The following is a 41889-nucleotide window of genomic DNA, read 5'->3' on the forward strand; positions in this document are numbered from 1 at the left end:
CCCGCCTGCTCGGCCTCGCCGACTCGGTCGGCACGCTGGAACCCGGCAAGAACGCCGACCTCGTGGTGCTCGACTCCGCCACCCACGACCTGGTCGCCGTCATGCGCCGCGGCGAGTGGATCACCGGGGCCGACCGCTTCGGCGCGGTCGAGCCGCCGTTCGGTTCTGTCACGGGATCCGTCCGGTCCGACGGCTAACGTCCGAACCGTCCTCGGACGCAACGTTGTTCCCTGTTGATTTGAGTTCACGTTCTGGTGGGTAACTGGCAGGATGTGCGACATGAACTACCATGCCTCGGAAGACCGCTACGCCTCGATGACCTATCGCCGCACCGGACACAGCGGTGTGCAGCTGCCCGCGGTCTCGCTGGGGCTGTGGCACAACTTCGGTGACACCCAGCCGCTGGACGTGCAGCGCGCGGTACTGCGCCGGGCCTTCGACCGGGGGGTCACCCACTTCGACCTGGCGAACAACTACGGCCCGCCGTACGGGAGCGCCGAGCGCAACTTCGGCCACCTGTTCGCGCAGGACTTCCGCCCGTACCGGGACGAGCTCTTCATCGCCTCCAAGGCGGGCTACGACATGTGGCCCGGCCCGTACGGGGACGGCGGCAGCCGCAAGTACCTGCTGGCCAGCCTCGACCAGTCGCTGGGGCGGATGGGCCTGGACTACGTGGACGTCTTCTACTCGCACCGCCACGACCCCGAGACCCCGTTGGAGGAGACGATGGGGGCGCTGGACCACGCGGTGCGCTCCGGCCGCGCGCTGTACGCCGGCATCTCCAACTACCCGGCGGCCGAGCACCGGGAGGCGGCGGCGATCCTGCGCGACCTGGGCACGCCGCTGCTGCTGAACCAGGCCCGGTACTCCGTCCTCGACCGCGCCCCGGAGGACGGCCTCCTGGCGGCGGTCGGCCACACCAGGACCGGTCTGATCGCCTACTCACCCCTGGCTCAGGGGCTCCTGACGGACCGCTACCTCACGGGCGATGTGCCGACCGGCTCTCGGATGTCGGTCGGACACTTCCTCAAGGAGCAGGCGCTGACCGGCGCCAAGCTGGAGCAGTTGCGCGCGTTGAACAAGGTCGCGGAGCGGCGCGGCCAGACGCTGGCGCAGCTGGCACTGTCGTGGGTGCTGCGCGACCCCCGGGTGGTCTCGGTGATCATCGGGGCGAGCAGCGTGGCCCAGCTGGACCAGAACATCGACGCGCTGGACGGCGGGCCGCTGTCGGAGGAGGAGCTCGCCGAGATCGACCTGCTGAGCCGCTGACACGACGAAGAAGGGCGACGACCCGCACCACGTGGTGCGGGTCGTCGCCCTCCTTCGTCGCCCCGGGCGGCGGCAGCGGCCGGCCGGCCGGCGGGGGATCTCCGCCCCGCAGTGCTCACCCACCATTTCACGACACCTGATTGTTGACTTCTGTTTCTTTGTGTTCGAATATGAACCCGAGGCTTGCTCAGTACGGGTAGCCGAGACAGGCCCGGCAGGGAAGGAAGCCATGATCAAGACCTCGGACAAGCTCGCGGACGGCCGCGAACTCCTCTACTTCGACCAGGACGACGCCACTCCCCGAGCCCGCTCGGTCGACCTGCGTCCCTTGGAGCCGGCGGCGAGCCTGTCCGAGATCCGCAGGGACCCGCTCACCGGGGACTGGGTGACCATCGCCGCGCACCGGCAGGCCCGCACCTACCATCCGCCCGCGGACGAGTGCCCGCTCTGCCCCTCCCGTGACGGCCGGCTCAGCGAGATTCCCGCCCCGGACTACCAGGTCGTCGTGTTCGAGAACCGCTTCCCCGCCCTGGCCATCGGTGCCGACCCCGAGCGCCTTGGCCACCCGGTGACCAAGGCGGAGCCGGGCGCCGGGCGCTGCGAGGTGGTGTGCTTCACCGCCGACCACGGATCGTCGTTCGCCGACCTGACCGAGACCCGGGCCCGCCTCGTCCTCGACGCGTGGACGGACCGGACCGCGGAGCTGTCCCAGCTGCCCGACGTCAAGCACGTGTACATCTTCGAGAACCGCGGCGCCGAGATCGGTGTCACCCTCGCCCACCCGCACGGACAGGTCTACGCCTTCCCGTTCGTCCCGCCGCGCACCGCCCGCATGATCGAGCAGACCGACTGGCACCGCGTCACCACCGGCCGCAACCTCTTCGAGGACGTGCTGGCGGCCGAACACGCCCATCCGGTACGCGTGGTGCTGGCCGGTGAGCACTGGACCGCGTTCGTTCCGTTCGCCGCCCGCTGGCCCTACGAGGTGCACCTCTATCCGAACCGGCGGGTCGCCGACCTGACGCAGCTGAACGAGGCGGAGCGCGCCGAGTTCCCCGGCCTCTACCTGGAACTGCTGCGCCGTTTCGACCGCCTGTTCGTCGAGGAGGGGAGCGGCGGACAGGCCGCGCCGACCCCGTACATAGCGGCCTGGCACCAGGCACCGACCGTCGGTGCCCCCGAACTGGCCCTGCATCTGGAGTTGTTCACGATCCGACGGACGGCCGGCAAGCTCAAGTTCCTCGCCGGTGTGGAGTCGGGGATGGACGCGTTCGTCAACGACGTGTCGCCGGAGGCGGCCGCGCAGCGTCTGCGGGAGGTCTCGTCATGAGCAGCTACCCGGTCACGGGCGGCGCCGCCCATGTCGGCAGGACCCCGCGCCACCCCGACCTCGACGACACCGTCACCGACGCCCGGACCTTCGTCCCGAGGCAGAGCACCGAGAGGCAGCACGCACGATGAGCCCGGTACACACCGCCGCCGGCGCGACGGCCCCCGCCCGGACCGGGGTCTGGGCCGCCCCCGGCCGAGTCAACCTGATCGGCGAGCACACGGACTACAACGACGGGTTCGTCCTGCCGATCGCGCTGACCCAGGCGGCCCGCGCCACCGTCCGCCCCCGCGCCGACCGGGTTCTTCGCCTCTACAGCGAGCAGGGGGACGGCCGGACCGTCGAACTGGACATCGACGCCCTCTCCCCCGGCAGCGTGGACGGCTGGGCCCGCTACCCGGCCGCCGTCGTCTGGGCGCTCCGCGAAGCCGGATGCCCGATCGGCGGTGCCGACGTGCACATCGACAGCGACGTGCCGACCGGCGCCGGCCTCTCCTCCTCGGCAGCGATCGAATGCGTCATGGCGGCCGCCTACAACGGCCTGCACAATCTCGGGCTGACCAGGAAGGAACTGGCCCGGATCGCCCAACGCGCGGAGAACGCGTTCGTCGGCGTGCCCTGCGGAATCATGGACCAGATGGCCTCGGTGTGCGCCCGGCAGGGCCAGGCGCTGTTCCTCGACACGCGGGACCTGTCCGCCCGTCACGTCCCGTTCGACCTGGAGGGCGCCGGCCTGCGGCTCCTGGTCATCGACACCCGCGTCAAGCACGATCTCGCCGACGGCGAGTACGCGAAGCTGCGGGCCGGCTGCGAGCGGGCCTCAGCCCTCCTCGGCCTCCCCGCCCTGCGCGACCTCACCCCGGACAGGCTGCCGGCGGCGCTGGACCGCCTGCCGGCCGAACTACGCCCGCTCGTTCGCCACGTGGTGAGCGAGAACGCGCGCGTCGAGCAGGCCGCCGCTCTCCTCCACGGCGGCTACCTCCACGCCCTCGGCCCGATCCTGACCAGCGGACACGCCTCGCTGCGCGACGACTTCGGCGTCTCCTGCCCGGAGACCGACCTCGCCGTCGAGGCCGCCGTCGACGCCGGCGCGCTGGGCGCCCGGATGACCGGCGGCGGCTTGGGCGGCTCGGTGATAGCGCTCGTCGCGGCCGACACCGCGCCCACCGTGACCACCGCGGTCGAGACCGCCTTCCGACAGGCCGCCTACGCCGCTCCCCGCACCTTCACGGCCGTCCCTTCCTCCGGCGCCCGTCGCATCGTCTGAGCCGTCCGAAGGATCGTCCCTGACGGCGGGGGCCGGCCGGTCCGGTCCCCGCGCGCCGCGCAGGCGGCCCCGGCTCTCGGCAGCACGTCGACCGGCGCGTCCGCGTCCGGGCGGGCGCTCAGACGTGGGGCGTGAGGGGCCCTCCGGCCGTCCGGGACCCGCCCAGCGGAGCGAGAGTGCCGGCGGCAGCCGCCAGGACCTCGGCGAGCAGAGCCGCGGTGCGACTCGCCTCGTACAGCTGGTCCCGGGCATCGCGGGCGGCCCGGATGACGTCGAACGCCGCGTCGCCCACCGGTTCGGTGGCGGGCGCGATCCGGCCCGAGGCCTGCTCGCTGCTGAGGAAGGCCTCGACCTGGTCCAGCAGCTCCGGCAGGCGCGCGGCGATTCCGGCGAGCGCAGCGACGGTCTCGGCCGCCTCGGCGGTGTGCAGCAGGCCCGGACGGCCACCCTGGGGAGCCGTACCGGCGGCACGCAGAAGATCGGCGGCCTCGGTGGCGAGGCGTACGACGGAAAGGTTCGGAGGGACGGGCTGACTCATGGGTGGTCCTCCTCGACGGGGCGGTGGTGAGGGACCGTCACCGACGCTCCCTGGCACCGTCTTCCCCTTCGTCTCCGCGCCACACCACCCGAATTCTCGTCGGCCGGGGGGCGGTCCGCGGAGAGCGGTCCGCGGAGGGAGGGCGGCCCACGGACGGGGCTCGGCCGCGCGAAGCGGCGACGGGTGCGGCGCGGCAGCCCGTCGTTCCTCAGAGCGCCGCCAACTCCTCCAGCACCACGGCGGTCCCGGCGGGCCGGGAGAACATCGGCCAGTGGCCGGTGGGCAGTTCGCGCAGCTCCCACTCGGGGCCGGCGAGCGGGGCGAAGTACGGCTCCCCGGAGGCGATCATCGCGCGGATCTGCTCCAGCGGGAACGAGCAGGAGACGAGCGCCTTCGGCAGGGCCTGTCCGCCGCCCGTGAGCCACAGCGGTTCGGTGAAGACCCTGACCGGCACATCGGTGGCGCGCGCCCGGATGTCGTCGAGGGTCTCCCGGTCCAGGCCGTCCAGGCTTGCGCCGCTCGCCGCCAGTTCGTCCCAGGGAGGCATCGGGTGCCGCCAGCCGCCGACCAGGGACGCTTCGGCGCGGGCCCGGTAGGCGGGTTCCCAGAGGTCGCGCAGGGCGGCGCCGTCCGGGAGCGGCCCGCTGTCGAGGTAGACGACCCGCCGGATCCGCTCGGGCAGGCGGTCGGCCGCGCCGGTGGCCGGGGCTCCGCCGCCGCTGTGCGCGACCAGGACGACCTCCCGGAGGTCCTCGCGGACCATCAGACCGGTCAGATCGGCGATGTGCGTCTCCAGTCCGACCTCCGGTCCGGCCTCGCCCGCACGCTCGGCCAGGCCGGTCAGACTCACCGGGTGGACGGTGTGCCCGGCGGCGCGCAGCGGCGCGGCGACCGCGTCCCAGGCCCAGGCACCGAGCCAGAAGCCGGGCACGAGTACGAACGTGCTCATGGCGTCCTCATGGAATGTCGCCCCACCTTCCCGTGAGGGTCGAAGCTGATCATCCGCAGGGCCGGCGCGCCCGGTGGGGGCGCCGCCGACGCCAGGGTAGCGGGCGCGGGTGCCGCGAAGGCCGTCCGACAGGCCAGCAGATTCCACCATCCGTACCGGATAGGAGAGTTCGGTCTGACGGGTCGTCAACCTCGGTCCGTCCGAAGCCCTCACGCCGGTCGCCCGGCGGCCCCGCGCCGCTCCGGGCCGTAAGCGCCAGCCGCCGGATAACGAGAGCGCGGAGGTCAGGCCGTGTCGACCGGACACGGTCAGCCGTGGACCGGGCGAAGCGATCGTGTTCTGTCTTGTTGATCCGGACCGGCCATTGACCGGGCGGTTCCTCGGCGGCGAAGAAGAACCCCCTGCTGGCAGCAGGGGGTTCTCGCGGGCTGGGTAGTCCAGGTGGCCGATGTACAGTGCTGGCGATGGCCGGCCCGGCCTCCTCCTCCTGGACCTCACGTGCGAGAGCTTCGGCGAGGGATTCGCCGGTCTCGACGCCGCCGCCGGGCGGTTCCCAACGGCCGGCCCAGGAGTCCGACGCCGTACGTCGGAGCATCAGGAGCCGGCCGTGGCGGACGATGAGTGCACCCACACAGAAGGCGTCGTATCCGTCTCCGTGGACCAGGTCGATGAGCTCACGGTGCACGATCAGCGGGTGACGAGTTCCCGTACGGCGTCGCTGACGGCTGGGATCTCGTCGGGCCCGGCCCACTCGTGCGCGTCGTGCTCGGTGAGGGTGACCGGGCCGGTCCGGGTGACAGTGACCTCGAAGGTCAGCTGCCGGGTGAGGGCGCCGCTGCCGGACGTGTAGTCGAAGTGCCCGAGATACTTCTCGACCGCGTCGATCCGCAGGCCGGTCTCCTCGTCGACCTCCCGCAGCAGGGCCTGCTCGATGCCCTCGCCCTTCTAGCTGACGTCTCCGCGCCAGCCCGCGCCGGGGTCGTCGGTGTGGAAGGTGTACTCGCCGTCGATGAGGAACGGGGTGCCGATCTGGTCCAGGAGCTGGACCACGGACGCGTGGAGCGGGTTGAAGCGCCGTTGGAGCGTGACCATCAGCTGCACCTGGGCCTGCTGGCAGATCGCGGCGAGCTCGCGCGCCTCCGGCAGGGAGGTGGCGAACGGCTTCTCCTTGAGGACGTGCACGCCTCGGACGGCGCACTCCTCGATCACGGCCCGGCCGGCGTGGTGCGGGACCGCCACGATGGCGAAGTCCGGCGCCACGTTGTCCAGCAGGTCGGCGGCCCGGGTGAAGCCCGGGACGTTGTGCGTGTCCTGCTGGGCCCGCAGGGCGTCCGGGTCGTTGTCGCAGACCGCGACCAACTCGGCCCGGTTGGAGGCGAGCAGGCCGGGAAGGTGGTCTTCGAGTGCCTGGTGTCCGAGGCCGATGACCGCCGCGCGTCGTTTCATGGGCTGACTCCTTCCGCATCGTGAGGGAACTTGTCGATGCGTGTCGAGTACAGCGTCAACTCCGCTTTCCTGGACAGGCATTGTCTGTAGTCCCGGGGTTGTCCCGCGCTCGCGCGCAGTAGGCTGCCTGTCACTGTCGATGATGGAATTGGCCCCGTGGACGACCCGATCCGGCACCCCCTCGCCTACGCCCGTGAACTGCGCGGGTGGTCACAGAGCGACCTCGTCGTGTTCCTCGACCGGGCCGCCCGCAAGCACGGGCTCCGCTCCGGCGCGGACAAGACGGCCGTCAGCCGGTGGGAGAACTGGCGCAAGCAGCCGAACCTGGACTCCCAGATCCTGATCGCGGAAGCCTTCGACGTTCCGATCGCCGACATGGAGCTGTTCGGGTGGCCCGATTGGCTGCCCGGCCGCGAGGTTCCGCTGCCACTGGGATCGGCGTACACCGTCCAAGCACTTCGAGATGCACAGAGAGCCGCCATGGACCGCCGCAGCTTCATGACCTTCAGCGCCGTCTCGCTGGCCGGCCTCGCCGCCCAGTGGGCCACGATCGAGCCCGATCGCCTGACTTCTGCCCTCGACGGCAGGACGGCGGTGGACCCCGGGCTCGTGGACTGGCTGGAGGAAACCAGCGCGAAGCTGACGACCCTGCCCACCGAACAGCGCCAGCACACGATTAAGCTGATGGACGCTCATCTCGCCACCGTCCGGACCTGATCGAGGGCGGCGGCCACGCCGAGCCCGTCGCCAAGCGCCTGCACCTCCTGGCCGCGTCACTGGCCACCACCTGCGGCTGGTACCGCTTCGACCAGGGCAAGCACTTCGCCGCGGGAAAGCTCTGGGCAGGGGCCTTGCAAGCCGCCAACGCCGCAGGTGACCGCGACTTCGGCGCCGGTGTGCTCTCCGACTTCGCCTACCAGTCGAACTGGATCGGCCAGCCGAACCTCTCGGTGGGCCAGCTCGGCCACGCACTGTCCGGTACCAAGCACCCCACCGCCCGGTCGCTGCTGTTCCTCCGGCGGGCCAGGGCCTACGCCGCGCTCGGCGACCGCTCCGCGTGCTACCGCGATCTGTCCGACGCCGAGACGGCACTGTCGACGCGGGCTACCGACCCCGCTCCAGGCTGGTGCGCGTGGATGAGCCCCGCGGACCTCGCGGTCGAATCCGGCCAGTGCCTGCTCGATCTCAGCCGGGCCGACGAGGCGCACGTCAGGATAGCCGAGGGCCTGGCCCTCCTGCCCAAGGCCAGGGACAAGACGCGCGGCATCTTCCTGACCTACCAGGCCAGGGGCTTCCTGCAGACCAACGATGTCGAGCAGGCTCTCGCCGTCACCACCGAATCCCTCGATCTGGCCACCCGCATCGGGGCCGAGCGGTGCGTCACCCTGATCCGCGAACTCGCGCCGGCGTTCAAGCCGTACCGCCAGGTTGACGGCGTCGCCGATCTCATCGAGCGCGTCCGAGCTGCGTGACAGGCGCTCGGATCAGAGTCGCGGTGATCAGCGGCCCGGAGAGGATGATCCGAGCCGCCGTCGTCAGGAGGCTGCCAAGAGCCAGTCTGCGAAGCCCGGCCCCATGCGGGTCGCGGGGCCGGGCTTCGCGCCGCTGTCAGCGAGAAGTGCTGGATGCCCTCGTCAAGATCCTCTGCGGTCTCTACCTCCCGGACACCGGCCGCGTCCTCTGGGACGGTACCGACACCGCCGGAGCCGACCGGGATCAATTGTTCGCCTCCGTCTCCGTCCTCGAACAGGACTTCCAGCGCTGGCCGTTCACCCTCCGCGCCAACGTGCTGGTCGGCCGCCCCGAGCACGGCGACGACCCCTCGCTGCTCAAGCGCGCCGCCGACTACGCCGACCTGCACCCGGTGGTCAAGGCCCAGGACAACGGCTGGAACACCCTCGCCGCCCGTGGCTTCGAGGGTGGTGTGCAGCTGTCCGGCGGGCAGTGGCAGCGCGTCGGCATGGCCCGCACGCACCACCGGGCGACCACCGGCGGCATCGACGGGCGCCCCACCCACCTGGTGATCGCCGACGAACCGACCTCCGCCCTCGACGCCCAGTCGGAGGTGGCCGCCTTCGCCCGAATCCGCGAACTCGCCGACCAGGGCCTCACCGTCATCCTCGTCACCCACCGGCTCGCCGCCACCGCCGACGCCGACCTCATCTACGTCCTGCACGAGGGCCGGCTCACCGAGCAGGGCAGCCACGCCGAGCTGATGGCGGACCCCGACGGCCGGTACCGGGCCTCCTACCTCCTTCAGGCCGCCCAGTACGCCACCGCCGTCCCCCACCGACGCAGCGGCGCCCACGATCAGGACGAGCCGGCCCCGGATCCGGCCTGACCGTCACCGGGGGTGTCCGACGGGGAGCGGCCGCACGATGCCGGGCGCGACGTCGGCGGGTCCTGCGACCAGCGGGCGCGCCGGCCTCCGACAGCCGTGCCGGGGCGGCCCCCTGAACAGCCCCCTGAACAGCCGCCGGGACAGCCGGCTCTGTTTCACGCGGGCGGGCTCCCGGGCGGACGGAGGGTCCGGCGGATGGCGTTGCGGAGCCAGTGGTGGGCCCTGTCGGCTGCATGGCGGGGGTGCCAGGCCATGCCGACGATCACGGGCGGCAGCGTCAGGGGGAGGTCCAGGAGGTGCAGTCCGAGGGCGACGGCGTCGCCGGTGAGGGGTGAGGGGGCCGCGCCGGGGAGTGCGGCAGGGACGAGGCAGACGATGTCGCTGCGGGCGGCGAGGGTCATGGCGGCCAGGTGGCTGGGGAGGACGATGCCGACCCGCCGGTGAAGGTTCTGCTCGGCCAGGGCGGTGTCGAGGGGGCCGGTGAACCGGCCGCGGCGGCTGACCGCGACGTGGTGGGCGGCGGCGAGCCGGGCCGGGGTCAGGGGTCCTTCGGTCAGCGGATGGCCGGGCCGGACGGCCGCCACCATGCGGAGGCTGACCAGCTCCTCGACCCTGGTCTCGGGGTCCACGTGGTCGATGGACCCGACCTCCAGGTCGATCCGGCCGTCGCGCAGGGCCGGGCCGGCCTCCAACTCCTCGGCCCGGAGCCGGAACGAGACCCCCGGCGCCTCCTGCTCGGCCAGGCGCAGCAGTCCGGGGGCCAGGGCCGCGCCGACGAGGTCGGCGGTCTGGAGGGTGAAGGTGCCGCGCAGGGTGGCGGGGTCGACGCCGGCATCGGGGCTGAGCAGGGCTCCGAGGCGCTGCACGACGGCGGCGGCCTCGTCGCGCAGGGCCAGGGCGCGGGGGGTGGGGACCAGGCGCTGCCCGGCCCGGACCAGCAGCGGATCCTGCAAGGTGCGGCGCAGGCGGGCGAGCGTGCGACTCATGGCGGCGGGCGAGGTGTGCAGGCGGGCGGCGGCCCGGGTGACGCTCTGCTCGGCCAGCAGGGCGTCCAACGCGATGGCGAGGTTGGCGTCGAGGGCCGAATCCGGGCTGTTCACCAGCATTATTCCGTTTCCGTCAATGATTCCGTGCCGACGTTCCCATTGTGGCAGCACCGGGGTCCTCAGCAGGATGAGGGGCGTACCGACCAGCCCGACCTGCGAGGTTTTCATGATCGTCATCACTGCTCCCACCGGGAACATCGGCCGTCACCTGCTCTCCCGGCTCCTGGAGTCCGCCCCCGCCGCAGGCGAGGAACTGCGCGTGATCGTGCGCGACCCCGCCCGGCTTCCGGACGCGGCGCGCGGACGCGTCGAGGTGGTCGTCGGCTCGCACGGGGACGCCGAGGTCGTCGACCGGGCCTTCGACGGTGCGGACGCGGTCTTCTGGCTCGTCCCCCCGGTCGCCGCCCCGTCCCCACAGGTCGCCTACAGCGGCTTCAGCGGGCCGGCCGTGAGGGCGCTCGCGGCGCACGGCGTCGGCCATGTCGTCGGCGTCTCCGCACTCGGCCGCGGCACCCCGCTCGCCGACCGGGCCGGCCTCGTCACCGCTTCCCTCGCCCTGGACGACCTCATCGCCGACAGTGGCGTCGCCTACCGGGCCCTGGCCAACCCGTCCTTCTTCGAGAACCTCCTGGAGGAGGCCGACTCGATCCGCGAGAAGGGCTGCTTCACCGACTCCGTCGACGCCGACCGCAGGGCGCCGCTCGTCGCCACCGCCGACATCGCGGCCGCGGCCGAAGGCCTGCTGCTGGACCGCTCGTGGACCGGCACCGGCAGCGTCCCGGTCCTCGGGCCGCAGGACCTCTCCCCCAACGACCTGGCCCGCATCATGACCGAACAGTTCGGCCGCCCCGTCCGCTACGAGCGCCAGTCGCTCGACGCGCTGTACGCCACCCTCGTCGGCTACGGCCTCGACGACGCGTTCGTCCAGGGCATCGTCGACATGAAGCGCGCCAAGGACCAGGGCCTGGACGCCGGCGTCGCCCGCACCCCGCAGACCGCCTCGCCCACCGGCTTCGAGCAGTGGTGCGCCCGGACGCTCAAGCCGGCCGTCCTCTCCTGAAGCCCCCACCGCACCGATGCCACCTGCCGCTCTGGAGACACCCTGATGCCCGCTGAGAAGACCGCATCGCCGGTCACCGCGTTCATGCTCGTCAAGACCACGCCCGAGTGGCTCGCCCTGACCGTCCGGCAACGCGTCGAGACCTTCACCACCGAGGTCCTGCCCGTGATCGAGACCAGGACGACCGGCGTCCGGTCACGCTTCTACGACACCGAGTTCTACTCCGCGCGCGTCACCGACGTCTGGGTGTGGGAGGCCGACGACCACCACGCGTACCAGCTCCTCATCGACGCGCTGCGCGAAACCCCGTTCTGGGACCGCTACTTCGAGGTCGTCGACCTCCTCGTCGGCACCGAGAACGGCTACGCCCGCACCTACGGCCTCGACCCCGTCGCCACCATCACCACCTGACACACCGCCCACCACCCGCCGCGCGCGTCTGTTCCTGTGCCCTCCGGCCCCACCCGGCCGGAGGGCACAGGAACAGGAGGGCACAGGAACCGGAGGAGCCGGAGCCGTGGGCCGTCCCGCAGGGGCCGGCGGGAACGGTTGTCCCGCGAAGGCCGGGGCCGGTGATCCGGCGGTCGGTCCGGTGCGGGGTGATGATGGAAGGGAGTAGACGCGAGGAGGCCTGCGATGGTCAGGTTCACTCCGAACGACCCGACCGGGATCGCCGTCAACGCGGGCGGGACCGGCCCGGCCGACTTCACGGTCAACCCGTCCGGAACAGCCGTCGGGTTGGAGATCTGGCACCGGACGGTCCGCTTCGACCCGGCGGCGCCGCCGCCTCCCCCGTTCGTCCTCGGCCCCGTCTGGGACCCGCCCCACCCCACGCGCGCACTGCACGCGGACGTCCCCGTGGGCGGCCTCTACCAGGCCCGCCTCTTCGAGAAGGGCAGGGGCAGCGCCGCGCTGGCGGAGAAGCCGCCGCCGGAGCTGCTGGTCGGCAGGGTCGACACCCCCTGCGCGGGCCCGAAGACGCGCCTCAAGTTCCTCACCGCGTGTATCGAGAGACCTCAGACCCTCCTCACGCCGGGCGGCACGTTCGTGACGGCCGCCTTCGCGACGAGCGCCCCGGTCATGGCCCGGGTCCAGATCTCCGACAGCCCGCCCCAGGTGGCGCCGCTGACCGGGCATCCCTTCTTCGGCAACCAGGAGGTGATCGCCACCGCGACCTCCGACCGGCCCGCGCTGATGCACGAGTTCTCGCTGATCGACGACCTGCGCTCGCCGCTCACCTCGTCCCACGTCGGGCTGCGACCCGGCACCGAGCTCTTCTTCCTGATCGTGGTGTGGGACGCGGCGGGCTTCTTCGACTTCGTCTGGAACACGACCGGCGAGGCCCCCGTGACACCACCGGAGAAGATCAAGGTCAAGAACCGGATCGTCGAGGCCAGGGTGACCGCCGTCCACTGCTACGAGGACAGCGACAGGCACAGCTTCGGCGAGGCGGACTTCACCTTCGGCCTCACCGGCGGGGCGAGCACGGTGACACAGACCTTCACCTGGGATCCCATGGCCCTGAGGTCCGACATGGCTCCCCTCCCCGCCTGGGCCACCGCCCTCCAGTTGGTCGCACCGTTCACGGACGACAGGGTGGTCGTCTGGGTCGACGCCACGGAGGACGACTCGGGCAGCTTCCCGTCGGACTCCGACGACGGTGCGAGCACCGCCGGCCGGCTCGGCGGCGGCGCGGGGCGCGGAACCCCGCTGAGCTTCCCCGCGGGCGAGGGCCGCGAACAGGTGACCGACCAGCCGCTGGTGCTCCACAGCGTTCCGACCACGGACGGCGAGCTGCTGAGCTTCTCGACCACCGTCGTCTACTCCGTCACCTACGCCTGAATCCGGGCCGGACCGGCCCGCGCCGTTCCCGGGCCGTCAAACCGTCGAACCGTCGAATCGCCGATACCGAACAAGCGAGGACACCATGGTCAGATTGATTCCGGACCGCACGGCGGCCATCGCCCTCGCCGGCGGCGCGGTCTTCCACCTCGACGCGAGCGACTCGGTCGGCGGGCAGACCAACCTGGAGCTCTGGGAACGGACGCTCCCCTTCACCCCGGCCGGGGTACCGGCAACGGCCCCGTTACCGCCTTTCACCCTGCGCCCCGGCCCGGTGTCCGAGAGCCCCACCAGCCCGACCGTCCAGGCCGTTCCACTCGGCAGCATCTACCAGCTGCGCCTGTTCAACCGAGGGCACGGCAGCGCCGAACTCGCGGAGAACCCGCAGCCGAGGCGGCTCACCCTCGGCGCCCTGGACTTCCCCTCCATCGGACGCGGTCACGCCACCTTCCTGACCGGATGCGGCGACAAGCCCCGGGTCATGGTGACCCCGGGCGGGACGTTCGTCTCGATGGCGTTCGTCACCCAGAGCCGGACCATGGCCCGTGTCCAGCTCCTGGGCAGCACGCCCCAGACCGAGAGCTTCGGCCACCCGGTCTTCCTCGCGCCGGACGTGATCGCCGACGCCGTCTCCCCCCGGCCCGCGATCGTGCACCGGGTCTCCGTGGTGGACCGGATCTCTGCGGCGACCCCGGGCCACATCCCCCTGCGGACCAACCAGGAACTGTGGTTCACGATCCTGGCCTGGAACGAAGCGGGCGACTACGACATCGTCTGGAACACCACCGGCCTCGCCCCCGCCACGCCCCCGGAGGTTGTCAGGACCAAACAGCGCGTCGTTCGCGCCCGACTGGCCCGGCTCCACTGCCACGAGGACAGCGACAAGATCGGCAGCGGATCCGGCGAGTTCACCTTCGGGATCACCGGCGGCTCCGCGACGGCGATGTCGCCTCCGGTCTCGTGGAAGCCGATGACCACCGGCGACATGCTCGAAGTCCCGGCAGGGCCGGACCTCACGATCTCGCCGCCGGACGCCGCCACGACGGTCCGCGTCTGGGTCGACGGCACCGAGGACGACTCGGGCAGCGTCCCCCAGGACGACGACGACCGGGCGAGCACCGCCGACTACCTCGGCGGCGGCCCCGGCCGGGGGACGTCGCTCCCGTTCCCGGCCGGCCAGGGGAAGGAACCGGTCACCGACGCCGTGCTCACGCTCGCCAGCGCCCCGGTCACGCTCGGCGACAGGTTCGAGTTCTCGGCCGACGTCGTCTACAGCGTCGACTACGTCTGACCCATGGGACGGCCGCGGGAAGCCGGCGGGGCGACGTCCGTCGAACGCCGAACCGTCGCCCAACCGCCGGCGATCCGTTGGCGACCCGTCAGACACGACAGCCCCGTGCTGCGGGCGATCACGGCCGCCGCCTCCACGCCGAGGATGTGAGGCGGAACCTCTCGTGCCCGGCGGGTCGGGCCCCCGGCTCGCGCACCGTGTTCCGGCACCACTGGCACCACCGGCACCACCGGCACCACCGGCCGGCACGTGCAGAGTCGTTACGGACCGCACGGAGGGGGCCGAGGGGGCGCTGTTAGCCTGTTCGACATGATCATGAAGAGTGTCGGGGTGAAGATATCCGGCGCGCCGGCGCAAACCGGTCCGCAGCGCGCCCTCATCGCGGCAAGCTTCGTCAGCCGGGTGGGCAACGGGCTGTTCAACACTGCCGCGGTGCTCTACTTCACGCTGGTGGTGCACCTGCCCGCCGCGCAGGTCGGTCTCGGCCTCACGATCGCCGGGCTGGTCGGGCTGCTCGCCGGGATCCCGGCCGGGAACCTGGCCGACCGGTACGGGCCGCGCACGGTCTGGCTGGCGGCCCTCGCGATGCAGGCCGTGACGATGGCCTCGTTCGTCCTCATCCACAGCTGGCTCACGTTCACGCTCATCGCCACCCTGGACCGGCTGGCGGCCACGGCGGGCGGCGCCGCAGGTGGTGCGCTCATCGCCCGTACCGGCGGTGAACGACCGGCCGCCTTCAGGGCGAAGCTCCGCACGTTCGTCAACCTCGGCGTGGTCCTGGGCACCCTCGGTGCCGCCTTCGCGGTCTCGGTCAACAGCCGCCCGGCGTACACCGCGCTCATCCTCGCCAACGCCGCCAGCTTCGCCTGTGCCGGCCTGATCGCCCTGATCGGCATCCCCGACTACCGGCCCCTGCCCCGGCCGAAGGAGCACCACCGCTGGGCCGTCCTGTCCGACCGGCCGTACGTGTGCTTCACCGCGCTCTACGGCGCCATGGGCCTGCAGTACCAGACCGTCTCCCTGCTCCTGCCGATCTGGCTCTCCGCCCACACCGATGCGCCCCGGTGGACCGTGGCGGCCGTCTACGCGGTCAACAGCGGGGTGTGCGTGCTGCTCCAGAGCAGGATCGGCTCGCGGGTGGAGACACCGCGCCAGGGCGGCCGGGCGTTCCGCGTCGCCGGGCTGCTCTTCCTGGTCAGCTGTCCCTTGATGGCCCTGACCGCGGACGTTCCGACCTGGATCGCGCCGGCGCTCGCCGTCCTCGCCGTCTGCGTGCACAGCCTCGGAGAGGTGTGGGAGTCCTCGGGCGGCTTCGCCCTCGGTTTCGGCCTCGCCCCCGACCACGCCCAAGGGCAGTACCAGGGCTTCTTCGGCCTCGGTTTCAACGCCGGGCAGGCCCTGGCTCCGGTGGTCCTGACGACGGCGGTCCTCGGACTCGGGCACGCGGGCTGGCTGCTCCTCGGCGTGTTCTTCGCGGCCCTGGGCGCGGCGGGCCCGCCGGTGGCGGCCTGGGCGGAGCGCACCCGCCGCCCGATCCACGACACGACCGGCACGGCACCTGCCCGGCCCGGCGAAGCCCCGCTTCCCGACACCGTCCAGGGCTGATGCCGGGGTCCGGGCGCTCCCGGCGGCAGTGCGACGGTCCCGGACGGTCGTGCGGTCACGGCGACCAAGGAGAGTGGAACGGACCTGCGTCACGAACTGACGGAGGGTCCGGTCCAACCGCCCTGTGCTGATTCTCGAACGCCGCCGCAACCGCTCCGGGTACGGACCGGGCTCGCCGACCGGCACGTCCGGTCCGACGAACCCTCCGTTCAGCGGCGGAGTTCGGCGAGGAGGGGCTCGATCGCGGCGACGAGGTCGTCGGCCGTCGCGGAGCCGTTCCCCTCGAACTCGGCGATCTCGGCGCCGACGGGCGCACTCACGGCAAGGACCTTCGCGCAGGCGTGGAGGTCGTCGAGGCTGAGGCCGCCCGGGACGGTGTAGTCGGTCGTGAACAGCCCCGGCTCCATGACGCCGCAGTCGTTCTCCCGGCCTGCCACGGAGGCCCTCCACCGAGTCCTCGGCCCGAGGTTCGGTGAGGGTCCGGGGTGACGGCGGCGAATGACGACGGCGAGTGACGACGACGGCTTCACATCCTTGTCATGCCGCATGCATGGGTATCCGGCCGGCCGCTCAGGAGGATGGACGCACCGGCACAGGCGGCGTCCCCCGCCCGCCGTCGCATCCGCCGTTCCCGCCGTCCGCCCCTTCGCCTCCAGGAGCACCCGATGTCCAGTCGTCGCCGGTTCCTCACCGGGTCCGCCGCGGCCCTCGGCCTCACCGCGCTGCCGGCCCCGCCGGCCGGGGCCGCGGCCACGGGCAGCACGTCCCCGGGCGATGCTGCCCCGGGCAGTGCGGCCACCGGTGGCCGGGCCCCGAACCTCGTCGTGGTCCTCGCCGACGACCTCGGCTACGGGGACCTCGGGTCCTACGGCCAGAAGCTGATCGACACCCCGAGGATCGACCGACTGGCCGCGGAGGGCCTCAGGTTCACGGACGCCTACTCGCTCGCCGCCGTCTGCGCGCCCTCGCGCGCCTCCCTGCTCACCGGCCTGCACACCGGACACTCCGCCGTCCGCGCCAACCCCAACGGCGCCCAGGGGTCGCTGGGTGACGGTGACACCACCTTCGCCGAGGTCCTGCGCAGCCGGGGCTACCGCACCGCGCTGATCGGCAAGTGGGGCTTCGGGCCCGAGCAGGGCGACCAGCCCAGCCACCCCAACTCCCGTGGTTTCGAGGAGTTCTACGGCTACATCGACCACGGGCACGCGCACCAGTACTACCCGCAGTACCTGTGGCACAACGGGGTGAAGGAGACCGTCCCCGCGAACGCCGGCGGCGCCAGGGGCCGGTACGCCCCCGATCTCATCGAGCAGCACGCGCTGGAGTTCATCGACGCGCACGCCGCCGAGCCCTTCGCACTGTTCCTCACCCCCAACGTCCCGCACGCGCCGAGTGACATCCCCGACAGCAGCGCCTACGCCGCACGCGCCTGGTCGCAGGAGAACAAGGGGCATGCCGCGCAGATCAGTTACTTCGACGCGCTCGTCGGCAGGGTCGCCGACCGGCTGCGCGCGCGGGGCATCGCCGAGGACACCGTGCTCCTCGTCACCAGCGACAACGGCCCGCACGAGGAGGGCGGCGTCGACCCCGACCTGTTCGACGCCAACGGCCCGCTGCGCGGCTACAAGCGCAACCTCTACGAGGGCGGCATCCGGGTCCCGCTGATCGCCTGGGCGCCCGGCCGGATCGGCGCGGGCGTCAGTGACCGCCCCACCCCGCTCACCGACGTACTGCCCACCCTCGCGGAACTCGCCGGCGCGCCCGCCCCCGCCGACCTCGACGGCCTGTCCGCCGCCCCGCTGCTCGGCGGCAGCACGGACGCGGCCCGTCACACGCACCTCTACTGGTACCGCGACGAACGCGGTGTCACCAGCCGGGCCAACAGTCAGGACAAGGGTCGCGGTACCTGGCTCGCGGAGGCCGTCCGCAAGGGCGACTGGAAGGCCGTGCGGTTCGCGCCCGTCCGGGACCGCACCCTCCCCGACACCCAGTGGCAGGTCGAGCTGTACGACCTGGCGAGCGACCTCGGCGAGCAGCGGGACGTCGCGGGCCTCAACCCCTCCGTCGTCACCGACCTCGTCGCCCTGATGCGCGCCTCCTGGCGCGACACCTACCCGCGCAAGCCGTTCGGGCTCTCCGTGACCGTCCCCGCGTACGCCGCGCCGGGCGTGCCGTTCACGGTCTCGGCCACCCTCGGCAACGCGTCCGCCCGGTCCTGGAGCGACGCGCTCCTCACGCTCGGCGCCCCGGCGGGCTGGGTCGTTCGGCCGACCGGGCCGACCGGCCGGACCGAGCTCGCCGCAGGCACCGTCCTGACCGTGACGTGGGAGGTCACCGCGCCGACCGGCGCCGCCCCGGGCACGGACGGGTCCCTGGCCGTCACCGCGGGCGCCCGCTCCACCGGCGGTCCGCTGGCCTTCTCCGCGACCGGACGGACACCTCTCCTCCCGGCCCCGCCGACCGCGAACGCCTACCTCAGCGACCTCACCTGGGTGTCGGCCACCAACGGCTGGGGCCCGGTCGAACGCGACACCTCCAACGGCCGCAAGGAGGCCGGCGACGGCACGCCGATCACCTTCGCCGGCACGACGTACGCCAAGGGCCTGGGCGTCCACGCACCGTCCGAGATCGTCTACCACCTCGGCGCCCGGGGGAACCGGTTCACGGCGCTCGTCGGCATCGACGACTTCTCCACCCGGCAGTCCGCGCTCGGTGCGACGAAGGCGTCGGTCCACGGCGACGGCAAGGTGCTCTTCACCACCGGAAAGCTCACCGGCGCCTCCGGTCCGGTCGAGGTCGACGTCGACGTCCGGGGCGTGCGTCTGCTGCGCCTGGTCGTCGAGGACGCCAACGGCAACACAGCCTTCGACCACACCTCCTGGGCCCGGGCCCGGGTGACCGTGCTCTGACCCTTCTCCGGGCCTTCTCCGAGCCGGGCCGCCGCGGCAGCCCGGCCGGCTAGGTCTTCTCGTCGTCGGGCCAGGTGCGGGTGTCGCGGGGCCGCACGTAGGGCTCCTCCTTCTCGGGCAGACCGCCCTCGATGGCGCGTTCCCGGGAGAGCTCGGCGTCGAACTCCAGGCCGAGGAGGATGGCGAGGTTGGAGATCCACAGCCAGACCAGGAAGACGATCACACCGGCCAGCGTGCCGTAGGTCTTGTTGTAGGAGGAGAAGTTCGCGACGTACAGGGCGAACCCGGCGGAGGCCGCCATCCAGAGGACGACCGCGAGCACGCTGCCCGGGGACACCCATCGGAAGCCCCGGTCCCGCACGTTGGGCGCGGCCCAGTACAGCACCGCGATCATCAGCACGACGAGGACCAGCAGGACCGGCCACTTGGCGACCGACCACACCGTCAGCGCGGTACCGCCCAGGCCGAGTGCGCGGCCCACCCGGTCCGCGAGCGGGCCGGTGAACACGACGATCACCGCGCTCGCCGCCAGCAGCACCATCAGCAGGAGCGTCAGGCCCAGGCGCAGCGGTGTGGTCTTCCACACCGGGCGGCCCTCACGGATGTCGTAGACGGCGTTCGAGGAGCGGATGAAGGCGGCCACGTAGCCGGACGCCGACCACAGGGCGCCCGCCAGGCCCACGACCAGCAGAACCGAGCTGACGCCGCCGCCGGAGTTCCGGAGCTGGTCGACGGCGTCGCGCAGGATGTCGCGGGCGGCGCCGGGTGCCAGGTTCTGCAGGTTGTCCAGCACGGCACCGGTCGCGGACTGCCCGATGACGCCGAGCACCGAGACGAGGACGAGCAGGGCCGGGAAGATCGCCAGGACGCCGTAGTACGTGAGGGCCGCAGCGCGGTCGGGCAGCTCGTCCTCCAGGAACTCCTTGCCGGTGCGGCGCAGTGCGGCCCACCACGAGCGCCGGGAGAGGTCGCCGGGCGAGTCCGGGGCCGCTTCCGTGACCCGTCGGCTCGGGCCCGGCCCGGCGTCGTTCTCCCGGCCGTCGGGCCCGTGTGCGTGTCTGAACCGAGGTGCCATGACGGGCGTCTGTCCGCACCGGCCGCGGTCAATCCCCTCGGTGTGAGCCCGACCTGCGGAACGCGGTCACCCGCCGGGCCGGCCGGCACCGGTTCCGGTGGCCTGCCGGTGTTCCTCGACCGCCACCCGGGCGAGGTTGCCGAGCAGCCTGCGGTTGCGCAGGTGCAGCACGAATTCGCTCGGTGGTCCCTCGAAGCGCGAGCCGGGGCCGGTCAGGGGGTGCTCGTCGAGGAGGACCAGCGTGTTGGCACCCCAGGGGATGAGGGTGAACGCGATGCGGGCGGTGCCGAACGGTGCGGCCTTCGCCTCCAGCTCCAGGCGGGTGCCGGGCTCGCAGATCCGGACCGTGCAGCTGTCGTCGATGGTGAGCGGGCCGAGACCGGCCCGGTAGCGCAGGGCCGCGCCCACCGCCGGCCAGCCGGGGTCGACGTGCTCGATGTCCTGCGTCCCGACCACCCACTCGGCGTAGCTGTGGCCGTCGGCCAGGACGCCCCAGACTGCTTCGGGCGGGCATGCGATGAACTGCTGGCGCCGTGCCATGCGACTCCTCCTCGGTGCTTGCCGTGTTGCCGTGGTGCCGTGTTGCCGTATCGCCGGGCTGTCGGGTTGCCGTACTGCCCGGCTGTCCGGTTGTCTGTTCGGCGCGTCGTCGGGCCCGGTCCGCCCGGTCCGCGCGCTCCGGCGGTCGTCAGTCGTGGGGGTGGGGGTGCTCGCGCGGGCCCGACAGCAGTCGCTGCGCCGCGGCGAGGCCCGGGGCGAGCACGCGGCCGGCCAGGAGCCGGTGCGCGCGCAGGGCCGCGCGGGCGGCGTTGGCCCCGCAGGCGCCGTGGACCCCGCCCCCGGGATGCGCGGACGAGGACGCCAGGTAGAGCCCGGCGACGGGCGTCTCCGGACGCCCGGTGCCCGGGACGGGGCGGAAGACGAGCTGCTGGTGCGGCGCGGCTGTGCCGCCGTTGATCGCGCCGCCGACCAGGTTGGGGTTCAGCTCCTGCAGCAGCATCGGGGTGAGGATCCGCCGGGCGACGATCCGCTCCTTGAACCCCGGGGCGAAGCGCTCCACCTGGTCCTCGATGCGGGCCGCCATCGCCTCCGCCTCCCGCGGGTCCCAGCTGCCCGTGATGCCGTCGGGCCCCAGGTCGTCCTTGATCGCCCGGGGGACGTGGGTGTAGGCCCAGGCGGACTCGGTGCCGGCCGGGGAGCGGACGGGATCGGCCGTCGTCATCTGCCCGAACAGCACGAACGGGCGACGCGGCAGGCGGTCCGTGCCCAGCTGCAGCGCGTAGTCGCTCAGCTCGTCCAGATCGGCCCCCAGGTGCACCGTCCCGGCGCCGGCCGTCGCGGGCGCCGTCCACGGCACGGCTCCGTTCAGGGCCCAGTCGACCTTCACGGTGGAGAGGTCCCACTGGAAGCGGCGGAGGTCCGCGCGCATCGAGGACGGCAGGTGCTCCCACCCGACCAGGCCGCCGTACAGGGCGGGGGCCGCGACGTCCGCGAGGACCGCGCGGCGGGCCCGGTACGCCTGGCCGTCGGCGGTCCGCACCCCCAGCGCGCGCCCGCCGCGTACGACCACCTCGACCACCGGGGCGTCGCAGTGCAGCCTTCCGCCCGAGGACTCCAGCCGCCGCACCAGCGCGTCCGTCAGCGCGGCGGCGCCGCCGACCGGGACGGGCCACCCGACCTGCTGGCCGAGCATCGCCATCAGCCAGCCGAACGCCCCACTGCCGGCTCCCTCCGGCAGCAGGTCGGCGTGCAGGGCGCACCCGGCGAGCAGCAGGCCGGCGCCGGGCTCGGTGAACTCCTCCTGTGCCAGACGGCGCACCGGAAGGGTCAGGAACCGCAGGGCCCGCAGTCCGCCCGCGGCCCGCAGCCGGGCGGCCATCGCCGCACCCGCCCTGACCGGGGGGAACGGTGTGAACAGCGTGCGCAGGAGATACGGGTCCAGGTCGTCCCAGAGCCGTGAGAGCCGCTGCCACGCCTCGGCGTCCGCCCCGCCGAACGCGCCCTCCAGGCCGGCGCAGGTCGCCGTGACGCCCCGGTGCAGCGTGGCGGCGCGCCCGTCGAGCAGGGGGTGGGCCAGCACGGTGGGTGCGTGGCTCCAGCGCAGGCCGAACGCGCCCAGGTCCAGCGCGCCGATGGCGGGCGAGGCGACGGCGAGGGGGTGGAAGGAGCTGAACACGTCGTGGACGTAGTCGGGGTGGACACCTCGGTCGCTGCGGACGGCGCCACCGGGCTCGGACCGGCCCTCCAGGACGTCGACCTGCCAGCCGGCGTCGGCGAGGATGTTGGCGGCCACCAGCCCGTTGGGGCCGGCGCCGATGACGATGGCGTCAGGCATGACCCTCCTTGCGCCGCTCCCCCTCGCAGCACGCTACCCGCGCCGGTGCCGCACGGCCCGCCGAGGATCCGGCGACCCGTTCCGGACCTTCCGGAGGACGGACGACCGCGACCGTCCCCCACGACTTCTCGGCCGCGCCCTGCGGCGAACCGGTTGGGCGGGCGGGGTGGACGGGAAGGCTGCCCCCGACCGCTTCGTCGTGTGGGGAGTGCCATGGTGCGCAGGAATGTGGGGACGACCGCCCAGAAGGGTCACCCGTTCGGACGGCGGCCTGCCGGTGGGCTGGCCGACGTGCTGTGGGACTGGTCGAAGTCCGGCACCCGGAACGCGGTGCGCAACCGGCTGCTGCGGCGGCTGCCCGGAGTCGGTTCGGCGCCGGCGTACCGGTTCGGGCTGGTCGAGCGGCCCCACTACGCGTACGGGGTGCGTCGGGCCACCGAGTCGGCCGCGCGGCTGGGGCACCCGGGTGTCACCGTCGTCGAGTTCGGGGTGGCCGGGGGCAACGGGCTGCTGGCGCTCGCCGAGCACGCCCGGTACTACGCCGCCGCCACCGGTGTGGCGGTGCGGGTGGTCGGCTTCGACGGCGGCTCGGGCATGCCCCCCGCCAAGGACCCCCGGGACATGCCCTACCTGTTCGGTCCCGGCTTCTACACCATGGACCACGACCGGCTGCGGGCCCGTCTGGGCTCGTCCGAGCTGGTGATCGGCGACCTCGCCCGGACGCTGCCCGACTACCTCGACACCCACGCGGACGTGCTGCGCGATCATCCGGTGGGCTTCGTCTCCCTCGACCTGGACTACTACTCCTCGACGGCGACCGCCCTCGACCTGTTCCGCGGCTCCGCGCACGGGCACCTGCTGCCGCGGGTCACCTGCTACCTCGACGACCTTCCGGGGACCGTCGAGCAGATCGGCGAAGCCGCCGCGGTCGCCGACTTCAACGCCGAGCGGTCCGACCGGGTGGTCGGCCGCGTCCTGGGCCTGCGCGCGTTCACGCCGTTCGACCCGCCGTGGGCCGACCAGATCTACGTCCACCACCGGCTGGACCACCCGGACTACGCGCGCCTCGAAACCGGTGCCACCGGCGATCAGCTCCCCCTGGCCCCGGACCTGCGGCGGCGCGGGCGCTGACCCGGGACGGGTACGGCGGGGGCCCGCCCCGCCGCTGCGCGACGTACCACGACGGCCGGGGTACGACCGCCGGGGTACGACGCACCGGGCCGCCCCGGCGATGCCGGGGCGGCCCGGTGGAACGGTGTGACTCGCGCAGCGGACCCCGACGAGGAGCCAGGGCGGAGAGTCAGGGCAGGGCGTCAGGGCGAGGGCCGGGCGTGCCGGGGCCGGTACGCGTCGTCACCACGACCGACGACGGCGCGGGGGCCGCGGTGCCGGGACGCCGTGCGCGGGCCGGTGGCCGCCAGTACGGCAGCGAGGACGAGCGGCGCCACCAGCAACACCATGGTGGTGGACATGTGCACCTCCGAGCGTTTGGCCGGAACAGATGCTGTCCCTTCTGCCCCCGAGGAGTGAGGCCATGTCAGGCGTCACCCGATTCGCCCACCACCCGGCGGGACCGCGGGCTCCTCCAGGCCACCGTGCACCACCTCGGAGGACCGTTCGCGCCGGACTGCCCGGTGTCCTCGGAGCGCCCTGGGCGCGTGCCGGACCGATGTGGGCCCGACGACGCCGAGGCGGGAGGGCCCCGTCCCGAGCTCGCCCCGCGCACGGCCCCTCGGTCACCACGTCGCCCGGACGTCCTCCCGCACGCATTCGATGAGGTAGTCGCCGGTGCCGGGGTCGACGGACACGCCGTGCGCCTCGCTGTGGAAGCCCGGGAAGGAGCGGTCGAAGGCCTCCAGCGCGCCGAGGTAGCGCAGGACCGGGCCGTCGGGGGTCCCGAGTGCCTCCCCGGGCATCAGGACGGGGATCCCGGGCGGGGTCACGGTGACCATGGCGGCGGCCACCCTGCCGGCGGCCTCCGCGAGACGGAGGCGCTCGGTGCCGCCCCGGATCAGCTGCCGGTAGCAGTGCTGGGGCGGGACGACCGGCTCGGGCAGCTCCCGGAACGCGGTGTCCAGGGCGTCGATCAGCTCGTCCTCGTCCTCGGTCTCGCCGACGAGGGTCACGACGACGGTGTCCTGGTCCAGGTAGCCGCCGCCCCATTCCAGGTAGGTGCCGTCCGGGTCGTACCCGAAGGCGTCGACGGTGAGGGTGAACGCCACCTCGCCGTCGGGGTAGGTGTGGACGGCGAGGTCGGTCTGATCGTGGTGAACGGTCAGGAACCGGCGTCCGTCGGGCGACAGGTCGATCAGGCACCGGTCGTCCCACGGGTAGCGGACGAGGTCCATCCGGCCCTCGGTCAGCGACCCGCGGTAGACGACCGAACCGTCCTGCCCCTCCCCCACGTTCAGGAGGACCTGACCGCTCGTCCGGTGCGACAGCTGACGGCCGCCCTGCCCGACGGTCGACAGGTCCGCCCGGGCGACGAGTGCGCCCGTCCCGGCGTCCAGCACGACCCACTGGTCGGGGCGGTCGCGGCCGGCCATGACGTCGGGCCGGTAGACCCACACCGCCCGTCCGTCCGCCGACAGGGCGCAGCCGGACCAGTGCCCGAACCGCCGGTCCGACGGCGGCCCGAACGCGGACCGCCAGACCTCGTCCCCGTCCGACGTCACGCAGACGACCGCGTCGAGGGTCGTGTAGTAGGCGCGCCGAAGGTCGGCGGCGACGGCCCGGTCGACGACCTCGTCCCCGGGAACGGGCCGGAAGCTCAAGGCGGGTGACAGCACGTCCGCGGCACCGGCGGCCAGGTCGTAGGCGCAGACGTGCCCGTCGACGAGCCGCGTGACGATCCGGGGGTGAGGGGGCTGAGCCCTGCCCGGAGGGTAGCGTCCCGCGGTTGCGGACGGCGCCGCACCCCCTCTGCCCACGGCGCGGCGCCGGTGCGCGGACACGGGGCCGGTGGGCCCGACCTCGGGTCGGGCCCACCGGTCGTCCTACCGCGCGGAACGCCCCTCGGCGGGGCTCAGCGGCACAGGGCCGTGTCCACGGCGCGTTCGAGCTTCCTGCGGCTCGCCGCGTCGGTGAGCTGCACGGTGACCGCGACGGTGGCGGCGCGGCCGTCGTCGGTGACCCCGCTCCGGGTCTCGTACCCGGGGAAGCTGCCGCCGTGCCCCCAGGAGAGGCCGCCGCACGGCAGCGGCCTGCTGACGAGCCCCAGTCCGTAGCGGGCGCCGGGGCCGAAGGTCTCCTCGGCGGGGACGGTGGTCCGCATCTGCGCGAGCAGGGCCGGCGGCAGGAGGCGACCGGCCAGGAGCGCGCCGAAGAACCGGTTGAGGTCGGAGCCGGTGGAGACCATCTGCCCGGCGGCCCACCCCCAGGACGGGTCGATCTCGGTGACGTCGCGCAGCGGCGCGTCCGCCGATTCCCGGTAGTAGCCGTGGGGGTGGGGTTCCCGGATGCCCGCGTCGCGGGGGGCGGGGAAGTAGGTGTGGCGCAGCCCGGCGGGTCGGACGACGCGCCGGTCGATCTCCTCGGCGAGCGGGCGGCCGGTGACCTCCTGGACGAGAAGGCCGGCGAGCACGTAGTTGGTGTTGCTGTACTTCCACTTCTTGCCGGGGGCGAAGTCGGCGGGGTGCCGGAGGGCGAAGGCGAGCAGTTCGTTCGGGTCGTAGTACCGGGCGTCGTCCCCGAGGTCGCTGCTGTAGTCGGGGAGCCCGCTGGTCTGCTGGAGGAGCTGGCGGACGGTGATGTCGCGCCCGTCGATCCCCTCCCCCCGGACGAGGCCGGGCAGATGGGCGTCCACGAAGTCGTCCAGACCGATCCTCCCCTCGGCGACCAGCTGCAGGACCACGACCGCGACGAAGGACTTGGTGTTGCTGCCGACCCGGACCTGGCCGTCGACGGGCACCTTCGAGCCGGTGGCCAGGTCGGCGGTCCCCGCGGTGTAGGTGCGGGTGCGGCCGTGACGGTCCCGGACGCTCGCCAGCGCGGCGGGCATCCCGTCGTCACGCACCAGTGCGTTCAGGCTCCGTCGGACGGTGTCCGGCCCGGTGGCGGCGGCCTGGGGCGCCGTCAGGACACCCGGTACGGTGAGGCCGACGGCCAGCGCGGCCGCGGCCGACAGGGCGTGTCGCCGCCGGAGTCCTCGGCGTGTCTGGTCCTGCATGGGTCAACTCCTGGGGGATCGTCGGTTCGTCGGTCGGGGTTGCTCGGGCACGGCACGGCACGGCACGGCGCGGCACGTCCGGCCCGGGAGGTCGGCGGGTGTCAGCCGCACAGGGCCTTGTCCACGGCCTCCAGCACGTGCTTCGTGCCCGCGTCGGTCCACGGGACGCCGGTCACCGCGACGTTGGCGGCGCGGCCGTCGTCGGTGACGCCGCCCCGGGTCTCGTAGCCCGCGATGTCGCCGCCGTGGCCCCAGTAGACGCCGCCGCAGGACAGGGCCCTGCTGGTGAGCCCCAGCCCGTAGCGCAGGTCGGAGGGCCCGCCGACGGGGACGGTGGTGCGCATCTCGGCGAGCTGGGCGTCCGGGAGGAGTTCTCCGCCGAGGAGCGCGCCGAAGAACCGGTTGAGGTCGGAGTTGGTGGAGATCAACTGGCCCGCCGCCCAGCCCCATGACGGGTCCATCTCCGTGTACTCGCGCAACGGACCGTCGGTCGGGTTGCGGTGGTAGCCCTTGGGGTGCGGCTCGCGGATGGTCATGTCCCCGGGGGCGGGGAAGTAGGTGTGGCGCAGGCCGACGGGCTTGACGATGCGCCGGTCGATCTCCTCGGCGAGGGGCCGGCCGGTGACCTTCTGGACGATCAGGCCGGCCAGGACGTAGTTCGTGTTGCTGTACCCCCACACCTTCCCGGGGGCCGCGTCGGCCGGGTAGCGGAGCGCGATGTCGATCAGGTCGCGGGGCTCGACGTACCGGTACCTGATCTCGTCGTCGTCGAGGTGGTTGCCGTACTCGGGGAGTCCGCTGGTGTGCTGGAGGAGGTGGCGGACGGTGATGGTGCTCCCGTCGATCCCCTCGCCCCGGACGAGGCCGGGCAGGTGGGTGTCCACGAAGTCGTCCAGGCCGAGCTTCCCCTCGGCGACCAGTTGCAGGACCACGACCGCCGTGAACGTCTTGGTGTTGCTGCCGATCCGGACCTGGCCGTCCCTGGGCACCTTCGAGCCGGTGGCCAGGTCGCCGGTCCCGGCGGTGTAGGTACGGGTACGGCCGTCCCTTCCCTTGACGCTCGCCAGCGCGGCGGGCAGCCCGTCGTCACGCACCAGCGTGTTCAGGACCTGCTGGACGGCGTCCGGCCTCGCGCGGGCGGAGGCGGTGGCGGGGTCGGCGGCGAGGGCGGCGGGCGGGGCGAGGACGCCCGCCGTCATGACGCCGAAGGCTGCCGCGGCCACGGCCGACACGGCCCGTCGCCGCTTGCCGCCCCGCTGCCCGGTCGGAGAACTGGGGGCCTGCCGGATCTGCGTACGCATCGGTCAACTCCTGGAGATCGTTCGGTGTGGGCACGATCCTGGTTTCCGGGGGCCTCCCTCCGCATCGCGGGAAGGCGGGAAAGATCACTCCCCCGATCGGGGGAGGCCACCGACGGAGTTCCCGGCGATACTCGCGATCACGAGCCGTCGGGCCCGCCGGGGCTTGGCCCGCGACGCGGACGCCCCGCCGGCCCTGAGGTCGGCGGGGCGTCCGGAGCGCGTCCGGGCCGGTCAGAGGCCGGCGGTGTACAGCAGCTCGTTGGGGCTGCTCTTGCTGACGGTCAGGGCGCCCTTGGTGGTTTCGGTGGAGAGCCACAGGGCGAGGTCTTCGGGGGTCGCGCCGGTGTGTCCGGCGAGGTAGAGGGCCACGGTGCCGGTGACGTGCGGGGCGGCCATGGCGGTGCCGCCCCGGACGACGCTGCCGCCGCCGAGCTTGGCGGAGGTGATGTCCTCGCCGGGCGCGTACAGCGAGACGCACGTGCCGTAGTTGCTGAAGTCGGTCTCCTCGTCGTACTTGTTGGTCGCGCCGACGGTGATGACCCGTTGGGCGGAGGAGGGGGAGGAGAGGCAGGCGTCCCGGGCACCGTTGCCGCCGGAGACGACGGGCAGGATGCCCGCGTTGGAGAGCGCGTCGGCGGCCTTGTTGATCGCTTCGTTCGCGTCCCCGCCGACGGAGATGTTGGCGACGGCGGGCTTCCTGGCGTTGGCCGCCACCCAGTCGAGGCCGGCGATGAGCTGCTCGTTGGTGCCCTGGCCGTCACAGCCCACGACGCGGACGCCGACCAGGTTGACCTTGCGGGCGACGCCGTAGGTCTTGCCGCCGACGATGCCGGCGACGTGGGTGCCGACGCCCTGACAGTCGGCGCCGTTCTGCCCGTCACCGACGGCGTCGGTGCCGCGGACGGCGCGGCCCTCGAACTCGTCGTGGCCGAACTCGATGCCGGTGCCGATCAGGTAGGCGGTGACACCGGCTCCGTCACCCTCAACGGTGAACTGACCGTCACCGGTGGCCGCCGCCTTGTCCCAGTCCTGCTGGTCGATGCGGTCCAGACCCCAGCTGGAGGCGGCTCCCCGGGTCTTCGGGGCAGGCGCGGTGGCGCCTGCCGGGGTGCTCACGAAGGCGTTCTCCTCGACGGCCTCGACACCGGGCAAAGCCCGTACCTGCGCCAGCTGGGCCGGGTCGAGGCGGGCGGAGAAGCCGTTCAGGGCGTGGCGGTAGGTGTGCAGCGGCTCGACGCCGCGGACCTCGGCGGCCGTCGCGGCCGGGTCCAGGCCCTTGTGTACGGTGACGATGTACTGGCCCGGGACGGCCCGGGCCGCCTTGTGCAACGGGGCCGCATAGGCCCTCCCGGAGGTTTCGCCGACTGCGGTGCCCTGCGCGGCACACAACGGAACGAGCAGAACGAGTGCGGCGGACGCGCAGCGCGCGGACAATCGCATGGATGGCTCCATTCACGAAACCGACCGCCCCGGGGCCGGGACAGCCCCGTAGGTGACGATCATCTTGTGCATCGTCCGTCGGCGTACTGCCCTTGAGTCCCCGAGCCGACCGCTCGCTGTTCCTGGCCACTCCCGACCTGGACGTCCCACGACATTCCGTCGGCCGACGGTCCGCCGGTGCAACCCGGTGTACCCGTCCGGTCACAGCACCGGGAGGCATTCCCGCCGATTCCGGTCCCACCGGCGCACTCGCCCCGCCTGCCCGTGCACACCCGCGGATCGGAGCCTCGGTCGACGAACCGGGGCGGCGGGGTGCCCGCAGCCGGGCCACTGCCCGATGTCCGGGCCCGGCACCCTGCACCCGCCCCCCGGCACCCGAGGCCCCGAGAAGGCGCCGGACGGGCGGGTGGGAGACTGGTGGGCATGGATGTCGCACGCAGGAACAACATCAGGGTGACCGGGCGTGCCGACGGGCCGGTGGTCGTCCTCGCGCACGGGTTCGGGTGCGACCAGAACATGTGGCGCCTGGTCGTTCCGGCCCTGGCGGGCGACTACCGCGTGGTCCTGTTCGACTACGTCGGGTCCGGCCGGTCGGACGCGTCCGCGTGGACCGAGGACCGCTACAGCTCGCTGGACGGTTACGCCCGGGACGTGGTCGAGGTCGTCGAGGAGCTGGACCTGCGGGACGTGACGTTCGTGGGGCACTCGGTCAGCGCCATGGTGGGGGTGCTCGCGGCGGCCGCCGCCCCGGAGCGGTTCTCCCGGCTGGTGATGGTGGCGCCCTCCCCCTGCTACATAGACGAGGACGGCTACCGGGGCGGGTTCGACGCCGGGGACATCGACGAGCTGCTGGAGTCGCTGGAGTCCAACTACCTGGGCTGGTCCGCGGCGATGGCCCCGGTGATCATGGGCAACCCGGACCGGCCGGAGCTCGGCGAGGAGCTGACCACGTCGTTCTGCGCGACCGATCCGGACATGGCGCGGGTCTTCGCCCGGACCACGTTCCTGTCCGACAGCCGTGACGACCTGAAGTCGGTGACGGTGCCGACGCTGGTGCTGGAGTGCGCCCAGGACGTGATCGCCCCCCGTGAGGTGGGCGCCTACGTCCACGCCGCGATCCCCGGCAGCCAGCTGGTGACCCTGGACGCCACCGGCCACTGCCCGCAGCTCAGCGCGCCGGAGGCCACGGCCGAGGCGATCCTCGGCTTCGTCGGAGCCGCCCGATGACGGCTCGCGCCGGCGACCGGAGCCCCGGCGGCCCGAGACGGGAGGAGGGCCTGGACGCCCCCGACGCGACGTTCACCGCCCTCCTGGAGGACAGCGCCGAGGAACTGTACGAGCAGGCGCCCTGCGGCTACCTGTCCACCCTGATGGACGGCACCGTGGCGAAGATCAACACCACCCTGCTGGACTGGCTGGGCCTCGGCCGTGACCAGGTGGTGGGCCGGATGCGGTTCGCCGACCTCCTCACCGTCGGCGGCAGGCTCTACCACGAGACGCACTTCGCGCCCCTGCTGCACCTGAACGGCGAGATCAGCGGGATCGCCCTGGAGCTCAAGGCGGCCGGCGGCACGCGGCTGCCGGTCCTGGTCACCTCCCGGGTGAAGACCGGCGCCGGCGGCGAGCCGATGCTCATCCGCACCAGCGTCTTCGACGCCCGCGACCGCCGGGCCTACGAAACCGAGCTGCTACGCGCCCGGCGGGCGGCCGAGGAGGCCCGCCGGCAGGCGGAGGCGGACCGCGAGCGCCTCCAGGAGGCGCTGGCCGTGCTGCAGCAGAGCCTGCTGCCCTCCGCCCTGCCCGTCGTGCCGGGGCTGGAGGCCGCCTCGCACTACCACACCGCCTCGCCCGACCTGCTGGGCGGAGACTTCTACGACCTGTTCCCCCTGGACGGCGCCCGGTGGGCGTTCTTCCTGGGCGACGTCTGCGGCAAGGGCCCCCAGGCCGCCGCCGTGACCTCGCTGACCCGCCACACCCTGCGCGCCGCCGCCCTGCACGACCCCGACCCGGTCACGGTGCTCCACACGCTCAACACCGTGCTGAACGAGCGGTACACCAGCGGCGGCGACACCCGCTACTGCACTGCCGTCTTCGGTGTCCTGCACCCCCGGGGCGACACCTGCACGGTGCAGCTGGCCTCCGGCGGCCACCCCTCGACGCTGGTCCAGCGTGCGGACGGCACCGCCGAGTTCCTTCCCACTCCCGGCGGCATGCTCATCGGCGTGCTGCCCGACGCCCAGTTCACGCCCACCCGCACCGTCCTCTCCCGCGGGGACACACTACTGCTCTACACCGACGGCCTGACCGAGGCCCGGATCGGCCCGAACCGCGAGCTGTACGGCGAGGAGGCCCTGCTCGCCTTCGCGGCCACCCGCGCCCCGGCCGGGCCTCAGGCCCTGGTCACCGCCCTCACCGGGCTGCTCGCCGGCTTCGGCGACGGCCTGGACGACGACACCGCCCTACTCGCCCTCGGCATCCCCTCCCCGGCCCCTGCTACGAGTGAAGAGCACGGATGAACCCGCTGACGATCACCACCCGAGACGCCGCGACCGGTCCCGTACTGGAGATCGCCGGTGACCTCGACCACCACACCGCCCCCGGCCTCCGCGAGGCCGTCGACACCCTCCCCCTCGCCGGCGGACAGTTGCTGGTCCTCGACCTGGCCCGGCTGGACTTCTGCGACTCCAGCGGCATCACCGTCCTGCTGGCCGCCCGCAACGTCGCCGTGGGCCACGGCGCCCGCATCGCGCTGGCCTCCGTACCCTCCAACACCGCCCGCATCCTCGGCATCGTCGGCCTGGACCGGGTCTTCACCATCCACCCCGACACCGCCACCGCCGTGCTGCGTTCCTGACCGGGCGCCACCGGAGCCCGTCGCGCCGGTCCGGCTGGTCCGGCTGGTCCGGATGCCACCGTGCGGGTGCGACGGACCGCGCGGGCGGCCACGTTGAGAAGATGGACATCATCGTCGTACTGGAACTGGACATGCCCACCAACGTTCGGATCCTCGGACCCGACCACACGCCGGCGGACCCGGAGAACCCGGTGCGCCTCGCGCACGCCGCCCCCGCGGACGCGTCGGGCGTCTGCGGCCCCCTCACCCTGTGCGGTCTGGACACCGGCGAGATGACCCTCGCCCCGCACCGCTTCACCGACACCGACCGGTCGGGGGTCCGACCGCACTGGCACACGTGCAGCACCTGCCAGACCGCCCGGCAGCGCACCGCGCCCAGAGCCCCCGAACCGGCCACCACGGACCACTTCGAGGACAGCGCCCACCCCGCAGGAACCGCAGCACGCTGAACCGGCCCCCGGACGCGACGGCATCACCCCCGCCGCCCCGGGCCCGGCCGTCGCAGGCCCGGCCGTCGCCGCCCTGTCCGCACGGGCCCGCGGCGCCGGGCCTGCCGAGCGGCTCCGGACCGAGGCCGGACACGCGGTCGGAGGCACGGTCGGCGGCGCGGTCGGCGGTCAGCTCATGGCGAAGCGTGGGGCGAAGGCGGTGAACCAGAGGGCCCCGAAGGTGGCGACGGTCATCAGCGGCACGAAGAAGCGGGTCTCCCGACGGCTGCCGGTCCGCCGGATCAGGACCACCTCGAAGCGCCGCCGGTACGGCCACAGCAGCGGCGCGCCCTGCCGGGTCAGGCAGTCGCCGAGCAGATGGGTCAGGGCGCCCAGACCGACCGTGTAGGGCAGCCAGCCGGCGATGCCGTCGAACCAGGCGGCGACCGTCGCCGTGCCGACCCCGGCCAGACCGACCGAGGTCACCCACGCGGTCAGCCCGTGCCCGGGCGGATGCAGGTGCAGGGCGCGCGCCGCGAGGGCGAGGAGGAAGAAGGTGACACCGAGGGTGAAGCCGTCGCCGAGACGGGTGACGCCCCACCAGGTGCCGCCACTGACGAGTGCCACGAACAGCAGCGAGTGGGTGGCGTGGCGGTGTCCGCCACTCAGCTTGCCCACCAGGCGGCAGAGCCCCCTCGACAACGGGCCCAGCAGGTTCGCGGGTGTCGCGTCGTGGTGGTCGAGGTCGGGGAGCAGCGCGGCCCCGGCGCAGAGCAGCGTGCCCACCAGGATCTCGCCGGGGCGCAGTTCCTTGCCGAGCAGGGCCTCCGGCAGGAACGACGCCGTCGCGGCGAAGATCAGTGCCCCGCTGACCGCGTGTGACTGGCCCAGCATGCCGGATCGCACCTGTCCCTTCTGCCCCTCGGGCGCCGTCCGCTCCCCCGCCGGCCGACCGTGCGGCGGGGCCGTCGTGGGGAGGAGTCCGTCTGCTACCCGCCGTTCCCTCTCCCACTCCCGGCCGTGCCGCGGCGGCGGGCGATCCGCCGGTCCGGTCCGGGGAGTTCCTGACGCTCGGACGGGTTGCTGACACTCGGAGGACCTGCCACCCCGGATCCTGACGCCCATGGGCCCGATGCACCGGGCCTGACCCGCCGGGCCTGACGCGCCGGGCCTGACGCACCGGGCCTGACGCACCGGGCCCTGCTCCGCCCGGGGCCGGCCGGGAACGCGTGAAGCGGCCGGTTCGGGGCACACGGCCCGCATGATGACACCAGGGGGCATACGCTCCGTCAGGCGGATCGTCCTGGCACTGCCGGCCCAGACCGTCGTGCTGGTGCTGGCCGGACTCCTCGTCACGCATCCGCCGTTCGGCCTCTGGGACCAGCGGGAGCCGACGGTCGTGACCTGGCTGGCGGAGCACCGGAACCCGTCGCTCGACCGGGCCTCCGGGTGGGTCTCGGCGATCGGCTTCACCCCCGCCATCGTCGCCGCGACCGCCGCGGTGATGCTGGCGCTCGTGCTCGCGGGGCGGCCGCGCCGGTGGCGGGAGGCGTTGTTCGTCGGCGGCGCGGTCCTCGCCCAGGCCGTCGTGTTCGTGACGGCGGCGGCGCTGGTGGGCCGCTCCCGGCCCGACGTGGTCCGACTGGACGGGGCCCTGGCCACCTCCAGTTTCCCGTCCGGGCACGTGGGCGCCGCGACGGCCCTGTACGGAGCGCTGGCGGTGCTCGCGCTGCGGTCGGCGAAGGGCCGGCGCCGGTACCTCCCGGTCGTCGCGCTGCTCTGCCTGGTGCCGCTGCTGGTCGCGGCGAGTCGGCTCTACCGGGGGATGCACCACCCGACGGACGTGGTGGCCGGGCTGCTGAACGGCGCCGTCGCCCTCTGGGTCCTGAGCACGCTCCTGCGGCCCGAACGACGCCCCGCGGCACGGCGGGCCGTGCCGCCCACGCAGGCCGCGCCCGGGTCGGCCACCGTGGGCGCGGCCACCGGGAGCCGGGAAGCCGCCGGCCCCGCAGGCCGACGCGCGATGGTGGTGTCCAACCCCGTGGTGACCGATCCCGCCGTTCTCGACGACGTCCTCGCGGTGCTCGCGGCGCACGGGTACCGGGAGCCCCGGCTCGCCGAGACCGACCCCGACGACCTCGGGCGGTCGGCCGCCGCCCGGGCGGTCGCGGACGGCTTCCCGCTGCTGGTCGTCTGCGGCGGCGACGGCACCGTGACCGCCTGCGCCCAGGCCCTCGCCGGGACCCGGACCGCGCTGGCCGTCGTCCCGTGCGGCACCGGCAACCTGCTCGCCCGCAACCTCGGCCTGCCGACCTCGCCGGCCCGGGCGCTGGCCGCCGCGCTCGACGGCGCACCGCGCCGCATCGACCTGGCCCTGGCGGAGGGCGACGGCATCGAACCGACCCTCGTCGGGGCGATGGCCGGGATCGGCCTGGACGCCGCCGTCATGGCGGACACCGGGCGCGGCCTCAAGCGCCGCCTCGGCTGGGCCGCCTACCTGGTGGGGATCGCCCGGCACCTCGGGGACCGGCGGATGCGGCTCGCCGTCACGCTCGACGACGGCGCCACCTTCCACCGCCGCGCCGCCATGGCCGTCGTGGGCAACGTCGGCTCGCTCCAGGGCGGCGTGCGCCTGCTGCCGCAGGCCGAACCGGACGACGGTGTGCTCGACCTGGTCCTGTTCCAGCCCCGGGGGCTCGCCGGCTGGTGCACGGCGACGCTCCGGCTGGTGACCGGTCGGCACGGCCGGCAGGAGCACGACCCGCGGCGCGGCGGGACCGGGCAGGCCGACCGGGACGCGCAACCCACGCAGGCCGAGCGCTCCGCGCGCGGGAACGGGAGCAGCCTGGAACACTTCCGTGGCCGCCGGATCACGCTCGTCACGGAGCACGGAAGCCCGCGCGAGCTGGACGGCGAGCCGGTGGGCGACGGCCGGCGGCTGCGCCTGACCGTGCGGCCGGGCGCGCTGCTGGTGCACGCCCCGGTCCCCGCGGGCGACCGTCCCGGCCGGAGGCGGGCCACCGTGCCCCCGCCGCGCCCGGCGACGGAGCCGACGGGACCCTCTCCGGCGGGACCACCGACCGAAGCGGGTCCCCGGACCGTCGGGGCGGCGGGCTGATGGGCACCGCGAGGAGGGTGCGGGGCCGGGGCGGCGACCTCTCCGCCGACGAGGCGGTCGCGACCCTGCGGGAGCACGGCCGCTGGCCGCTCTTCCGCGACGCCGTGGTCCGCTTCCGGTACGCCGACGGGTTCAGTCACGCCCGCGCCCTGGCCTTCCAGACCGTCCTGGCCGTCGTCCCGTTCGCCATCGCCGTCATCGGCCTCTCCGAGGTCATGCACACCGAGCGGATCGGGATGGTCGCCGAGCTCACCATCGAACGGCTGACCGCCGGGCCGAGCGCGGACATGGTCCGCGACGTGCTGGACCGCAGCCGGACGCGGGCCGGCTCGGGCGGCACGGTCGCACTCTGGTTCGGCCTGGTGTTCTCGATGGTCAACCTGGTCACGGCGATGAGCCAGATCGAACGCGGCGCCAATCGCATCTACGGCATCGAGCGGGACCGCCCCGCCCACCGCAAGTACGGCCGGGGCCTGGTGATGGCCGTCCTGGCGGGACTCCCGATGGGAGCGGGCCTCGTCGTCCTGGTCGCGGGCCCGGAGATCGCCGCCTCCGTGGCCGACGTCTACCGGCCGAACAGCGTCTTCGTGACCGTCTGGTCGGTGCTCCACCGGCCCCTGGGGTTCAGCCTGGCCCTGCTCTCCTCCGTCGTGATCTTCCGGCGCGCGCCGCGGCGCAAGCAGCCCGGCTACAGCTGGCTCGCCTTCGGCGCCGCCGTCCACCTGGTGCTCTGGCTGGCGGCGACCTGGCTGCTCCGCACCTACCTGAAGATCAGCGGGTCCTTCGACGCCGTGTACGGGCCGCTCAGCGCGGGCGTCTCGCTGCTCGTCTGGGCCTACCTCACGGCGATCGCGCTGCTCCTCGGCATCTCGTTCGCCGCCCAGCTGGAGGCGGACCGGGCCGGCCGGCGCTCGCCGATCGAGCCGGATCCGGGGCCTGACCAGCCCGAACGTGGGTAGCCGTCGAAGGATGAACACCGATTCCCGATCCCTCCGCCGGCGCCCCCCGCGCCGACCGCTGCGCGCCGCCGACCGCCGCTTCGGCCGGCGGCTGCTGGCCGCCGCCGGCGCGTTCACGCTCGCCTCGGTACCGGCCGGCGTCCTGCTGGTGCTGATCGAGGCACGCTGGACGCCGCTGGCCGAGCTCGACCGCGGCGCCGCCGACCGCCTGCACACCGCCGTCCTCGGGCACCCCGCGCTGCTGTCCGTGATCCGCGTGCTGAGCGACCGCGTGTGGGACCCGGTCACGCTGCGCCTGCTGGTCGCGGCGGCCGTGGGCTGGCTGCTGTACCGGCGAGCGTGGAGGCTGGCCGCGTGGGCCGCCGCCACGGAGACCGCGGCAGGACTCACCGGATTCCTGGTCAAGGCGGCCGTCGGCCGGGTCCGCCCAAGCCTGCCCGACCCGGTGGCCCTGGCACCCGGATACTCCTTCCCCTCCGGGCACGCGATGACGGCCGCCGTCTCCTGCGCGGTCCTGCTGCTCGTCCTGGAGCCGGTGGTACCGAGGGCGCTGCGGCCGGCCGCCTGGGCCGTGGCCGCGGTGTCCGTGCTCGGCGTGGGCTTCACCCGCGTCGCGCTGGGCGTGCACTGGGCCAGTGACGTGCTCGGCGGCTGGCTGCTCGGGGCGGGGCTGGTCGTGGCGACGGCGTGGGCGTTCGACGCGTGGCGGCTGGAGACCGGCCGCGGCGTGCCGCCGGTGACGGACGGTCTGGAGCCGGAGCTCGCGACGGCGGGACCGGAAGGGCCGGAGGAGTCGGCCCCCGCCGGGCGGTGAGCGCCCCGCGTGCCCGGTGACGGCACCGGCCCGGCGCCGGGTGCTCGACCGAACCCGGCGCCGTCACGCCCAGGCAGCGGCTGTCCGCCGTGACCCTCCGTGGGAGCGCCCGCAGCTTCAGCGCCGGCTCAGCAACTCGGGCGCGTACGACGCGCTGGTGTTCTGGCGGTTCGACCGCGTCATCCGGTCCATGGGACACATGTACGCCCTGGAGCGGCCGAGCGCCTGGCCACATCACGCGCACGGAATCCGAAGCTGATGAGGACCACGCGCTCTCCGGCGCCGAGTGGCGTCCTTCCGTGTGGGGTGATCGCCCCATCGAACACAACGCACTCGCCCGCTGCGAGATCGCACGCACGGTAACCGTCAGCGCCGATGAAGACGGTAGTGCTCACGGTGAGACCTGCGACGGAACGCTCGTGCTTGAGACACAGGATCAGGTTGGCCTCACCGAACCCGAACTCGTCAACGTGGAAGTCGAGGAACTGGCCCTCCTCCAGATAGGCGATATAGACGCCGTTGTGCGGCTGCTCGACCTCCAGTCCGGTGGACTCCGTGACGACTGCAGCGAGATCGACTTGCCCGGCGAAGCGGTTCGCTGCGTCGCCCACGGCCGCGTTCCACTTGCCGTTGTGAAGGTAGCCGTCGGCAGTCAGGGCCGCCTCGGCCTCCTGCGCCATAGCGGTGATCAGCTCGGCCGGGAACAGCTGGTCGCGCAGGTGTCGCGGGTGCACCCGCTGATGCGCGGTCAGCCCGCGTACGGCGCCCCGGATGGCGGGGAAGTCCTCTGCCCACCGGTCCGGGGTACGGGCCGTGGTGTGGGACCGGAGCCACGAGGTCCACTGACCGCTCCACTGGCGAGGCGCAGTGTCGCCCGCCCCCGGCGCGGCGGCGTGGTCGATCAGCAGTTCCACCCGCGAGAGTGCTGCCTGTGTGGACCCGATCAGCTCGGTGTCACCCTTGGCGATCCGCAGCCGCAGCGCTTCCCGGAGATGGGCCTCGGCGCCTGCGAGATCGCCGCGCTCCATCAGGTACTTACCGGTGTGCTGGAGCGCGAAGTCCACCAGTTCCGGGTGTTGGCTCCGCGCGGTGCCCAGGGCGCTGCGGTAAAGCGCCTCCGCTGCCCGCATGTCACCGGCGTAGCGGTGGGCGTCGCCGAGGTTGAGGCTGGTGGCGACGACCGCTCGGGTGTTGCCGCTCGCTGCGGCCAAGTCGAGCGACTGCCGCAGGAACGTCAGGGCCGCCTCGTGTTGGCCCAAACACATCTGCCCGACGCCGATCCACCGGGTGAGGGCCCGGGTGCGGACGGGATCGGCCTCCTCGGGCAAAGCCCGTAGATCGTCCTGAAGTCGGCCAACCGCAGTGGCCAACTTGCCCCGGTCCGTCGGGACCATTCGCAGGCCGGCGTCCTGTGTGATGAGGTGCTGGAGCACCGGACCCTCCTCGTTCGGTTCTGCTCAGGGTGGCACTACAGGTGGTCGGTCTGCTGGCGCAGATCGGCCAGCAACTCCACCCCGTGCGGGGTGAAGTGCACACTCAGGAGTTCGAGTTCGCGCATGAGGTAGCGGGCAGCGGGCAGGCCCTCGTCGTAGGCGGACTGGAAGCGCGCACGCGCGCATCCCCCAGGGGGTTGCGGGTGGATCGGCAGAACTTCCTCCGTGCCTCCCACCGCCCCGGGCCGAACCCGAGGTGACCGCCGCTCAGACTTTCACGACCCACCCGCCCCCGGGCGAGAAGCGTCGGGCGGACCCGGCCTGCGCGTCGCTGGTCCTGTTGTGAACGAAGCCGATGCCGGAACGAGACCGCCGACCTCCCGACCGGCCGGTGGTCGTCCGGCGCGCACTAGGCTGCGTGCCCATGGGACTTTCGATATCGGTCGGCCTCCTCCACGACCAGGCGCGCAACGACCCCGAGGGGCTCGACTACCACCGGCGCGCCTTCGCCCGCCTCGGCCGGGCGCTCGCGGCACAGGGAGTCGACTGGCACGAGCCGCCGATCGCCGGCCCGCCGCACTCCCCCACCTTCTCCGGCGGCTTCCCGTACGGCTACCTGACCCAGCTGCGCCGCATCGTGGTGCTCGTCGGGCGCGGTGAGCCCGTCACGCCCGCCGCGTCGATCGGCGAGCAGGAGTGGGACCGCGACTGCGAGAAGATCCAGGACGAGACGTCGATGTTCTCGTCCCACCTGCTCTGTCACGCCGACAACGCGGGCTACTACGTGCCGGTCGACTTCGCCGACCCGCTCTTCCTCCCTCCCGAGGCGGAGGTCGCGGGCGCCGGGATGGTCGGCTCCGCCCAGCGTCTCCTCGCGGAGCTCTCGGCCGTCGCGCCTGCCCTCGGCATCGGCGTCGACGCCGGGGGCCTCGCCCTCGGCCCGCAGGAGACCGGGCCGGCCGGGAGGGACGCGGCCGACGAACCGTTCGAATCGGAGCGCTTCGCCTGGCACCAGCTCCACCGGGCGTGCCTGGCGAGTGTCACGGGCGGCTACGCCGTCGTGTTCCACTGAGTTCGTTCCGCCGAGCTCCGGGGAGACATGCGCGCTCCCCGGACACGTCGTCACGAGGGCGTCGGCCGCGGAGCCCGGTCGGCCGGCACCCGCTACTGGGTTCGCCGGGGCCTGCGTAGGCGGCCCCGCCCCGGCCGCGCGCTGACGCGGCCGGGGCGGGGAAGGCGGAGGAGAAGGGGCTCAGGCCGGGCGGACCGTGACGGTGTGCTGGGAACGGACCAGTTGCAGCATCGGGCACCGCGCGTCCGCGGCGGCCAGCAGCTCTGCCAACTCCTCGGGCGAGGCGGCTCCCCGCAGCTCCACCACCGCCGTCAGGTCGTACGGCACGGCGGGCGCCTCGGTCGGCACACCGAAGAACCGGGCATCGTTGTTGCGCGCGTTCACCCGGACCTCGGCCCGGTCGAGCGAGACGTCCGACAGTGCCGCGATGCACAGGACGGTGTGCGTCAGGCAGGTGCTGATCACCGCGCAGAGCAGTTCCGGAGAGGACGGGCCGAGGCCGAAGCCGCCGATGTCGGGGCCGCCGTCACCGACGAACGACCAGTCCCCCACCCGGACCTTGCGGACCCCGGTCGCGTCGTCGGCCACGCAGACCGCGCCGATCTCCTCGTCCCAGTCCGAACTCTCGGGCCGCCGGCGGGCGGCGTCGCGCATCGCCGCGCCCTTGTCACGCAGGTGCTCGGCCAGGCCCGGCCGCCGCGCTGCAGGTATGTGCGTCATGGCCGGTAGCGTACGGGCCGCAGCCGGCGGACCCGACCAAGGTCCACCGGAAGGCGTGCAGTTGGGCGACCGCCTCACCCGCTGCGGGACGCGCCCACCGCCGGCCCCCGACACCGCGACAAACCCGGCGACACGGGGCACGGGGCACGGGGCACGGGGCACGGGGCAGGGGGCAGGGGCACGGGGCACGCCGGGTTGCCCCTTCGGGCGGTTCCGGCCCGGATTCGGGGCGCTCTGGCGACGCGCCGTTGACCCGGCACCGGCGGGGCGGCAGGGTGACTGTGCGGTCGCGGTCCGGACGGCCGACCCTGCGCGCAAGAGCGCCACATACGGCCCCGAGCAGGCTCTGCGGACGTCCGGTCATTCGTCGACGAATGGATGATCACCGACGATCCGGGCGAATTCGACCGCACCGCCGGGTACGCGAGCCATGACGAATACAGCTACTCCCGAACGCCCCTAGGCCGGGCCGGTGACGAGCGGAGTGCCCCAGCGCCCCGAAAGGTGACGGGGCACCCGGGACGGCCTCCGAAACTTCCGGACGTGCGCAACCTTTCACCCCGCCCACGGCATCTAGTGGGTATCAGGGTCACGGGACGAGAGGGGCACGCAAGGCGAAGCCACGGGGCGCACGGGCGGAGGAGGAGTCGGCGGGCAACCCGCCGACGACGGCCGCCTCCACTGAATCCTTTCGGCTCCGCACCACGGGCGGGGGCCTGTCGAATTCCTTGCAGGAATCCTGAATTTCCCTTTCACGGCCATTTAGTGCGCATACGATTTGATATGAATAAGTCGAATCCGATACCTGTTACAGAGCCGTGACAGCCGTGCACGGTGAATTGTTCGATCAGCGAGGGACCGCGGCTAGTATTCCCGCATGGCATCGAACCTCCCTCCGATATGGAATTCCCCCGACGGCGAAGCCCCCCTCCGGCCTCGCAGTTCTCCGCTTCGGCTGGCCCGCCACGGTGCGACCTTCCTCGGCGTGAGCGTCGTGTCCGGGGCACTGCTCGCCGGCCTCGCCCTGCCCGCCGCCGGGGCGCTCGGGCTGACCGCGAAGGACACGGCGGAGGGCTTCGACGACATCCCCGACGACTTCGACACCCCTCCGCTCTCCCAGGTCACCCAGATCTTCGATGCCAAGGGCGGGCTGATCGCCAAGGTGTACGAGCGCGACCGCACCGTCCTCGCCGCCGACCAGATGTCGCCGTACATGCGGCAGGCCCAGGTCGACATCGAGGACGCCCGCTTCTACGAGCACGGCGCCGTCGACCTCAAG

43 protein-coding genes are annotated in these 41889 nt (G+C 73.2%); 24 read left to right on the forward strand and 19 right to left on the reverse strand.

From position 1 onward, the window contains the following. The 5 genes from PUR56_RS25245 to galK all read left to right on the forward strand — a co-directional run. Window positions 1–197 (forward strand): amidohydrolase family protein (locus tag PUR56_RS25245; protein WP_329950582.1); only part of this gene is annotated, 197 nt, incomplete at its 5' end. A gap of 82 nt (window positions 198–279) precedes the next feature. Next, window positions 280–1269: an aldo/keto reductase gene (locus PUR56_RS25250; protein WP_329950583.1), complete on the forward strand. Its 990-nt coding sequence runs from the start codon at window positions 280–282 to the stop codon at window positions 1267–1269. Window positions 1270–1498: 229 nt separating this feature from the next. Next, complete coding sequence (gene galT / locus PUR56_RS25255) at window positions 1499–2599, forward strand: galactose-1-phosphate uridylyltransferase (RefSeq protein ID WP_329950584.1); 1101 nt, start codon at window positions 1499–1501, stop codon at window positions 2597–2599. Further along, entirely contained in the window at window positions 2596–2730 is a 135-nt protein-coding gene (locus tag PUR56_RS25260) for a hypothetical protein (protein ID WP_329877659.1), read from the forward strand. The genes galT and PUR56_RS25260 overlap by 4 nt, the downstream gene beginning before the upstream one ends. Beyond that, window positions 2727–3866: a galactokinase gene (galK, locus tag PUR56_RS25265; RefSeq protein WP_329950585.1), complete on the forward strand. Its 1140-nt coding sequence runs from the start codon at window positions 2727–2729 to the stop codon at window positions 3864–3866. The genes PUR56_RS25260 and galK overlap by 4 nt, the downstream gene beginning before the upstream one ends. Before the next feature lie 118 nt (window positions 3867–3984). Here galK and PUR56_RS25270 read toward each other — a convergent pair whose 3' ends face one another. The 5 genes from PUR56_RS25270 to PUR56_RS25285 form a co-directional block, all read right to left on the reverse strand. Continuing rightward, a complete protein-coding gene (locus PUR56_RS25270; RefSeq protein WP_329877655.1) occupies window positions 3985–4404 on the reverse strand; it encodes a hypothetical protein in 420 nt (139 codons plus the stop codon). A gap of 208 nt (window positions 4405–4612) precedes the next feature. Beyond that, window positions 4613–5353, reverse strand: coding sequence for an alpha/beta fold hydrolase (locus tag PUR56_RS25275; protein WP_329950586.1), 741 nt, complete (start codon window positions 5351–5353; stop codon window positions 4613–4615). 49 nt (window positions 5354–5402) lie between these two features. Next, on the reverse strand, window positions 5403–6104 hold the full coding sequence (locus PUR56_RS25280; RefSeq protein ID WP_443034564.1) for an NUDIX domain-containing protein: 702 nt from the start codon (window positions 6102–6104) through the stop codon (window positions 5403–5405). Then, a complete protein-coding gene (locus tag PUR56_RS43575) occupies window positions 6041–6286 on the reverse strand; it encodes an NUDIX hydrolase (RefSeq protein WP_443034565.1) in 246 nt (81 codons plus the stop codon). The genes PUR56_RS25280 and PUR56_RS43575 overlap by 64 nt, the downstream gene beginning before the upstream one ends. Window positions 6287–6298: 12 nt before the next feature. Next, window positions 6299–6799 (reverse strand): Gfo/Idh/MocA family protein, encoded by a 501-nt coding sequence (locus PUR56_RS25285; protein ID WP_329950587.1) that lies wholly within the window; start codon window positions 6797–6799, stop codon window positions 6299–6301. 156 nt (window positions 6800–6955) lie between these two features. Here PUR56_RS25285 and PUR56_RS25290 point away from each other — a divergent pair, with 156 nt between their 5' ends. From PUR56_RS25290 to PUR56_RS25300, 3 genes are all read left to right on the forward strand, one after another. After that, window positions 6956–7516 (forward strand): helix-turn-helix transcriptional regulator, encoded by a 561-nt coding sequence (locus PUR56_RS25290; RefSeq protein ID WP_329950588.1) that lies wholly within the window; start codon window positions 6956–6958, stop codon window positions 7514–7516. A gap of 134 nt (window positions 7517–7650) precedes the next feature. Next, the gene (locus tag PUR56_RS25295) at window positions 7651–8271 is read left to right on the forward strand and encodes a hypothetical protein (protein WP_329950589.1); all 621 of its coding nucleotides are present in this window, start codon (window positions 7651–7653) and stop codon (window positions 8269–8271) included. Window positions 8272–8417: 146 nt separating this feature from the next. Continuing rightward, a complete protein-coding gene (locus PUR56_RS25300) occupies window positions 8418–9140 on the forward strand; it encodes an ABC transporter ATP-binding protein (protein ID WP_329950590.1) in 723 nt (240 codons plus the stop codon). 155 nt (window positions 9141–9295) lie between these two features. Here the strand turns inward: PUR56_RS25300 and PUR56_RS25305 are convergent, their stop codons facing one another. Continuing rightward, entirely contained in the window at window positions 9296–10246 is a 951-nt protein-coding gene (locus PUR56_RS25305; protein WP_329950607.1) for a LysR family transcriptional regulator, read from the reverse strand. A gap of 106 nt (window positions 10247–10352) precedes the next feature. Between PUR56_RS25305 and PUR56_RS25310 the strand changes: the two genes are divergently transcribed. The 5 genes from PUR56_RS25310 to PUR56_RS25330 all read left to right on the forward strand — a co-directional run bounded on the left by PUR56_RS25310 (window position 10353) and on the right by PUR56_RS25330 (window position 15984). Next, the gene (locus tag PUR56_RS25310; RefSeq protein WP_329950591.1) at window positions 10353–11246 is read left to right on the forward strand and encodes an NAD(P)H-binding protein; all 894 of its coding nucleotides are present in this window, start codon (window positions 10353–10355) and stop codon (window positions 11244–11246) included. Window positions 11247–11291: 45 nt separating this feature from the next. Further along, on the forward strand, window positions 11292–11657 hold the full coding sequence (locus tag PUR56_RS25315; RefSeq protein ID WP_329950592.1) for a darcynin family protein: 366 nt from the start codon (window positions 11292–11294) through the stop codon (window positions 11655–11657). Window positions 11658–11882: 225 nt separating this feature from the next. After that, window positions 11883–13088, forward strand: a complete 1206-nt coding sequence (locus tag PUR56_RS25320) for a hypothetical protein (RefSeq protein ID WP_329950593.1) — start codon at window positions 11883–11885, stop codon at window positions 13086–13088. A gap of 85 nt (window positions 13089–13173) precedes the next feature. Next, window positions 13174–14379 (forward strand): hypothetical protein, encoded by a 1206-nt coding sequence (locus PUR56_RS25325; protein ID WP_329950594.1) that lies wholly within the window; start codon window positions 13174–13176, stop codon window positions 14377–14379. 309 nt (window positions 14380–14688) lie between these two features. Continuing rightward, window positions 14689–15984 carry an MFS transporter gene (locus PUR56_RS25330; protein ID WP_329950595.1) on the forward strand — a complete coding sequence of 432 codons (1296 nt, stop codon included), beginning with the start codon at window positions 14689–14691 and terminating at the stop codon, window positions 15982–15984. 209 nt (window positions 15985–16193) lie between these two features. Here PUR56_RS25330 and PUR56_RS25335 read toward each other — a convergent pair whose 3' ends face one another. After that, window positions 16194–16421 (reverse strand): hypothetical protein, encoded by a 228-nt coding sequence (locus PUR56_RS25335; RefSeq protein ID WP_329950596.1) that lies wholly within the window; start codon window positions 16419–16421, stop codon window positions 16194–16196. 228 nt (window positions 16422–16649) lie between these two features. Between PUR56_RS25335 and PUR56_RS25340 the strand changes: the two genes are divergently transcribed. Continuing rightward, window positions 16650–18893, forward strand: coding sequence for a sulfatase-like hydrolase/transferase (locus PUR56_RS25340; protein WP_329877637.1), 2244 nt, complete (start codon window positions 16650–16652; stop codon window positions 18891–18893). Window positions 18894–18942: 49 nt separating this feature from the next. On the opposite strand, the gene PUR56_RS25345 is transcribed toward PUR56_RS25340, so the two are convergent. From PUR56_RS25345 to PUR56_RS25355, 3 genes are all read right to left on the reverse strand, one after another. Continuing rightward, window positions 18943–19968, reverse strand: coding sequence for a YihY/virulence factor BrkB family protein (locus PUR56_RS25345; protein ID WP_329877635.1), 1026 nt, complete (start codon window positions 19966–19968; stop codon window positions 18943–18945). 66 nt (window positions 19969–20034) lie between these two features. Then, on the reverse strand, window positions 20035–20508 hold the full coding sequence (locus tag PUR56_RS25350) for an SRPBCC family protein (protein WP_329877633.1): 474 nt from the start codon (window positions 20506–20508) through the stop codon (window positions 20035–20037). Window positions 20509–20656: 148 nt separating this feature from the next. Continuing rightward, window positions 20657–22303 carry a phytoene desaturase family protein gene (locus PUR56_RS25355; RefSeq protein WP_329950597.1) on the reverse strand — a complete coding sequence of 549 codons (1647 nt, stop codon included), beginning with the start codon at window positions 22301–22303 and terminating at the stop codon, window positions 20657–20659. 213 nt (window positions 22304–22516) lie between these two features. Between PUR56_RS25355 and PUR56_RS25360 the strand changes: the two genes are divergently transcribed. Next, window positions 22517–23434, forward strand: a complete 918-nt coding sequence (locus PUR56_RS25360; RefSeq protein WP_329877629.1) for a hypothetical protein — start codon at window positions 22517–22519, stop codon at window positions 23432–23434. Between the two features lie 182 nt (window positions 23435–23616). On the opposite strand, the gene PUR56_RS25365 is transcribed toward PUR56_RS25360, so the two are convergent. The 5 genes from PUR56_RS25365 to PUR56_RS25385 form a co-directional block, all read right to left on the reverse strand. Beyond that, window positions 23617–23775: a hypothetical protein gene (locus PUR56_RS25365; protein ID WP_329877627.1), complete on the reverse strand. Its 159-nt coding sequence runs from the start codon at window positions 23773–23775 to the stop codon at window positions 23617–23619. A 264-nt stretch (window positions 23776–24039) separates the two neighbouring features. Beyond that, the gene (locus PUR56_RS25370) at window positions 24040–25092 is read right to left on the reverse strand and encodes a hypothetical protein (RefSeq protein WP_329950598.1); all 1053 of its coding nucleotides are present in this window, start codon (window positions 25090–25092) and stop codon (window positions 24040–24042) included. Window positions 25093–25328: 236 nt separating this feature from the next. Then, complete coding sequence (locus PUR56_RS25375; RefSeq protein ID WP_329877619.1) at window positions 25329–26471, reverse strand: serine hydrolase domain-containing protein; 1143 nt, start codon at window positions 26469–26471, stop codon at window positions 25329–25331. A gap of 101 nt (window positions 26472–26572) precedes the next feature. After that, entirely contained in the window at window positions 26573–27772 is a 1200-nt protein-coding gene (locus PUR56_RS25380) for a serine hydrolase domain-containing protein (protein ID WP_329950599.1), read from the reverse strand. 231 nt (window positions 27773–28003) lie between these two features. Continuing rightward, the gene (locus tag PUR56_RS25385; RefSeq protein ID WP_329877615.1) at window positions 28004–29212 is read right to left on the reverse strand and encodes a S8 family peptidase; all 1209 of its coding nucleotides are present in this window, start codon (window positions 29210–29212) and stop codon (window positions 28004–28006) included. Window positions 29213–29635: 423 nt separating this feature from the next. Between PUR56_RS25385 and PUR56_RS25390 the strand changes: the two genes are divergently transcribed. The 4 genes from PUR56_RS25390 to PUR56_RS25405 all read left to right on the forward strand — a co-directional run bounded on the left by PUR56_RS25390 (window position 29636) and on the right by PUR56_RS25405 (window position 32515). Further along, window positions 29636–30439: an alpha/beta fold hydrolase gene (locus PUR56_RS25390; protein ID WP_329950600.1), complete on the forward strand. Its 804-nt coding sequence runs from the start codon at window positions 29636–29638 to the stop codon at window positions 30437–30439. Further along, a complete protein-coding gene (locus PUR56_RS25395; protein ID WP_329877611.1) occupies window positions 30436–31728 on the forward strand; it encodes a PP2C family protein-serine/threonine phosphatase in 1293 nt (430 codons plus the stop codon). Before PUR56_RS25390 ends, PUR56_RS25395 begins: the two co-directional genes overlap by 4 nt. After that, complete coding sequence (locus PUR56_RS25400; RefSeq protein WP_329877609.1) at window positions 31725–32066, forward strand: STAS domain-containing protein; 342 nt, start codon at window positions 31725–31727, stop codon at window positions 32064–32066. The genes PUR56_RS25395 and PUR56_RS25400 overlap by 4 nt, the downstream gene beginning before the upstream one ends. Before the next feature lie 101 nt (window positions 32067–32167). Further along, the gene (locus tag PUR56_RS25405; RefSeq protein ID WP_329877607.1) at window positions 32168–32515 is read left to right on the forward strand and encodes a hypothetical protein; all 348 of its coding nucleotides are present in this window, start codon (window positions 32168–32170) and stop codon (window positions 32513–32515) included. Window positions 32516–32683: 168 nt separating this feature from the next. On the opposite strand, the gene PUR56_RS25410 is transcribed toward PUR56_RS25405, so the two are convergent. Further along, window positions 32684–33388 carry a metal-dependent hydrolase gene (locus tag PUR56_RS25410; protein WP_329950601.1) on the reverse strand — a complete coding sequence of 235 codons (705 nt, stop codon included), beginning with the start codon at window positions 33386–33388 and terminating at the stop codon, window positions 32684–32686. 367 nt (window positions 33389–33755) lie between these two features. Here PUR56_RS25410 and PUR56_RS25415 point away from each other — a divergent pair, with 367 nt between their 5' ends. Genes PUR56_RS25415 through PUR56_RS25425 form a run of 3 tightly spaced genes read left to right on the forward strand, consistent with a single transcriptional unit; the run spans window position 33756 to window position 37385 of the window. Further along, window positions 33756–35612, forward strand: a complete 1857-nt coding sequence (locus PUR56_RS25415) for a diacylglycerol kinase family protein (protein WP_329950602.1) — start codon at window positions 33756–33758, stop codon at window positions 35610–35612. Then, window positions 35612–36571: a YihY/virulence factor BrkB family protein gene (locus tag PUR56_RS25420; RefSeq protein WP_329950603.1), complete on the forward strand. Its 960-nt coding sequence runs from the start codon at window positions 35612–35614 to the stop codon at window positions 36569–36571. The genes PUR56_RS25415 and PUR56_RS25420 overlap by 1 nt, the downstream gene beginning before the upstream one ends. 10 nt (window positions 36572–36581) lie before the next feature. Then, entirely contained in the window at window positions 36582–37385 is an 804-nt protein-coding gene (locus PUR56_RS25425) for a phosphatase PAP2 family protein (RefSeq protein ID WP_329877599.1), read from the forward strand. 179 nt (window positions 37386–37564) lie between these two features. Here the strand turns inward: PUR56_RS25425 and PUR56_RS25430 are convergent, their stop codons facing one another. Next, the gene (locus tag PUR56_RS25430; protein WP_329950604.1) at window positions 37565–38818 is read right to left on the reverse strand and encodes a tetratricopeptide repeat protein; all 1254 of its coding nucleotides are present in this window, start codon (window positions 38816–38818) and stop codon (window positions 37565–37567) included. Window positions 38819–38853: 35 nt separating this feature from the next. After that, complete coding sequence (locus tag PUR56_RS25435; RefSeq protein WP_329950605.1) at window positions 38854–39054, reverse strand: hypothetical protein; 201 nt, start codon at window positions 39052–39054, stop codon at window positions 38854–38856. A gap of 188 nt (window positions 39055–39242) precedes the next feature. Between PUR56_RS25435 and PUR56_RS25440 the strand changes: the two genes are divergently transcribed. Continuing rightward, complete coding sequence (locus PUR56_RS25440; RefSeq protein ID WP_329877591.1) at window positions 39243–39890, forward strand: hypothetical protein; 648 nt, start codon at window positions 39243–39245, stop codon at window positions 39888–39890. Window positions 39891–40070: 180 nt separating this feature from the next. On the opposite strand, the gene PUR56_RS25445 is transcribed toward PUR56_RS25440, so the two are convergent. Next, window positions 40071–40610 carry an OsmC family protein gene (locus PUR56_RS25445; RefSeq protein WP_329877590.1) on the reverse strand — a complete coding sequence of 180 codons (540 nt, stop codon included), beginning with the start codon at window positions 40608–40610 and terminating at the stop codon, window positions 40071–40073. An 877-nt stretch (window positions 40611–41487) separates the two neighbouring features. On the opposite strand from PUR56_RS25445, the gene PUR56_RS25450 reads away from it, so the two are divergent. Next, window positions 41488–41889 (forward strand): transglycosylase domain-containing protein (locus PUR56_RS25450; protein ID WP_329877589.1); only part of this gene is annotated, 402 nt, incomplete at its 3' end.

This window comes from Streptomyces sp. BE303 (genome assembly GCF_036290945.1).
In the GTDB taxonomy this organism is placed as follows: Bacteria; Actinomycetota; Actinomycetes; order Streptomycetales; family Streptomycetaceae; genus Kitasatospora.

What these genes read in the sequence shown, in the direction of transcription:
- PUR56_RS25340 (WP_329877637.1), top strand. Translation starts at nt 16,650, where the DNA reads ATGTCCAGTCGTCGCCGGTTCCTCACCGGGTCCGCCGCGGCCCTCGGC.
- PUR56_RS25420 (WP_329950603.1), top strand. Translation starts at nt 35,612, where the DNA reads ATGGGCACCGCGAGGAGGGTGCGGGGCCGGGGCGGCGACCTCTCCGCC.
- PUR56_RS25390 (WP_329950600.1), top strand. Translation starts at nt 29,636, where the DNA reads ATGGATGTCGCACGCAGGAACAACATCAGGGTGACCGGGCGTGCCGAC.
- PUR56_RS25305 (WP_329950607.1), bottom strand. Translation starts at nt 10,246, where the DNA reads ATGCTGGTGAACAGCCCGGATTCGGCCCTCGACGCCAACCTCGCCATC.
- PUR56_RS25425 (WP_329877599.1), top strand. Translation starts at nt 36,582, where the DNA reads ATGAACACCGATTCCCGATCCCTCCGCCGGCGCCCCCCGCGCCGACCG.
- PUR56_RS25380 (WP_329950599.1), bottom strand. Translation starts at nt 27,772, where the DNA reads ATGCGTACGCAGATCCGGCAGGCCCCCAGTTCTCCGACCGGGCAGCGG.
- PUR56_RS25405 (WP_329877607.1), top strand. Translation starts at nt 32,168, where the DNA reads ATGGACATCATCGTCGTACTGGAACTGGACATGCCCACCAACGTTCGG.
- PUR56_RS25410 (WP_329950601.1), bottom strand. Translation starts at nt 33,388, where the DNA reads ATGCTGGGCCAGTCACACGCGGTCAGCGGGGCACTGATCTTCGCCGCG.
- PUR56_RS25250 (WP_329950583.1), top strand. Translation starts at nt 280, where the DNA reads ATGAACTACCATGCCTCGGAAGACCGCTACGCCTCGATGACCTATCGC.
- PUR56_RS25400 (WP_329877609.1), top strand. Translation starts at nt 31,725, where the DNA reads ATGAACCCGCTGACGATCACCACCCGAGACGCCGCGACCGGTCCCGTA.
- PUR56_RS25320 (WP_329950593.1), top strand. Translation starts at nt 11,883, where the DNA reads ATGGTCAGGTTCACTCCGAACGACCCGACCGGGATCGCCGTCAACGCG.
- PUR56_RS25355 (WP_329950597.1), bottom strand. Translation starts at nt 22,303, where the DNA reads ATGCCTGACGCCATCGTCATCGGCGCCGGCCCCAACGGGCTGGTGGCC.
- PUR56_RS25285 (WP_329950587.1), bottom strand. Translation starts at nt 6,799, where the DNA reads ATGAAACGACGCGCGGCGGTCATCGGCCTCGGACACCAGGCACTCGAA.
- PUR56_RS25310 (WP_329950591.1), top strand. Translation starts at nt 10,353, where the DNA reads ATGATCGTCATCACTGCTCCCACCGGGAACATCGGCCGTCACCTGCTC.
- PUR56_RS25330 (WP_329950595.1), top strand. Translation starts at nt 14,689, where the DNA reads ATGATCATGAAGAGTGTCGGGGTGAAGATATCCGGCGCGCCGGCGCAA.
- PUR56_RS25415 (WP_329950602.1), top strand. Translation starts at nt 33,756, where the DNA reads ATGATGACACCAGGGGGCATACGCTCCGTCAGGCGGATCGTCCTGGCA.
- PUR56_RS25445 (WP_329877590.1), bottom strand. Translation starts at nt 40,610, where the DNA reads ATGACGCACATACCTGCAGCGCGGCGGCCGGGCCTGGCCGAGCACCTG.
- PUR56_RS25350 (WP_329877633.1), bottom strand. Translation starts at nt 20,508, where the DNA reads ATGGCACGGCGCCAGCAGTTCATCGCATGCCCGCCCGAAGCAGTCTGG.
- PUR56_RS25325 (WP_329950594.1), top strand. Translation starts at nt 13,174, where the DNA reads ATGGTCAGATTGATTCCGGACCGCACGGCGGCCATCGCCCTCGCCGGC.
- PUR56_RS25375 (WP_329877619.1), bottom strand. Translation starts at nt 26,471, where the DNA reads ATGCAGGACCAGACACGCCGAGGACTCCGGCGGCGACACGCCCTGTCG.
- PUR56_RS25315 (WP_329950592.1), top strand. Translation starts at nt 11,292, where the DNA reads ATGCCCGCTGAGAAGACCGCATCGCCGGTCACCGCGTTCATGCTCGTC.
- PUR56_RS25385 (WP_329877615.1), bottom strand. Translation starts at nt 29,212, where the DNA reads ATGCGATTGTCCGCGCGCTGCGCGTCCGCCGCACTCGTTCTGCTCGTT.
- PUR56_RS25260 (WP_329877659.1), top strand. Translation starts at nt 2,596, where the DNA reads ATGAGCAGCTACCCGGTCACGGGCGGCGCCGCCCATGTCGGCAGGACC.
- PUR56_RS25440 (WP_329877591.1), top strand. Translation starts at nt 39,243, where the DNA reads ATGGGACTTTCGATATCGGTCGGCCTCCTCCACGACCAGGCGCGCAAC.
- galT (WP_329950584.1), top strand. Translation starts at nt 1,499, where the DNA reads ATGATCAAGACCTCGGACAAGCTCGCGGACGGCCGCGAACTCCTCTAC.
- PUR56_RS25365 (WP_329877627.1), bottom strand. Translation starts at nt 23,775, where the DNA reads ATGTCCACCACCATGGTGTTGCTGGTGGCGCCGCTCGTCCTCGCTGCC.
- PUR56_RS25345 (WP_329877635.1), bottom strand. Translation starts at nt 19,968, where the DNA reads ATGGCACCTCGGTTCAGACACGCACACGGGCCCGACGGCCGGGAGAAC.
- galK (WP_329950585.1), top strand. Translation starts at nt 2,727, where the DNA reads ATGAGCCCGGTACACACCGCCGCCGGCGCGACGGCCCCCGCCCGGACC.
- PUR56_RS25395 (WP_329877611.1), top strand. Translation starts at nt 30,436, where the DNA reads ATGACGGCTCGCGCCGGCGACCGGAGCCCCGGCGGCCCGAGACGGGAG.
- PUR56_RS25275 (WP_329950586.1), bottom strand. Translation starts at nt 5,353, where the DNA reads ATGAGCACGTTCGTACTCGTGCCCGGCTTCTGGCTCGGTGCCTGGGCC.
- PUR56_RS25360 (WP_329877629.1), top strand. Translation starts at nt 22,517, where the DNA reads ATGGTGCGCAGGAATGTGGGGACGACCGCCCAGAAGGGTCACCCGTTC.
- PUR56_RS25270 (WP_329877655.1), bottom strand. Translation starts at nt 4,404, where the DNA reads ATGAGTCAGCCCGTCCCTCCGAACCTTTCCGTCGTACGCCTCGCCACC.